This window comes from Mesorhizobium sp. M0208 (assembly GCF_040322015.1).
In the GTDB taxonomy this organism is placed as follows: Bacteria; Pseudomonadota; Alphaproteobacteria; order Rhizobiales; family Rhizobiaceae; genus Mesorhizobium.
Map to the genome: position 1 here is coordinate 1 of NZ_JAMYSP010000021.1, position 56,185 is coordinate 56,185.

54 protein-coding genes and 7 pseudogenes (1 of these 61 cut by a window edge) are annotated in these 56,185 nt (G+C 60.8%); 36 read left to right on the forward strand and 25 right to left on the reverse strand.

Features of this window, described 5'->3' with window-relative positions; all coding sequences use genetic code 11:
• A partial coding sequence (locus NKJ17_RS20480) for a hypothetical protein (protein ID WP_352689824.1) occupies positions 1-203 on the reverse strand: 203 nt, incomplete at its 3' end.
• A gap of 225 nt (positions 204-428) precedes the next feature.
• Between NKJ17_RS20480 and NKJ17_RS20485 the strand changes: the two genes are divergently transcribed.
• Complete coding sequence (locus NKJ17_RS20485) at positions 429-554, forward strand: hypothetical protein (protein ID WP_302895698.1); 126 nt, start codon at positions 429-431, stop codon at positions 552-554.
• A 241-nt stretch (positions 555-795) separates the two neighbouring features.
• Here the strand turns inward: NKJ17_RS20485 and NKJ17_RS20490 are convergent, their stop codons facing one another.
• Together NKJ17_RS20490 and NKJ17_RS20495 are read right to left on the reverse strand one after the other, a co-directional pair.
• Entirely contained in the window at positions 796-1,047 is a 252-nt protein-coding gene (locus tag NKJ17_RS20490; RefSeq protein ID WP_352689825.1) for a DUF3072 domain-containing protein, read from the reverse strand.
• A 34-nt stretch (positions 1,048-1,081) separates the two neighbouring features.
• Positions 1,082-1,371 (reverse strand): annotated as a pseudogene (locus tag NKJ17_RS20495) (hypothetical protein); the annotation flags it as partial.
• Positions 1,372-1,716: 345 nt separating this feature from the next.
• On the opposite strand from NKJ17_RS20495, the gene trbB reads away from it, so the two are divergent.
• From trbB to NKJ17_RS20575, 16 genes and pseudogenes are all read left to right on the forward strand, one after another.
• Positions 1,717-2,682: a P-type conjugative transfer ATPase TrbB gene (trbB, locus tag NKJ17_RS20500; protein WP_352689892.1), complete on the forward strand. Its 966-nt coding sequence runs from the start codon at positions 1,717-1,719 to the stop codon at positions 2,680-2,682.
• Between the two features lie 74 nt (positions 2,683-2,756).
• Positions 2,757-3,020, forward strand: a complete 264-nt coding sequence (locus NKJ17_RS20505) for a TrbC/VirB2 family type IV secretion system protein (protein ID WP_352689893.1) — start codon at positions 2,757-2,759, stop codon at positions 3,018-3,020.
• Positions 3,020-3,283, forward strand: coding sequence for a VirB3 family type IV secretion system protein (locus NKJ17_RS20510; protein WP_352494331.1), 264 nt, complete (start codon positions 3,020-3,022; stop codon positions 3,281-3,283). Before NKJ17_RS20505 ends, NKJ17_RS20510 begins: the two co-directional genes overlap by 1 nt.
• 10 nt (positions 3,284-3,293) lie before the next feature.
• The gene (gene trbE, locus NKJ17_RS20515) at positions 3,294-5,801 is read left to right on the forward strand and encodes a conjugal transfer protein TrbE (protein ID WP_352689826.1); all 2,508 of its coding nucleotides are present in this window, start codon (positions 3,294-3,296) and stop codon (positions 5,799-5,801) included.
• 32 nt (positions 5,802-5,833) lie between these two features.
• On the forward strand, positions 5,834-6,547 hold the full coding sequence (gene trbJ, locus NKJ17_RS20520; protein ID WP_352689894.1) for a P-type conjugative transfer protein TrbJ: 714 nt from the start codon (positions 5,834-5,836) through the stop codon (positions 6,545-6,547).
• A gap of 12 nt (positions 6,548-6,559) precedes the next feature.
• Positions 6,560-6,928, forward strand: a complete 369-nt coding sequence (trbK-alt, locus tag NKJ17_RS20525; RefSeq protein WP_352689827.1) for a putative entry exclusion protein TrbK-alt — start codon at positions 6,560-6,562, stop codon at positions 6,926-6,928.
• Positions 6,925-8,294 (forward strand): annotated as a pseudogene (trbL, locus tag NKJ17_RS20530) (P-type conjugative transfer protein TrbL). Before trbK-alt ends, trbL begins: the two are co-directional and overlap by 4 nt.
• Positions 8,291-8,977: a conjugal transfer protein TrbF gene (gene trbF / locus NKJ17_RS20535; RefSeq protein WP_352689828.1), complete on the forward strand. Its 687-nt coding sequence runs from the start codon at positions 8,291-8,293 to the stop codon at positions 8,975-8,977. Before trbL ends, trbF begins: the two are co-directional and overlap by 4 nt.
• Positions 8,977-10,038, forward strand: a complete 1,062-nt coding sequence (trbG, locus tag NKJ17_RS20540) for a P-type conjugative transfer protein TrbG (protein ID WP_352689829.1) — start codon at positions 8,977-8,979, stop codon at positions 10,036-10,038. The genes trbF and trbG overlap by 1 nt, the downstream gene beginning before the upstream one ends.
• Positions 10,035-11,249: a TraB/TrbI/VirB10 family type IV secretion system protein gene (locus NKJ17_RS20545; protein ID WP_352689830.1), complete on the forward strand. Its 1,215-nt coding sequence runs from the start codon at positions 10,035-10,037 to the stop codon at positions 11,247-11,249. The genes trbG and NKJ17_RS20545 overlap by 4 nt, the downstream gene beginning before the upstream one ends.
• Positions 11,246-11,353, forward strand: a pseudogene (locus NKJ17_RS20550) (DUF2274 domain-containing protein); the annotation flags it as partial. The gene NKJ17_RS20545 and the pseudogene NKJ17_RS20550, both read left to right, overlap by 4 nt.
• Positions 11,354-11,394: 41 nt before the next feature.
• Entirely contained in the window at positions 11,395-11,682 is a 288-nt protein-coding gene (locus NKJ17_RS20555) for a DUF2274 domain-containing protein (protein WP_352689831.1), read from the forward strand.
• A gap of 291 nt (positions 11,683-11,973) precedes the next feature.
• A complete protein-coding gene (locus tag NKJ17_RS20560) occupies positions 11,974-12,735 on the forward strand; it encodes a Tll0287-like domain-containing protein (RefSeq protein ID WP_352689832.1) in 762 nt (253 codons plus the stop codon).
• Positions 12,732-15,524, forward strand: a complete 2,793-nt coding sequence (locus tag NKJ17_RS20565; RefSeq protein ID WP_352689833.1) for an ATP-binding response regulator — start codon at positions 12,732-12,734, stop codon at positions 15,522-15,524. The genes NKJ17_RS20560 and NKJ17_RS20565 overlap by 4 nt, the downstream gene beginning before the upstream one ends.
• Positions 15,521-15,892: a response regulator gene (locus tag NKJ17_RS20570; RefSeq protein ID WP_352474820.1), complete on the forward strand. Its 372-nt coding sequence runs from the start codon at positions 15,521-15,523 to the stop codon at positions 15,890-15,892. Before NKJ17_RS20565 ends, NKJ17_RS20570 begins: the two co-directional genes overlap by 4 nt.
• Positions 15,893-15,916: 24 nt before the next feature.
• Complete coding sequence (locus tag NKJ17_RS20575) at positions 15,917-17,479, forward strand: adenylate/guanylate cyclase domain-containing protein (RefSeq protein ID WP_352689834.1); 1,563 nt, start codon at positions 15,917-15,919, stop codon at positions 17,477-17,479.
• Positions 17,480-17,561: 82 nt separating this feature from the next.
• On the opposite strand, the gene NKJ17_RS20580 is transcribed toward NKJ17_RS20575, so the two are convergent.
• Entirely contained in the window at positions 17,562-18,728 is a 1,167-nt protein-coding gene (locus NKJ17_RS20580; protein WP_352689895.1) for an ATP-binding protein, read from the reverse strand.
• 737 nt (positions 18,729-19,465) lie between these two features.
• Between NKJ17_RS20580 and NKJ17_RS20585 the strand changes: the two genes are divergently transcribed.
• Complete coding sequence (locus tag NKJ17_RS20585) at positions 19,466-20,122, forward strand: GHMP family kinase ATP-binding protein (RefSeq protein ID WP_352689835.1); 657 nt, start codon at positions 19,466-19,468, stop codon at positions 20,120-20,122.
• Positions 20,119-21,165, forward strand: a complete 1,047-nt coding sequence (locus NKJ17_RS20590; protein WP_352689836.1) for a cysteine synthase family protein — start codon at positions 20,119-20,121, stop codon at positions 21,163-21,165. Before NKJ17_RS20585 ends, NKJ17_RS20590 begins: the two co-directional genes overlap by 4 nt.
• Positions 21,166-21,209: 44 nt before the next feature.
• Here NKJ17_RS20590 and NKJ17_RS20595 read toward each other — a convergent pair whose 3' ends face one another.
• From NKJ17_RS20595 to NKJ17_RS20620, 6 genes are all read right to left on the reverse strand, one after another.
• Complete coding sequence (locus tag NKJ17_RS20595; RefSeq protein WP_254818620.1) at positions 21,210-21,941, reverse strand: amino acid ABC transporter ATP-binding protein; 732 nt, start codon at positions 21,939-21,941, stop codon at positions 21,210-21,212.
• On the reverse strand, positions 21,938-22,594 hold the full coding sequence (locus NKJ17_RS20600) for an amino acid ABC transporter permease (RefSeq protein ID WP_352689837.1): 657 nt from the start codon (positions 22,592-22,594) through the stop codon (positions 21,938-21,940). The genes NKJ17_RS20595 and NKJ17_RS20600 overlap by 4 nt, the downstream gene beginning before the upstream one ends.
• A gap of 106 nt (positions 22,595-22,700) precedes the next feature.
• Positions 22,701-23,447, reverse strand: a complete 747-nt coding sequence (locus NKJ17_RS20605; protein WP_352689838.1) for a substrate-binding periplasmic protein — start codon at positions 23,445-23,447, stop codon at positions 22,701-22,703.
• 152 nt (positions 23,448-23,599) lie between these two features.
• Positions 23,600-24,901, reverse strand: coding sequence for a threonine synthase (locus NKJ17_RS20610; RefSeq protein WP_352689839.1), 1,302 nt, complete (start codon positions 24,899-24,901; stop codon positions 23,600-23,602).
• Positions 24,898-26,091 (reverse strand): M24 family metallopeptidase, encoded by a 1,194-nt coding sequence (locus NKJ17_RS20615; RefSeq protein ID WP_352689840.1) that lies wholly within the window; start codon positions 26,089-26,091, stop codon positions 24,898-24,900. The genes NKJ17_RS20610 and NKJ17_RS20615 overlap by 4 nt, the downstream gene beginning before the upstream one ends.
• Positions 26,081-26,872, reverse strand: a complete 792-nt coding sequence (locus tag NKJ17_RS20620) for an IclR family transcriptional regulator (RefSeq protein ID WP_352689841.1) — start codon at positions 26,870-26,872, stop codon at positions 26,081-26,083. The genes NKJ17_RS20615 and NKJ17_RS20620 overlap by 11 nt, the downstream gene beginning before the upstream one ends.
• A gap of 128 nt (positions 26,873-27,000) precedes the next feature.
• Between NKJ17_RS20620 and NKJ17_RS20625 the strand changes: the two genes are divergently transcribed.
• Positions 27,001-27,261, forward strand: a complete 261-nt coding sequence (locus NKJ17_RS20625) for a helix-turn-helix domain-containing protein (RefSeq protein WP_352689842.1) — start codon at positions 27,001-27,003, stop codon at positions 27,259-27,261.
• Between the two features lie 23 nt (positions 27,262-27,284).
• Here the strand turns inward: NKJ17_RS20625 and NKJ17_RS20630 are convergent, their stop codons facing one another.
• A complete protein-coding gene (locus NKJ17_RS20630) occupies positions 27,285-27,500 on the reverse strand; it encodes a helix-turn-helix domain-containing protein (RefSeq protein ID WP_352689843.1) in 216 nt (71 codons plus the stop codon).
• A 127-nt stretch (positions 27,501-27,627) separates the two neighbouring features.
• Between NKJ17_RS20630 and NKJ17_RS20635 the strand changes: the two genes are divergently transcribed.
• Positions 27,628-28,377 (forward strand): autoinducer binding domain-containing protein, encoded by a 750-nt coding sequence (locus NKJ17_RS20635; RefSeq protein ID WP_352689844.1) that lies wholly within the window; start codon positions 27,628-27,630, stop codon positions 28,375-28,377.
• A 73-nt stretch (positions 28,378-28,450) separates the two neighbouring features.
• Positions 28,451-29,083 carry an acyl-homoserine-lactone synthase gene (locus tag NKJ17_RS20640; RefSeq protein WP_352689845.1) on the forward strand — a complete coding sequence of 211 codons (633 nt, stop codon included), beginning with the start codon at positions 28,451-28,453 and terminating at the stop codon, positions 29,081-29,083.
• Between the two features lie 136 nt (positions 29,084-29,219).
• On the opposite strand, the gene NKJ17_RS20645 is transcribed toward NKJ17_RS20640, so the two are convergent.
• Entirely contained in the window at positions 29,220-29,693 is a 474-nt protein-coding gene (locus tag NKJ17_RS20645; protein WP_352689846.1) for an Lrp/AsnC family transcriptional regulator, read from the reverse strand.
• A gap of 129 nt (positions 29,694-29,822) precedes the next feature.
• Here NKJ17_RS20645 and NKJ17_RS20650 point away from each other — a divergent pair, with 129 nt between their 5' ends.
• The 3 genes from NKJ17_RS20650 to NKJ17_RS20655 all read left to right on the forward strand — a co-directional run bounded on the left by NKJ17_RS20650 (position 29,823) and on the right by NKJ17_RS20655 (position 33,311).
• Entirely contained in the window at positions 29,823-32,213 is a 2,391-nt protein-coding gene (locus NKJ17_RS20650) for a thiamine pyrophosphate-binding protein (RefSeq protein WP_352689847.1), read from the forward strand.
• Positions 32,214-32,466: 253 nt separating this feature from the next.
• Entirely contained in the window at positions 32,467-32,769 is a 303-nt protein-coding gene (locus tag NKJ17_RS34080; RefSeq protein ID WP_502904028.1) for a hypothetical protein, read from the forward strand.
• A gap of 86 nt (positions 32,770-32,855) precedes the next feature.
• A complete protein-coding gene (locus tag NKJ17_RS20655; RefSeq protein WP_352689848.1) occupies positions 32,856-33,311 on the forward strand; it encodes a Ros/MucR family transcriptional regulator in 456 nt (151 codons plus the stop codon).
• 288 nt (positions 33,312-33,599) lie between these two features.
• Here the strand turns inward: NKJ17_RS20655 and NKJ17_RS20660 are convergent, their stop codons facing one another.
• Positions 33,600-33,767 (reverse strand): Fic/DOC family N-terminal domain-containing protein, encoded by a 168-nt coding sequence (locus tag NKJ17_RS20660; RefSeq protein ID WP_352507595.1) that lies wholly within the window; start codon positions 33,765-33,767, stop codon positions 33,600-33,602.
• 222 nt (positions 33,768-33,989) lie between these two features.
• A complete protein-coding gene (locus NKJ17_RS20665; RefSeq protein ID WP_352507596.1) occupies positions 33,990-34,619 on the reverse strand; it encodes a Fic family protein in 630 nt (209 codons plus the stop codon).
• A gap of 97 nt (positions 34,620-34,716) precedes the next feature.
• Between NKJ17_RS20665 and NKJ17_RS20670 the strand changes: the two genes are divergently transcribed.
• A complete protein-coding gene (locus NKJ17_RS20670; protein WP_352689849.1) occupies positions 34,717-35,043 on the forward strand; it encodes a hypothetical protein in 327 nt (108 codons plus the stop codon).
• Between the two features lie 28 nt (positions 35,044-35,071).
• Here the strand turns inward: NKJ17_RS20670 and NKJ17_RS20675 are convergent, their stop codons facing one another.
• From NKJ17_RS20675 to NKJ17_RS20700, 5 genes are all read right to left on the reverse strand, one after another.
• Positions 35,072-35,218 (reverse strand): hypothetical protein, encoded by a 147-nt coding sequence (locus tag NKJ17_RS20675; protein WP_352507599.1) that lies wholly within the window; start codon positions 35,216-35,218, stop codon positions 35,072-35,074.
• Positions 35,219-36,265: 1,047 nt separating this feature from the next.
• Positions 36,266-36,661 carry a hypothetical protein gene (locus tag NKJ17_RS20685; RefSeq protein ID WP_352507600.1) on the reverse strand — a complete coding sequence of 132 codons (396 nt, stop codon included), beginning with the start codon at positions 36,659-36,661 and terminating at the stop codon, positions 36,266-36,268.
• On the reverse strand, positions 36,654-36,905 hold the full coding sequence (locus NKJ17_RS20690; protein WP_352507601.1) for a type II toxin-antitoxin system Phd/YefM family antitoxin: 252 nt from the start codon (positions 36,903-36,905) through the stop codon (positions 36,654-36,656). The genes NKJ17_RS20685 and NKJ17_RS20690 overlap by 8 nt, the downstream gene beginning before the upstream one ends.
• Positions 36,906-37,581: 676 nt before the next feature.
• On the reverse strand, positions 37,582-37,869 hold the full coding sequence (locus tag NKJ17_RS20695; RefSeq protein ID WP_254818635.1) for a hypothetical protein: 288 nt from the start codon (positions 37,867-37,869) through the stop codon (positions 37,582-37,584).
• A gap of 363 nt (positions 37,870-38,232) precedes the next feature.
• Entirely contained in the window at positions 38,233-38,466 is a 234-nt protein-coding gene (locus NKJ17_RS20700; protein ID WP_352689851.1) for a hypothetical protein, read from the reverse strand.
• 252 nt (positions 38,467-38,718) lie between these two features.
• Here NKJ17_RS20700 and NKJ17_RS20705 point away from each other — a divergent pair, with 252 nt between their 5' ends.
• Positions 38,719-39,636 carry an NADP-dependent oxidoreductase gene (locus tag NKJ17_RS20705; protein WP_352689896.1) on the forward strand — a complete coding sequence of 306 codons (918 nt, stop codon included), beginning with the start codon at positions 38,719-38,721 and terminating at the stop codon, positions 39,634-39,636.
• A 456-nt stretch (positions 39,637-40,092) separates the two neighbouring features.
• Here NKJ17_RS20705 and NKJ17_RS20710 read toward each other — a convergent pair whose 3' ends face one another.
• From NKJ17_RS20710 to NKJ17_RS20720, 3 genes and pseudogenes are all read right to left on the reverse strand, one after another.
• The gene (locus NKJ17_RS20710; RefSeq protein WP_352507604.1) at positions 40,093-40,629 is read right to left on the reverse strand and encodes an SRPBCC domain-containing protein; all 537 of its coding nucleotides are present in this window, start codon (positions 40,627-40,629) and stop codon (positions 40,093-40,095) included.
• A gap of 3 nt (positions 40,630-40,632) precedes the next feature.
• Positions 40,633-41,237 (reverse strand): annotated as a pseudogene (locus NKJ17_RS20715) (NADPH-dependent F420 reductase).
• Between the two features lie 169 nt (positions 41,238-41,406).
• Positions 41,407-41,613: pseudogene (locus NKJ17_RS20720) on the reverse strand (helix-turn-helix domain-containing protein); the annotation flags it as partial.
• 297 nt (positions 41,614-41,910) lie between these two features.
• Between NKJ17_RS20720 and NKJ17_RS20725 the strand changes: the two are divergent.
• From NKJ17_RS20725 to NKJ17_RS20735, 3 genes and pseudogenes are all read left to right on the forward strand, one after another.
• On the forward strand, positions 41,911-42,660 hold the full coding sequence (locus tag NKJ17_RS20725; RefSeq protein ID WP_352689852.1) for an SDR family oxidoreductase: 750 nt from the start codon (positions 41,911-41,913) through the stop codon (positions 42,658-42,660).
• Positions 42,661-42,879: 219 nt separating this feature from the next.
• Positions 42,880-43,068 carry an SRPBCC family protein gene (locus tag NKJ17_RS20730; protein WP_352689897.1) on the forward strand — a complete coding sequence of 63 codons (189 nt, stop codon included), beginning with the start codon at positions 42,880-42,882 and terminating at the stop codon, positions 43,066-43,068.
• Positions 43,069-43,307: 239 nt separating this feature from the next.
• Positions 43,308-44,101 (forward strand): annotated as a pseudogene (locus NKJ17_RS20735) (SDR family NAD(P)-dependent oxidoreductase).
• Positions 44,102-44,140: 39 nt separating this feature from the next.
• Here NKJ17_RS20735 and NKJ17_RS20740 read toward each other — a convergent pair.
• The 3 genes and pseudogenes from NKJ17_RS20740 to selD all read right to left on the reverse strand — a co-directional run.
• A pseudogene (locus NKJ17_RS20740) lies at positions 44,141-44,413 on the reverse strand (hypothetical protein); the annotation flags it as partial.
• A gap of 211 nt (positions 44,414-44,624) precedes the next feature.
• Positions 44,625-46,394: an adenylate/guanylate cyclase domain-containing protein gene (locus tag NKJ17_RS20745; protein ID WP_352689898.1), complete on the reverse strand. Its 1,770-nt coding sequence runs from the start codon at positions 46,392-46,394 to the stop codon at positions 44,625-44,627.
• Positions 46,395-46,770: 376 nt separating this feature from the next.
• The gene (gene selD, locus NKJ17_RS20750; protein WP_352689853.1) at positions 46,771-47,853 is read right to left on the reverse strand and encodes a selenide, water dikinase SelD; all 1,083 of its coding nucleotides are present in this window, start codon (positions 47,851-47,853) and stop codon (positions 46,771-46,773) included.
• A gap of 469 nt (positions 47,854-48,322) precedes the next feature.
• On the opposite strand from selD, the gene fdnG reads away from it, so the two are divergent.
• The 6 genes from fdnG to NKJ17_RS20780 form a co-directional block, all read left to right on the forward strand.
• The gene (gene fdnG / locus NKJ17_RS20755; RefSeq protein WP_352689854.1) at positions 48,323-51,409 is read left to right on the forward strand and encodes a formate dehydrogenase-N subunit alpha; all 3,087 of its coding nucleotides are present in this window, start codon (positions 48,323-48,325) and stop codon (positions 51,407-51,409) included.
• A gap of 12 nt (positions 51,410-51,421) precedes the next feature.
• Positions 51,422-52,372: a formate dehydrogenase subunit beta gene (gene fdxH / locus NKJ17_RS20760; protein WP_352689855.1), complete on the forward strand. Its 951-nt coding sequence runs from the start codon at positions 51,422-51,424 to the stop codon at positions 52,370-52,372.
• The gene (locus NKJ17_RS20765) at positions 52,359-53,057 is read left to right on the forward strand and encodes a formate dehydrogenase subunit gamma (RefSeq protein WP_352689856.1); all 699 of its coding nucleotides are present in this window, start codon (positions 52,359-52,361) and stop codon (positions 53,055-53,057) included. Before fdxH ends, NKJ17_RS20765 begins: the two co-directional genes overlap by 14 nt.
• Before the next feature lie 112 nt (positions 53,058-53,169).
• The gene (fdhE, locus tag NKJ17_RS20770; protein WP_352689857.1) at positions 53,170-54,090 is read left to right on the forward strand and encodes a formate dehydrogenase accessory protein FdhE; all 921 of its coding nucleotides are present in this window, start codon (positions 53,170-53,172) and stop codon (positions 54,088-54,090) included.
• 7 nt (positions 54,091-54,097) lie between these two features.
• Positions 54,098-55,519 (forward strand): L-seryl-tRNA(Sec) selenium transferase, encoded by a 1,422-nt coding sequence (gene selA / locus NKJ17_RS20775; RefSeq protein WP_352689858.1) that lies wholly within the window; start codon positions 54,098-54,100, stop codon positions 55,517-55,519.
• Positions 55,506-56,185 carry the 5' portion of a tetratricopeptide repeat protein gene (locus NKJ17_RS20780; RefSeq protein ID WP_352689859.1) on the forward strand. 112 nt of this gene lie beyond the right edge of the window, so the window shows 680 of its 792 coding nt (coding positions 1-680); it begins with the start codon at positions 55,506-55,508; its stop codon lies off the right edge, out of view. Before selA ends, NKJ17_RS20780 begins: the two co-directional genes overlap by 14 nt.

The following is a 56,185-nucleotide window of genomic DNA, read 5'->3' on the forward strand; positions in this document are numbered from 1 at the left end:
GGCTGCTCAACCGGTAGCGAGGACGGCGAGCCCGCGTCGCCGGAGGAAAAGAACGACGCGGGCCGATCGAAGCTATCCGATCCGGCAGCAAAAAATATAAGGGAAAGAGTTTGCTGCCAGGGCAGACCTTTCCCTGCGCGCCGGTGTTCCATCGCATGAGTAAAAAAGCCCGCCGCACAGTTTGATGCGGCGGGGCCGATCAAGCGCTATTGCTCCAGGCGGGGGCTCGGGGTCGGGCATGCCCTGTGCGCGCGGATCACAGGGATTTAGATGCATCGGCTGCAATACGTCCACCAACCGACGGTTGGACAACACGACGCTTGATTCCGAGAACTTTCTCTCAGCACCGAAGGGGCAAGATAGTTGCCGGAACTCAGTCTTGGCGCGGCACGTTGCTAAGTCGTCGACCTTCGCAAAGGATGCATGCAATGGCGAAAGACATATCTCGCGAGGAAGAGCAACGCGGCACCGAAAAAGTTCTCTTCTGGGGCGCTGCAATCGCCCTTGTCCTTTTTGTGTCTCTGGTGACCATCGCCCTCATCGGGACGTCCTGATCTGTTTCGACAGCAGGATTGGACCGGTGGGCCGTCTTGGTGAGCTTAGGGCGGATGCCGGGCTGCTAGGCTAGAAGCCGCTCCCATCCGCCGTTTGTCGTCTCGATCCCGAGTCCAGCAGCAACGCGCGGAATTCAGAAATATTAATTGCGCGGGTCACAACTGCAGCAAAACTGTCCCAATCCGAGCCGATCGGCTGTCCTTCTCTGGAGAGGAAAAGCCACGAGAGGACGCTACAGGCCTAACTCTCCCGCAGCGCATCAATGCGTTTAGAAGCTTCCGCCTTGCTAAGGCCGTCAGCATAGGCGTCAGGCTCGTCGGCCTGTTCGGCCAGAGTTTTCAAATAGGACGCTTGTGCGGGGGTCATTGGATCATCTCCGCTGACCCAATCTTCCGGGTCCTTTTCGACATTTGCCGACGCCTCGATTTTTGGGTTGTGCCGGTCGACCATGCTCAATCTCCCTTGATGATCACCACAATGAGAAATGATCATGATTTGTTCCGCCACATTGTTAGCCTTCTCTGATCGCCGGGTGGTGGCCTTTGCCGTAGGTCAGCCAACGGTCGCCAGATCACCCAAGTCGACAGGGATGATGTTAGCCTCGATTTTGCGCAGCCAAAGATCGATCTCGGCCAACGCGTGTTCGCCGCGCCTGCTGACCAGCACCATGCGTGCCTCGAGCACGCAGGTTGCCGGGACCAGACGGATTGGGTCGGAGACCAGCGCTCGTTCCACCCTTGTTGCCTCAGGCTCGCTTAGTCGCCTGACCGGCGCCTGCCGAGCCGCTGATCCTCCGTTGGGATGCCAACCCTGAATGTCAGGCGGTCGATGACACTGGTCGATAGGTCTCGATCGGCGAAAGCGATCCGTATTGATCGACCCCGAGCTGTAAATCCGCCTTCTGGTAGATATAGCCGCCTGCTGGAGCGGCGACGTCCTATCGTGCACTGGGCTGCTTGAGCCCTCGCAATCGTGGCACCGAATTTCGCAAGTCTCTGCACGTCATGCCACGATAGTCGGTTTTACTTGTTGCAGAGCCAGTGTTCATGCTTTTTCTAATTATCCCCGAGCGCGGCACGAACCAGTCCGCCGCCAGAAACGGGGACCATCGTGGCCACCAACCATCATGCCAACAAGGGACCGGTGTCGCGCGCGACGCGCATGCTGCGCACCGCTCTCGGCCCGGCCATAGCAGCTTTCCTTGACGATCCGGCCATCGTCGAGGTGATGCTTAATCCCGATGGTCGCCTCTGGATTGATCGCCTCACCGAAGGACTTGTTGCAAGCAATGAAATACTGATCGCGGCCGACGGCGAACGGATCGTCAGGCTGGTCGCGCACCATGTCGGTGCGGAGGTGCATTCGGGCTCGCCGCGCGTTTCGGCTGAACTGCCCGGGACCGGTGAACGGTTCGAAGGCCTGTTGCCCCCTGTCGTCACGGCACCAACATTCGCCATCCGCAAGCCGGCAGTCGCGGTGTTTACGCTTCGAAACTATGTCGCGGCCGGCATCATGACCGAAGGCCAGGCTGACACCCTGCAGCTTGCCGTGGAGACACGGAAGAACGTGCTGGTGGCCGGCGGCACATCGACGGGCAAGACCACGCTGGTCAACGCGCTTTTGGCGGAGGTGGCTAAAACCGCCGAGCGCGTCGTGCTGATCGAGGACACACGCGAGTTGCAGTGTGCTGCGCCCAATCTTGTAGCGCTGCGCACCAAGGACGGTGTCGCCTCGTTGTCCGATCTGGTGAAGTCGTCGTTACGGCTTCGGCCCGACCGCATCCCGATCGGCGAGGTACGCGGCGCCGAAGCGCTCGATCTGTTGAAGGCATGGGGCACCGGTCATCCCGGCGGCATCGGCACCATTCACGCCAATTCTGCCATTGGCGCATTGCGGCGACTGGAACAGCTCGTACAGGAGGCCGTCGTTACGGTCCCACGCGCGCTGATCGCCGAAACCATAGATATCATCGCGGTTCTCGCTGGCCGTGGCGCAGCGCGCCGGCTTGTCGAGATCGCCTTGGTCGACGGGCTCGATCCGGCCACCGGCGACTACCGCACCCTGGAAGCAAATCTCGAGACCACAACGGCCCTGAATCACCACTCGCCCTATGGAGCTTCAGAATGACCCCCATTCCCTTCAATTCATCGGCTTTCCATAAGCCTGCCGTGAAGCTGTCGTATGCGGCGACCACTGCGATCATGATGATTGCACCTGCCAATGCTGCCGGTTCTTCCATGCCCTGGGAGGAGCCGCTTCAGCAAATTCTCGAATCGATCGAGGGGCCAGTCGCCAAGATTGTGGCGGTGATCATCATCATCATCACCGGCCTTTCGCTCGCCTTCGGCGACACGTCAGGCGGATTTCGCCGGCTGATCCAGATCGTCTTCGGGCTGTCGATCGCTTTCGCGGCAAGTTCGTTCTTCCTGTCCTTTTTCTCCTTCGGCGGCGGAGCGCTGATCTGATGGAGGAGGAAGTCCGTGGCTTTTTCGCGCCGATTCATCGCGCACTCACCGAACCGATCCTGCTCGGCGGCGCGCCGCGCGCGGTCGCGATTGCCAACGGCACGCTGGCCGGCGCGGTCGGATTGGGACTTCGTTTGTGGATCGCCGGACTCATCATCTGGGCGGTCGGGCATCTCATGGCCGTCTGGGCGGCAAAGCGCGATGCGCAATTCGTCGATGTGGTTCGCCGACACCTGCGCTACCCCACGCATTTCGGCTGTTGAGCTCCTCATCATGATGAACCTCGCGGAATACCGAAAGAAGAGCGCCAGCCTCGCAGACTATCTGCCTTGGGCTGCCCTGGTTGCGCCGGGCGTGGTGCTCAACAAGGACGGCAGTTTTCAAAGGACGGCGCGTTTTCGCGGGCCGGATCTGGACTCCGCCACGCCCGCGGAGCTGGTCGGCACGACCGCGCGGCTCAACGGCGCGCTGCGCCGGCTGGGCTCCGGCTGGGCAATCTTTGTCGAAGCGCAGCGCAATCCCGCCAGCAGCTACCCCGACAGCCGGTTCCCGGATTGCGCATCCGCGCTTCTCGATATCGAGCGTCGGGAACAGTTCGGAGCCTCCGGCGTGCTGTTTGAAAGCAGCTACTTCCTCACTTTCATGTGGCTGCCTCCCGCCGAGGAAGCGTCACGAATGGAGAGCTTCCTCTACGAAGGCCGGGAAAAGCCAGGCGTCGATCCCTGGGAGCTCCTGAAGACTTTTGTCGATCGCACCGAGCGCGTGCTCAACCTCATCGAGGGCTTCGTTCCCGAAGCTCGCTGGCTCGATGACGGCGAGACGCTGAGTTACCTGCACTCAACCATTTCGACCAAGCGGCATCGCGTTCGCGTGCCAGAAACGCCGATGCATCTCGACGCTTTGCTTGTCGATCAGCCGTTGGCCGGGGGCTTGGAGCCGAGGCTTGGCGATGCGCATCTGCGCACACTCACCGTCACCGGGTTCCCGACGATGACCTTCCCGGGGATTCTTGACGATCTTAATCGGCTTGCCTTCCCCTACCGCTGGTCCACGCGCGCGATCATGCTGGACAAGACCGACGCGACCAAGTTGGTGACGAAGATACGCCGTCAGTGGTTCGCGAAACGGAAATCCGTCGCCGCGATCCTTAAGGAGGTGATGACCAACGAAGCGTCCGTCCTCGTCGACACGGACGCCGCCAACAAGGCGGCCGATGCAGACGCGGCGCTGCAGGACCTGGGCTCTGACCAGATCGGCGAAGCCTATGTCACCGCCACCGTGACGGTCTGGGATACCGATCCCTCGATTGCCGACGAAAAGCTGCGTCTGGTCGAAAAGATCATTCAGGGCAGGGACTTCACCTGTATCGCCGAAGGCGTCAACGCTGTCGAAGCTTGGCTGGGCGGCATTCCTGGCCATGCCTATGCCAATATTCGCCAGCCGCCGCTCTCGACGCTCAACCTCGCGCACATGATTCCGCTTTCCGCGGTCTGGGCAGGTCCGATCGAGGACGAGCACTTTGGCGCCCCGCCGCTGTTCTTTGCCAGAACGGAGGGCGCCACACCGTTCCGGTTCAGCCTGCATGTTGGCGATGTCGGTCACACCCTCGTCATCGGCCCGACCGGCGCCGGCAAGTCGGTCCTGTTGGCGATGATCGCGCTTCAGTTCCGGCGTTACCAGAACAGCCAGCTCTTTGCCTTCGATTTCGGCGGCTCAATCCGCGCTGCCATGCTCGCCATGAATGGTGATTGGCACAGTCTCGGAAGCAATGCTGAAAGCGGGCAGGTGTCTGACGATCCGTTGCCCTTGCTCACCTTGGCCGATCTGTCGAGCGATGTCGGCACCGTGTCGCTACAGCCGCTTGCCCGCATCCATCATATACCAGAGCGGGCCTGGGCGGCCGACTGGCTTATCGATATTCTAGTGCGCGAGGGCGTACCCATCACGCCGCAGGTCAAGGAACATCTGTGGTCGGCGCTGACATCGCTGGCTTCTGCGCCGGTCCAGGAGAGGACGCTGACTGGCCTGTCCGTGCTGCTGCAGTCTTCGCCGCTCAAACAGGCGCTCGGCCCCTACTGCATCGGCGGCGCTTATGGCCGGCTGCTTGATGGCGAGCGTGAGCGTCTCGGCGACGCCTCCGTCCAAGCGTTCGAAACCGAGGGCCTGATCGGCACGGGTGCTGCTCCCGCGGTACTTGCCTATCTTTTCCACCGCCTCGAGCAGAGGATGGACGGCCGGCCAACACTGCTTCTCATCGACGAGGGCTGGCTGGCGCTCGATGATGGCGGTTTCGCCGACCAACTGCGCGAATGGCTGAAGACGCTGAGAAAGAAGAACGCCAGCGTGGTCTTCGCCACGCAGTCGCTTTCCGACATCGACGGATCGCCAATTGCGCCGGCAATAGTCGAAAGCTGCCCGACGCGGCTGTTCTTGCCGAACGAGCGCGCCATCGAGCCGCAGATCACCGAGGTCTACCGACGCTTTGGCCTCAACGATCGCCAGATCGAGATCATCGCCAGGGCGATCCCGAAGCGCGACTATTACTGTCAAAGCCGCCGCGGCAACCGTCTGTTTGAACTGGGGCTCGGTCCGATCGCGCTGGCGCTTTGCGCCACATCGTCCAAATCGGACCAGGCTGCGATCAACCGGATAATCGCCGATGCCGGCCGAGACCATTTCCTCGAGGCCTGGCTAGCAGAGCGCGGTCTCTCCTGGGCTGCCGACCTCATCCCAGATCTCACCAACGTGATCGAACAGTCCACAGAGGAGATTTCGTCATGAATTTCGTTCTTGCAGGCAGCCCTATCCGTCGCATGGCGGCAGCCGGTGCCATTGCGGTCGCGACGGCGCTGTCATCGGCACCAGCATCGGCGCTGATCGTGTTCGATCCCAGGAATTACGCCGAAAACCTGCTCTCGGCATCGCGTGCCCTGAAGCAGATCCACAACCAGATCACCTCGCTGCAAAACGAAGCGCAGATGCTGATCAACCAGGCCAAGAATCTCACGTCGCTGCCGACCTCGCTGCTTGGCCAAATTGAGGGCAATTTTTCCGAGATGAAGAGCCTGCTCGGCGAGGCCGAGAAGCTGGCCTATAGCGTCCAGGACATCGAGAGCCAGTTTACCTCCACTTACACGAATTTCGGTTCGGATCTCTCCAGCCAGCAGCTTGTCGAGGGTGCGCGTCAACGCTGGCAGACCTCGGTGTCTGCCTTCGAGCATTCGCTGAAAACCGGCGCCGTCGCCGTCGACAACATCGCAGGGACACAAGAGCAGACGAGTGCGCTGGTCAGCGCCAGCCAATCGGCTGTCGGCGTGCTGCAGGCGACGCAAGCCGGTAACCAGCTTCTTGCCGTGCAGGCCAAGCAAGTTGCCGATCTTACCGCGATGCTGGCCGCACAAGGAAGGGCCGACGCCCTTGAGCAGGCGAGGAGGGCAGCCGCGCAGGAGCAGGCACAAGAACAGTTCAGCCGTTTCATGACGGGCCGCAGCTACAGCCCGTCATCCGTAAGAATGTTCCACGACTGAGGCGAAGACCGCATGGATCTCAAGATCGCCGCCCGGATAACAGCCGTTCTTGCACTTGGCGCCGCCATGACCGCCGCCTTCATGGTGCTGCGCGGCGACGGCTCGCGGGACGCGTCCTCCCCGCACTCCGCGCATCCGGGCGGCGAGCCGGCAAGAGTCGAACTTGGCCGATGCCGGGACATTGGCATTGCGGCGATTGATGACGACGCCTGCAGGAAAGCCTGGGCTGAAGGCCGCCGACGTTTCCTGCGACCATCCCGCCCGATCGTGCCAAACGTGGCTCCGTCGATCGAAAAGGACCCGAGCCGGGTGCCACCGCTCCAATGGCCAACGCCGCCTTTCGCGGAAGACCGGCCCTATCCGGAAACGGTGGCGCCATGAACGACACCGGGGTGATTGATCGCTTCCTCGAGACTTTCACTCGCTACATCGATTCCGGCTTTGGTCTGCTCGGTGGGGAAGTTGCGTTTCTCACTTCGACCCTGATTGTCATCGACATCACACTGGCCGGCCTGTTCTGGGCCTGGGGTGCTGATGAAGACGTGCTGCACCGGCTGGTGAAGAAGACGCTCTACATCGGGTTCTTCGCCTTCGTCATTGGCAACTTCAACCGTCTTGCCGGCATCGTTTTCGAGAGCTTTTCCGGGCTCGGCCTGAAGGCTGGAGGCTCGGCACTTTCAGGCTCGGCATTGCTGCAGCCAGGCCGCGTTGCGCAAGTCGGCATCGATGCCGGCAATCCGATCCTCGAGGCGCCAGCCAATTGATGGGCTACGTCTCGTTCTTCGAGAATTTCGTCCAGATCGTAGTGCTGATGATCACCTGGGCGATCGTATTGATTGCGTTCTTTCTTCTGGCTGTCCAGATCTTCGTCACACTGGTCGAATTCAAGCTGACGACGCTTGCCGGGTTTGTGCTGCTCCCCTTTGCGCTGTTCAACCGGACCACTTTCCTTGCCAAAAAAGTGCTCGGCAACATCGTTGCCTCCGGCGTCAAGATCCTGGTCCTTGCCGTCATCGTCGGCATCGGCTCGGGCCTGTTCGGCGAGTTCACCCAGGGCTTCGGCGCTGAGCAGCCCACTATCACGGATGCGCTGTCGCTTGTCCTGGGCGCTCTGTCGCTGATGGGGCTGTCGATCTTCGGTCCCGGCATTGCGACGGGGCTGGTCTCTGGTGCCCCGCAATTGGGCGCAGGTGCCGCTGTTGGCACGAGCCTCGTCGCTGGCGGCCTTGGCGTGGCTGGCGCTGCGGGTGCCCATGCTGCAATAGGCGGTGCTGCAGGCGCGCTCAACGCCGGTGGGCGTGTATCGGCAGCAGCCGCTCGCGGCGGCGCACACCTGGCCGGCAGCACTTCGGCCGCCTGGGAGCTTGGCGCAGGGACATCTGGAAGAGGTGGTGCAGGCTCAGTCGCCGCCGGCATGGCGGGTATCGCAAAGGTTGGTGCCAGCGCTGCCGTTCAACCCGTCAAGCAGGCGATGTCACGCGCCGCGTCAGCCCTGTCCGACAGCTACGAGGCCGGCCGCTTTGCGGCTTTGAATGCGGCGAGTGGAGAGCAATCGTCGCGAACGGCTTCCTCCGGTGAATGGCCGACCACCGAAGCCAGTGCCGACTCTGCGCCCGCATGGGCAAAACGCATGAAACGCAGCCAGGCTATGAGCCATGGGGCCAGCATCGCCGCGCATTCGATCCACTCGAGCAATGATAGCGGCGGCTCGATGAATGTTTCCCTCGATCAGGACGACCGCCGATGAACCTCTTTCGACGCCCTTTTGTTCGTTACGGAAAAACGCCTCACCCTGAGACGCCATATCAGCGCGCAGCCCAGACTTGGGACGAGCGCATCGGCTCGGCTCGCGTCCAGGCGAAGAACTGGCGGCTGATGGCCTTCGGCTCGCTCGTCCTGGCCGGCGGTTTTGCATCCGCATTGGTCTGGCAATCGACGCGCGGCTCAGTGGTTCCCTGGGTGGTTCAGGTCGACAAGTTTGGCGAGGCGCAGCTTGTCGCCCCGGCCGTTGCCGACTATCGGCCGACCGATCCGCAGATCGCGTGGCATCTGGCCCGCTTCATCGAACAGGTCAGAAGCATTCCGGCCGACCCTGTCATCGTTCGCCAAAACTGGCTGCGCGCATACGATTACACCACAGACCGCGGCGCCATTTCTCTCAATGATTATGCACGCTTGAACGACCCGTTTGCCAAATTAGGCAAATTCCAGATCGCGATCGAGGTTTCCAGCGTCATCCGTGCTACGCCCGATTCCTTTCGCGTCGCCTGGATCGAGCGCCGCTACGAGAATGGCAACCTGGCCGGCAGCGAGCGCTGGACTGCAATCCTCACAATCGTGATTCAGCAACCCCGCGACGCTGACCGGCTCAAAGCCAATCCGCTTGGCGTCTATGTCAACGCCATCAGCTGGTCGAAGGAGTTTTCATGATGCGTGCAGCACCAACAAGAACGTCGGCGAGACCGGCCACGCGCAGTGCGCCCAAGGCACGTAGGCTTGCCCTGGCACTGCTGTCGGCAACAGCGCTCGCCGGGTGTGCATCGAAGAAATACATTCCGCCGCAGATCGCCTATGACGATCCGGTGCCTGCCGTACGCACGGTCGACCCACCTGGTCCTGTGAAGGTAGTGGAATTGCCGAAACCGCTTCCGCTTCCAGGTCAGTTGAAACCGGTCGAGGCCACTAAGGTGAAGCTGGAGCCCACCGATCCGAAGCAGCGGATCAGCCAGGCCAATGAGGCAGCAAGAATGCAGCCGGTTCGCGACGGCTTCGTCAACGCCATCCAGCTCTATCCCTGGAGTGAGGGCGCGCTCTACCAGATCTATGCCGCGCCCGGCCAGGTCACCGACATCGCCTTGCAGCCCGGCGAGCAGCTCGTCGGCTCCGGGCCTGTTGCCGCCGGCGACACGGTGCGCTGGATCATCGGCGACACACAAAGCGGGGCAGGGGAGCGCCAGCAGGTCCATATTCTTGTGAAGCCGACACGGCCGGATCTGCAGACCAATCTCGTCATCAACAGCGACCGCCGCACCTATCATCTCGAGCTGCGCTCGACCGAAAACACCTACATGGCCTCGGTCTCCTGGCAGTATCCGCAGGACCAGCTGATTGCGCTGCGGCGTCAGAACGCGCAGGCTTCCGCCGCTCAGCCGGTCGCCTCCGGCGTCGACATACAGAAGCTGAATTTCCGCTATCGCATCGAAGGCGACACGGCGCCGTGGCGGCCGCTTCGCGCCTTCGACGACGGTGCAAAAGTCTACATCGAGTTCCCGTCAGGCATAGGGCAAGGCGAAATGCCGCCGCTCTTTGTCATCGGTCCATCCGGCGGCTCGGAACTGGTCAACTACCGTGCTCGCCAGAACTACTACGTTGTTGATCGGCTGTTTGCCGCCGCTGAATTGAGGCTCGGCGACAAAACAAGCGAAAAGCGCGTTCGCATCGTGCGCACGGACGGCAAACGAACCTGGCCCAGCACGAGGCTGTTCCGATGAGCGACCTTGCGAATGCACCCAACCAGGACATACGAGCGGAACTGCGCCTGCGGCCCGAACCGGCCAGGGTCACCCGACTGTCGCGCAAGGTGCTGATAGGCGTTGGTGGAGTTGCCAGCGCTGCGATCCTCGGCACGTTGATTTGGGCGCTCGACACCAGACAGCGCGGAACCGAACAGCCGGCCGAGCTCTTCACCACCGAAAACCGCCCAACGGCCGACGGGCTTCAGAAGCTGCCGAAGGACTATGCCGGGGTTCCGCAGCTCGGCCCCGCTCTGCCTGGCGATTTGGGCCGGCCGATCTTGCGTGCCCAGGAGCGTGGCCAGCCGGTTGGGGCGTCCAACATCAGTGCACCGCGCGCCGATCCGGAAGAGCAGCGCCGACTGGCCGAGATCGAGTCCGCACGCGTGGCGAAGCTCTTCACCGACACGAACACGAGAGCTGGTCCCGCTCGACAGGGTACTGGCAGCAGAGTCGTAGAACCGGACACCCAATCTGGTCTGACTCTGCCCCCCGAGCCGCCACCGATCGATCCTGGTGCCGCGCAAAACATGCAGGATCGCAAGCTTGCCTTCGTCAATGCCGAGCCAGACCGTCGCACCGTCAGTCCCAATCGGCTCGCCGAGAAGGCCTCGCCCTATGTGGTACAAGCCGGCACAGTCATTCCAGCTGCCCTTATCACGGGCATCCGCTCCGACTTGCCCGGCGAGATCACCGCTCAGGTCACGGAAAATGTCTACGACAGCCCAACGGGCTCATACCTTCTGATCCCGCAGGGTGCGAGGTTGATCGGCCAGTACGACAGCCATGTCGCCTTCGGCCAGTCGCGCGTGCTGCTGGTCTGGAACCGGCTGATCATGCCGGACGGCACCTCGATCGTGCTGGAGCGCCAGCAGGGCGCAGACGCTGAAGGATTTTCCGGGCTGGAGGACGAGGTCGACCATCATTGGGGCCAGATGTTCCGGGCCGCAGCACTCTCGACATTGCTGGGCATTGGGACATCGCTTGGGTCCAGCCACGACGAAAGCGAAATCGCCAAGGCCATCCGCGAAAGCGCGCAGGATTCAGCCTCCGATATTGGCCAGCAGATCGTACGCAATCAACTCAATGTCCAGCCTACGCTCACCGTGCGGCCCGGTTTCCCGGTTCGCGTGATCGTCAACCGCGACCTTGTTCTTTTGCCTTACGGCACGCCGAAGGATCCGTCATGACCAAGCTGAAACTCTCCGCTCTTCCCGACGACCGTCCAGTCAAGATCACGGTCGAACTGCCTGCCGCCGTTCATCGCGACCTTGTCGGTTTTGCCGATTATCTGAACAGTCAACATGTCCTTGTCTCACAAGCAGGAGGTGAACAGTGCCAGATCTGAGGCTCGGTCGGCTGCCGAAGGTTGGTGTCGTCCGCATTACCATCATCCTGCCGGAGCCTCTCAAGGAGGAACTCGATCAGTATGCGGCCGAGCACAGCCGGCTCTATGAACCCGTGGACACCGCTGCCCTGATTCCGCACATGCTGGAAGCCTTCGTCGGTTCGGATCGCGGCTGGCGCAGCCGTAAGGCGAAGGCCGGCCGTGCCCGTCAACGAGGGGCGTCTCCAGCCAGCAGTATGACGCGAAGCGGTGCTGAAGGTGATGGCTCTGCCTGAAGCTGTCGTAATGGCTTTACCCTAAGCGGAATACCGGTTCCGGTCCTAAGCGGAAGCTCGCTTGCTCCGGGCCAATTCACGGCCATGACCCAAGCCGTCATCCAGTCGTCGAAGCTGTGGGTTAGCAATGGGGTGGTAACGGACGTTCGACGGATGGGTTACAACCCAGGGACGCTTCGGAACAGACGGCGAATATTTCGTTCCCTCCTTCCCTGAGCTTCGAAGTTTGTCGCTGCCTCCCCGGCCTTATCGTGCTATGCTGCTAGCGGCCTTCCTTGAAGGGAAACGGAAATGTCCGGCATGTCAACGTTGACGCGGACTTTCATTGCCGCTGTTCTTGTCGGCTGCGCGTTTGTCGTGTCGTTTGCCTTCGGAGCGGGAGTTACCGAGGATGTCGTGACAGGAACGCGACTCGCGGAATTGCTCCGTGCGGGGCGAAGCATCATCTCGAACTATCAGACGCTCATTAATGATCCTGCAATTGGCGACAAGCACCTCGACGGTGAGCGCATTACGAGAGAGGCCATCGCCGCATACTCAAAACACACCGGCAACGACCCGCTTTCCGGCGAATTGAACGAGCGCGACCGGCGTCTGCTTGAGGTCCAGATTGAGGCGATGCGAGAGGTGGTGGACGAACAGCAAGATAACATCAACCGCGCGGGAATCGCTTTCAAGGGTTTCGTGCCAGCGGTGTTTGCTCGTCTGATGAATGACAAGTTCGGCGCCAAGGCCGGCAACGAAGCTCGAGTGCGCGTGACTGCGCCAGAGCAACTCGTGCGTAACCGCAAATCGCTTCCGGACGCCTGGGAAGCACAGATCATCGAAAAGGTCTTGCTGGATCCGCAGAGAGCGAAGGGAGAAGCCTACACGGACGTCACAGAGGTGGATGGACGCCCGGCATTTCGAATGCTGCTGCCCGAATACTATACTGGATCGTGTCTTTCCTGTCACGGCGAGCCGAAGGGCGAGATCGACGTGACAGGATATCCAAAGGAGGGCGGCAAAGCGGGCGATCTGGGAGGCGCGATCAGCATCGTCTTGTTCAAATGAGCGCTTTGGAACAATCATCGCACCAAGTGGAAGCCGTATCGGCGCCGGCGAGGCCACTTGCGCGTAGCTTCGCCAATCTGCCGATTTCGGCCCGCATAGCTGCGCTGACAGCGGCCGGCCTTATCAGCCTCATCGTATCGTCCATCTTTCTCACACAGGCACTTTATCGCAGTGCAGATCGAACCGCGGAGACCAAGGCATTTTTCGACGTCGCGTCCACTGCGGCTACGGCCCACGTAACATTCGGCGAATTGCGATACTGGCTGACTGATTTGTCAGTTAGCTTATTGATGAATTCCCAGCGCAATGCCGAGCAGGCGCGCGAGCGACTGCTGGCACATCTGGACCGCCTTTCGAAATCATCACCGGATGCGGTCAGGGAAATCCGTGTTGAGATCGATGCCTATGTCAAAACTGCCTTACAAGCGGCAGACAGCTATACTCAAGACAACCGCATCATCGGCAACACTCTCCTCGCCGAGGCGCGCACCCATAGCGCAAATGTGGATGCCGCGCTTAACAAACTCGTCGAACGAGCGAGCGCCGAGGCAGAAGCCGCTCGCAACGAGGTCGTAGCAGAAACCCAGAAAACGGCAACTACCGCTGCCGTTCTGGTGGCCATCGTGGTGATGATCGGATCGCTTCTCACCATCCTTGTTCTTCGCTCGATCATCGGGCCGTTGCGGCGGTTGAACTGGGTGATCGGAAATCTGACGGAAGGACGCTACGACGTCGAAATACAGGCAGAGGGAGGGGACGAGCTCGGCGCGATGGCGCGGACCCTTCGGCTTTTCCGGGCGAGCGCAATTGAAAAGCAAAGACTGGAAGATGAGGCGGAACGTCAAAGACGGACGATCGCAGCGGCACTCGAGGCGATTTCTGACGGATTTATCCTGTTCGATTCGGAGGACAAGGTCCTTCTTGCCAATAGCAAATACTGCGAAATCTTTCCCGGCAATGAGCGAGCTACTCTTCCTGGGCAAAGCCTTCAGGATATTCTGAAAGGACGCTTGGCGAGCGGGCACGTCGACCTTGAGGGCGCGTCGCCGGAGGAATGGATTGCGAAGAGGCTGCGTATCCAGAAGGATCCGGCAGGCTTCGTCCACGAGGGTCGCTTCGGAGAACGCTGGGTCCGCGTCAGCAAACGAAAGACCCCCGACGGCGGGACCGTCGCCGTTTACACCGACATCACGGAACTGAAGCAGAGAGAGGTCGAACTCGAGCGGGCCAAGAGCCATGCTGAAGCGGCAAATGAGGCCAAGAGCAGCTTCCTCGCGTCCATGAGCCACGAGCTACGCACTCCACTGAACGCGATCATTGGCTACAGCGAGATGCTGATCGAAGAGGCGAGTGACGAGCAAATGAACGAGTTCGTCCCAGATGTGGAAAAGATCGCCGGGGCCGGTCGCCATCTCCTCGCGCTCATCAACGACATTCTCGATCTGTCGAAGATCGAGGCAAATAAGATGGAAAATTTTCTGGAGACTTTCGACGTCGCCGACTTGTTGCGCGATGTCCAGGCTACAGTCGCGCCACTGATGGCGAAAAACCGAAACAGTTTCGTGCTGGACCTCGCAGGCGACCTCGGGAAAATGCATTCGGACCAGACGAAGTTGCGTCATAACCTCTTCAATTTACTCAGTAACGCGGCCAAGTTCACAGAAGTGGGCCGTGTAACGCTGGCGGTTCGACGCAACAGGAGATCGGACGGAGACTGGCTAATATTCACGGTGTCGGACACCGGGATCGGGATGACGCCGGAGCAGCAAGAACGGCTCTTTGACGCTTTTATGCAAGCAGACGCGTCCACCACGCGCAACTATGGCGGAACGGGATTGGGCCTTAGCATAACCCGGAGTTTCTGCCGAATGATCGGAGGCGTTGTAACGGTCAGGAGCGAATTCGGAAAAGGCTCGACCTTCACAATGGAGATTCCAGCCGAGTGCAACGAGGAATCTAGCGAGCAGCGATCCGCCGAACCGCTGTCGTCGAGGCCGTCGGACAAGGCGGTTCTGATCATCGATGACGAACCTGCCGCCCGAACCCTCATCGCCAGGGCTTTGGCAGAGGCGGGACTGGCGTCGATCGAAGCAGCAAGTGGCGAGGAAGGAATAGCCGCTGCGCGAGCGCATCGCCCCGTCGCAATCGTTCTCGACATTATCATGCCGCATCAGGACGGCTGGTCAGTGCTGCGCTCGCTGAAGAGCGACAAGGAGCTCTGCGAGATTCCAGTAATCCTTGCGACGATACTTGCAGATCGCGAACTCGGCCTCTCACTCGGTGCGGTCGAATACCTGACGAAGCCGATCGACACGCGGAAGCTTGTTCGAACAATAGAGGCTTGCGGCAATGGTAACCGCGATGTGCTTGTTATTGATGACGATCAAGCCTCCCGCGATTTCCTTCGGCGTATTCTGGTCAAGAAGGATTGGCGGGTTCACGAGGCAAGCGATGGCCTGCGCGGCCTCAAGCTGATGAAGCGGTTGTTGCCGCGTCTGGTCCTGCTTGATCTGCTGATGCCCGAAATGGACGGATTCGAGACCTTGAACGAAATGCAGCAGGTGCCCGAGCTGCAGAACATTCCGGTCGTCGTCGTGACTTCCAAGGATTTGTCGGCGGACGAGCTCAAATGGCTTCGCGACAGGGCGGTCGCGGTTGTTACCAAGGGCGCAAACAGTCGGTCTCAGTTGGTCGAGGCCCTCGAGCGCCAGATATTCCCACTTGGATCGACAGGTGCCAACATTGCCGATCGCGGAACCGCCCCCATGGCTGAAGGAAGCCTAGGATGACGAGGATCCTTCTCGTAGAAGACAACGAATTGAACCGCGACATGCTCTCGCGGCGGTTGTCGCGGCGTGGGTTCGAAGTCCTAATTGCGGAAAACGGACAGTCGGGCGTGGAACTCACCGTTTCGGAAAGGCCGGATCTCATCCTCATGGATATGAGCTTGCCGGTCATGGACGGGTGGGAGGCGACCCGGCGGATCAAGGCTGATCCGGCCACCTCCGGGATCCCGATCATTGCGCTTTCTGCGCACGCGATGGCCAGCGATCGCGAAATGGCGCTCGAGGCCGGCTGCGATGACTACGATAGCAAGCCGGTGGACCTGTCGCGACTTGTCCAGAAAATTGAACAATTGCTTGCGGGGAATCGATGAGGCCCAGGTCGACGGTTTGAAAACATGATTGCCAAGAACAAGTTCCAACGCCATGCGATCGCCGTCCATCTGGCACAGCAGCTCGCCGGACCTGCGCGGGCAATCTCAGGATTTCAGGAGTTGCTGACCGAACAGGTGCAGGACCTCGGTCTGGTCCACATGACATCGGATCTAGAGAAGGTCAGCGCCGCTGCTTGCGAATTGAATAGCCTGATCGACAGCTTGATCCATGGCAAAGCCGACAATCAGAATCGGGCAGGGGTCGAGATCGAGGCGAAACTGCGCCACGACTTGCGAACGCCGCTCAACGCGATCATCGGCTATTCCGAAATGATTCGTGAAGAAGCCGAAGAATTGCACGAATACGCGCTGGAAGAGGATGTCAGGGTGATGCTCGCCGCGGCGGCCGAGTTGTTGGCGCATGTCGATGCAATTGCCGGCCTCTCGCGCGCACCCGACAGCGAGGAACCGCGGACCACGGATCAGGCTGAGATCGATGCGGCAGGACTCGAACGGGCAGTGATCAAGACGGAGCACCCCGTAAGCTCCGGCAGTGGCCGCATACTTGTCGTTGACGACATCAGCAGTAACCGCGGTCTCCTCTCCCGCCGCTTGCAACGTGACGGTCATCAGGTAGTCACTGCCGAGTCCGGTCTGTCAGCGCTGGCTCACCTTGCGGAACACGAGTTTGACCTGGTTTTGCTGGACCTCCTGATGCCGGACATGAACGGCATCGAGGTGCTCTCACGATTGAAAGCGGAGCGCCGATGGCGGCATATCCCTGTCATCATGATATCGGGGTTGGACGAAGTGGACGCAGTGGTCCGCTGCATCGAGGCGGGGGCCGACGACTACTTGCCTAAACCTTTTAATCCAGTCCTGCTGCGCGCCCGGATCAACTCGAGTTTGGAGAAGAAGCGTTGGCTCGACCGCGAGCACCAGTATCTTCAGCGGATCGAGGCGGAGAAGCGGCGGGCTGACTCGCTACTTCATGCGATCTTGCCCGCTCAGATCGTGGCACGACTGCATCGGGGCGAAGAGTTCATTGCCGACCGGTTCGATGACGTGACCATTCTTTTTGCCGATATTGTCGGTTTCTCGAGCATAGCGGCAAGGTTGCCGCCGTCGGACCTGATCAAGCGTCTTGACAGTCTATTCGGCACGTTCGACGTCTTGGCGGAGAAGCATTCCGTGGAGAAAATCAAGACCATCGGAGACGCCTATATGGCTGCGGGCGGCGTTCCCGAACCGGCAGCTGACCATGCCGACAGGATCGTGGCACTGGGGAAATCCATGCTGGACGCGTTGAAGCCCTTAGCTTGGGGCAACGATAGTTTTCGGATCCGCATTGGCGTGCACACCGGACCGGTGATCGCGGGCCTGATCGGCCGGCATCGGTTCGTCTACGACCTCTGGGGCGAGACCGTGAATGTTGCAAGCCGGCTCGAGTCCCAGGGCGTGGCCGACCGCATGCAGATCTCGGAGGCAACCAAGCAGGCCCTGCGCACCTCCTGGGAGCTCGAACCGCGCTGTAATGTAGAACTGGCAGGTGTCGGCAGGATTGAAACCTATCTCGTTCAACACTGATCGGACCAATATCTGACTGCCCTTAGGGAATTTCGCGAAGCGATGCTCTGCTGCTGACGCGATGAATGCCACAGCTATGGTATCATGCTTCGCCAAGCAGGGCCCGGCCTAGGTCCTGTAGGGGCATCGCTTCGACGCCATGCTGGAGTGGAAAGTGCTCCGAGCCGGGGAAGACCACGATGCGCCGCACCGGAGCAAGGTCCTCGCAGGCCTGATAAAAACCCTTTTCCACCTTCGGCGCCAGGCTACGCTTCACTTCGATGGCCCAGAGGCGTTGGCCCGGCAACGTGAGCAGCAGATCGATCTCCGCGCCCGCGGCTGTTCGATAGAAATTGCTCAGCGTGCCGGCGGGGGCGGCGGCGGTGAGGGTTTCGATCACAAACCCTTCCCAAGAGGCGCCGGCCACTGGATGCCCAAGCACGTCTTCCTGCGTGGCGAGACCAAGCAGCGCATGGGTGATGCCGCTGTCGCGGACATAGACGCGCGGGGATTTAACCAAGCGCTTGCCGACATTGGCATGCCAGGGTTCCAGCCGGCGAACCATCAGGAGATCGACGAGTAGGTCGAGATACGACGCGACTGTCTTGCCGTCGACGCCGAGCGCGCGGGCGAACTCGGCAGCGTTGAGCAGGCCAGCTTGGTGGTGCGCCAGCATGGTCCAGAAGCGGCGCAGCGTCTCGGCTGGGACGCGCGGACCGAGGAGGGGGATGTCGCGTTCCAAATAGGTGCGGATGAAATCCAGCCGCCACCGCTGGCTGGCGCGGTCACTGGCGGCCAGAAAGCTGTCGGGGAAGCCGCCGCGTACCCATAGCGGCCCAAGGTCGGCGGCGCCGACCTCCAGACCGTCGATGGGATGCATTTCGAGATAGGCAATGCGGCCGGCAAGGGTCTCGCCTGACTGCTTCAGGAGATCGATCGACGCCGAACCTAAGAGCAGGAAGCGGCCGGCTTTGCGACCGCTACGCCGACCGCGGTCGATCAGCCCGCGCAGGTTCTGGAACAGGTTCGGTAACCGGTGGACCTCGTCCAGGATAACCAGCTTGTCCTGATGCTCGGCCAAATAAAGCTCCGGCTCGGCAAGCCGTGCGCGGTCGGCGTCCGACTCGAGGTCGAGGTAGATCGATGGACGCCGTTCGGCTAGTTCCAGCGCTAGGGTTGTCTTGCCGACCTGACGCGGCCCGAGCAGTGCCACAGCGGGCATGCTGTCCAGCATCTCGGTGAGTTCAGTGCTGATGCGACGTTCAATCATCCTTGCAATTATGGAGTATAGTTCCAGTTTTGCAAGGACATGCGGGCCCAGCCGCGCAAGACGCGCAGGCAAGGGGGCGTTTAAAAGCGCCGACGCCTGAGTGAGATTGGCCCGGAACAGATCCCGCCGATGCTGACTTGGTCCATCATAATAAACAGAGCATTCGCCCACGCACGACGGACTCTGAAACCGGGTTGATTGTCCGACCATGACGGCGGATGGCTGTCAGTACGAATACCGATCCAGCAGGAACGCGACGAAGATCGGTAAGGCAAGGTTGTCGGGGTGCCAACGGGCTATAGGAGGCCCGAATTGGTCGGGCAATCTTGTCTGGCACTACCAAGATTTGGCGAGTGACAGCACGGGTCAGTCGCACGCATCATCGTCCAATGCCCTGGTGAGGAGATGATGCGGTGACACAGACAAGCACACTGAGATCCGGTCAGCAGACACATTCGAGGAAGATCAACAACGAGACTGTCGCATGGCCCCTGGTGGTAGGAGTCGGTCGGGCACACGCCCATCACGGGGAATTCCTCCAAGGCGTCTTTGAAGCGGAAAACGGACGGCTTTGTCGCGGACTCGTCACGCTTCCGCTGACGTCGCAAGAGTCGCTAGCGACCTTCTGGCCGGATCAACAAGACGGCATTCGGTCGCGACCCGCAAACCGGACCAAGGCGGCTCGCGCGGCGGCCCTCACGCTCGAGCATGTCGGGTTAGCTGGAAGAGGGGGAGAATTGACGATCGAAAGTTCTATCCCGGTAGGGCACGGCTACGGTTCCTCCACGGCAGACGTCATTGCGTCGATCCGCGCGGTCGCGGCTTCGGCGGGTGTCACGCTGCGCCAGTCAACGGTTGCGCGACTGGCCGTTGCCGCGGAAAGCGCAAGCGACGCCATTGCTTATGGCAACCAACCTATCCTCTTCGCCCACCGGGAAGGCCGTACGATCGAACACTTCGGTGGCGAGTTCCCGCCCCTTCTCTTGGTGGGTTTCAGGGACGGCAGTGCCCGACCGATCGATACACTGAGCATGCCACGGGCACGCTACGATGGTGAGGAAATCGGGCTGTTCCGTGTTCTGCGGGGACTGGCGAACCGCGCCATCCGGCAACAAGATCCCCGCCTGCTTGGACGTGTCGCAACCATCAGCGCCAGTATCAGTCAGAAGCACCTGCCGAAGGCATCCTTCAACACCGTTTTGGATATAGCGCGGGCGCATGGCGCGTGCGGTGTGCAGGTGGCCCACAGCGGAACATTGATCGGCATCCTTCTGGATGCGACTGCGCCCAGGGCGGCCATGCGCGCTGCTGAGCTCGCAAGGCAGGTGAGCGGCGCAGGCCTCCAAGGCGTTCATACGTTTGCCCTTAATGCCGAGACGAGGCTAATCCAGTGACCACGGCGCAAGACTATTTACGCGCCTACGAGACGCCGCGTTTTGCCCAACTCGCACCTAACCTCAACGCTGCCTGCTTTTCCCTCATGAAGCTGATCCCCGCCCGGTTCATGGTCGATCAGGCGGAAGCGTCAGGGCGCCTCAGGCAGGAAGGTCACATCATCGAAACGACGTCGGGCACATTCGGCCTCGCCATCGCCATGCTGGCTGCGGCTCGTGGCTATGCGCTTACGCTTGTCACGGCTTCCAGCCTCATCGACCTGAAACTTAGGCGGCGGCTGGAACAGCTTGGAGCCAAAGTGATGGCCGTCGATGATCCTCAGGGAGACGGCAATCAGCGTGGTCGGCTCGAGTACCTTCAGAAGACCTTGCAAGATCACCCGGACACGTATTGGCCACGACAGTATGACAGTCCGGAAAACCGCCTTGCCTATGCGCGCCTGGCGGACCTCGTTGTTCGATCATTCGGCCGCATCGATTGCCTCGTTGGTTGCGTGGGCACTGGAGGATCGCTTTGTGGAACCGGAGGCTTCCTTCGTGAGCTCTTTCCTGATCTCAGGATGATTGCTGTCGATACCCACAGAAGCATGCTCTTTGGCCAGCCTGTCGGACGTCGCATGCTGCGCGGGCTCGGCAACAGCGTTTTGCCGGACAATGTTCGTCATGAGATGATCGACGATATTCATTGGGTGGGCGCATTGCCGGCTTACGCAATGGCGCATGGGCTGTTTCGCGATCACGGGCTCTTCATGGGGCCGACCAGCGGCGCCGCAGCCTTGGTCGGCGCCTGGTTCGCCAGGCAAAATCCGGAAGCCTCCACCGTCGTCATAATGCCAGATGAAGGGCATCGTCATTCCGATACAGTCTACAACCCCGACTGGCTCGCCGGTTTGAAGGATTGGCCAATCTCCATTCCTCTTGAACCAGCTGTTCTCACGCAAATTCGTGCGGCCGAAGAGACGGCATGGACGAGATTCCCTTGGAACCGCAGAACTTTAAACGCCGTCCTCGCGGGGGCGGACGGCCTGTCCCCTACGCAGTGACAGGTCCGAAATCAGGCTAGGCGACAACCAACATCGGCCAGCAGTCACACAGGGTGCATGACCCGGTGAAGAAAATCCCTAGTGCGTTCGTGTTTCGGATGTCGAAGCAGCTCCTTGGCCGGACCTTGCTCAACGATCCGGCCGCCGTCGAGAAAGAGCACGCTATCGGAAACCTCGCGGGCGAACTGAATTTCGTGCGTAACCACGAGCATGGTCATGTTCTCGTCTGCGAGCGCGCGCATGACCTGCAGGACCTCACCGACCGTTTCCGGGTCAAGTGCGGAGGTGGGCTCGTCGAAAAGAATGGCCTGTGGGCGCATTGCCAGTGCACGGGCGATGGCCACGCGCTGCTGTTGACCGCCCGACAATGACGCGGGATAGGCATTCGTCTTGTCGGCCAAGCCGACGCGATTGAGCAATGCCGTGGCCCGTTCCCGGACCTGGTTCCTATTTTCCTTCAGCACGTAGAGCGGCCCTTCCATGACATTTTCCAGGGCTGTGCGGTGCGGAAACAGGTTGAAACGTTGGAAAACCATGGAAACGCGGGTGCAGATGGCGTGAACTTGGGGCGAGGCGGCATCGACCACGGTGCCGTCGATGCTGATACGACCGCGCTGATAGGTCTCAAGCCCGTTCACACATCGTAGAAGCGTCGATTTGCCGGAACCCGAGGGCCCAATCAGACATACGACCTGTCCTTTGGCGATCTCGGCGTTGATCCCCTTGAGGACTTCGTGCGCACCGAAGGACTTGTGCACGTTGTCAAAGGTGATCATCCCGCCGCCCCAAGATAGCTTTCGACTCTACGCATAAACAGGTTCAGCGGAACCGTCAGGCACAGGTAAAGCAGTGCCACCAAGGTAAAAACTGTCATGTTGTCGAATGTGGACGACGCAAGCATCTTGCCCTGCATGGTGAGCTCCTGAACCGAAATCACCGACACAAGCGAGGAGTCCTTTAGCAGCATGATCATGTTGTTGGCGTAAGGCGGCAGGATGATCTTGACTGCCTGCGGCAGCACGACGCGGCGCATCATCAACGGACGCTTCATCCCGATCGATTTTGCCGCTTCGACCTGACCCTTATCGACCGCCTCGATGCCAGCCCGGAAAGTTTCCCCGAGATAGCAGGAGTGAGCCAGGCCCAGCCCGATCGTACCGGCCTGGAGCGCAGTCAGGTTGATGCCGATCTCGGGCGCGACAAAGTAGATATAAAAGAGAACCACCAGCAGTGGTATGCCGCGCACGAAGTCGACAAGGAGCCTCGTCGGCACGGCGAGACAGCGTATCCCCGATGTCCTGAACAGCGCCCAGACAAGACCGAGCGCCGTCGCAAGGCACAGCGCAAGAAGGGTTATCATGACGGTCAGCCAAACGCCTTGAAGAAGAAGTGGTAGATATTCCGTTGCATGCGCGATGAATTTGGTCATGGCCGGCTTCCTCTGGCACGTACCCCGGCCGTCAAAGCCGGTCATTCCGATGCGATCCTTTGGTCCTGCCAGCCGGCGCTTGTGTCGAGGTCAGTGCGGGATGGCTTCAAAGGCCATATTTGGCAAATATTCGGCTTAATTCGCCGCTTTCCTTCAGCTTGGCGATGGAGGCATTCACCTTTTCGAGAAGCAGTGGATTTTCCTTGGCAACCGCTAACGCGACTTCGCCTTTTTTCATCGGCCGATAGCTGTCGACAAGGCGAACACCCAGGTCGGGGTTCTTTGAAAGCTGGTATGCGACGATCGGGGCGTCACCAAAGCCGGCCTTGATGCGGCCCAGAACCACATCACGCATCATGTCAGCGATTGAGTCGTAGAGCTTGACTTGACCGAAGACGCCAAGCGCTTCCAGAGCGTCAGCGTAGGTCGAGCCGATCTGCGCCCCGACGGTCGCACCTCTCAGCTCTTCGATCGTGTAGTTCTTGCTGTCGCCGGCAGCAACAAACATCGCCTCGCCATAGGCGTAAACCGGCGTGCTGAAATCGATTACCTGCTTTCGCTTGTCCGTTATGAACATGCTGGCGGAAATCAGATTGATCTTGTCGGTCGTCAATGCCGGGATCAGGGCTGGAAAAGCGTTTACCTGGAAGTCAGCGGTCGTACCAAGGTTCGCGGCAATCGCACTTGCCAGATCGACCATCGCGCCAGTCGGCTTTCGCGTTGCGGTGTCGACAAACGTGAACGGCACTCCCGTTGGCGTGACCCCGACTCTGAGCGTTTCCTCAGCCATCGTCTGAGTTGCCATTGCGACACTGAGGGCTGCGAGCCAGCCGATGAGTGTTTTGCGAAGCATGAAAATTCCCCTTTCATCATGTTTGAATCGAGGTTCCGCTCGCTAAGCGAGTTGAATTTGCCTCTCGTGGATAGCTTTTGGAAGTCGCAATACCGTCCAGTTGTGGACGAGATCATCAGTCGATCAGAAGTCGCATCTGTTCATGATCGTCTCTATCTTCTCTTCACGACATCTTGGTCGCATTGTTGATGAGAGGGCGTGTAATAGTCACTGTCCTCGCCAATGTATTCCCACGCTTCGGCAACTGACCGAAACGATTGTTGTGCTTGGTCGGGGCCGGTCGAACGATCCAAATCCTTCAGGCCGCTTGCTGTCACGATGGCAACGACACTGTCCGACCGCGCGATCGTGCCCTCCCGTCTCAAGGATTCAATTGCTGCAAATGGCGTCACCGAGGCAAGCTCGGCAAACACTCCCTCGGTGGCCGCAAGCTGCTGCTGGATGGCTATCAGGCCGAAGTTGCCGACCGGCATTGCCATGCCGCCAGATTCACGCAGCGCGTTGAGCGCCTGAAACGTGCTTCGTGTGGTGCCGATCGAGATGGCAAGCGTGTCGAAGCCCGCGGGAACCTCGGCGACCAGATCGGCCTTGCCGGCAAGCGCTTTGGCCAAGGATCCGTGCACTTCCGCCGCCACGAGTCTCGGCAACCGATCGGTCCTGCCTTGGCTGAGCAGATCCTTGAATCCTGCCCAGAGCCCGGCAAGCGCGTCGCCATAGCAAACAGGCAAGGCGCACCAGTCCGGCACGGCTCCGTGCATCTGTTCGACGATCTCGTAAGCCAGGGTCTTGTAGCCCTCGATCCCGACAGGATGACTGCCCACCACGGGGCTGTGAAACGGCGACGTCGCAAACCATCCGAGGCGCTCGGTACCAGCGGCAAGCAATGGCCAGCGATGGGACTTGTCGGCCAGGGATACGACACTGGCGCCGTATTTGCGGATCTGCGCCAACATTGCGCCGGCAGTGCCTGAGAATGTGACAACGACGCATTTCAAGCCCGCCCGTGCAGCATAGGCGGCAAGTGAGGCCCCGGCGTTGCCGGACGAAGCAGTCGCCACGACGCGAGCGCCACTCAAACGTGCCATCGACACCGCCACGGTCGAGAAGCGGTCCTTGTGGGACCACGTAGGGTTTGCGCCCTCGTCCTTGATAAGAAGCTTGGGGACGCCGAGCTGCTTTCCCAGCCTCTCGGCGCTCAACAGCGGCGTCAGACCCTCGCCCAGGGAGATTGCATCGCTGAGCCCACAAGGAAGCATATCGGCATACCGCCAAAGCGAGGGGAGCGCGGCACCCGCTGCGGAAGCGGCCGATGTCGCTCCGGATGGATCGTAGACGACCCGAAGATTGGCTGGCGCTTCGCCGCAGCATATCGGGCAGCCGCGTGAGTCGATTTTGGTATCGATCCGGAACAAGGCGCCGCATCGAATACAGGAAAAACCTGCCGCGCGGCTCATAGCGGCACCCGGGTGATTGCGTTGTGCGTCTCTGTCAGCCTCTCCACTCCGCCCTGGCGAACGACCACCATGTCCTCCACCTGGAGTCCCCAGCGGCCGATTTCGTAGTAGGGGGTCTCCACGCACAGCACCATTCCTTCTTCAAGGACGTCGGTACTGCGCGCCGAGAGCGTCGGCGCATCATAACCATCAAGGCCGATGCCATGGCCGACGTGATCGCGCTCGTAGTGGGCAATTCCTTCGCGCTGGACCACACGCACCACCGTCTCGAAGAGCTGTGCAGCAGGCAGGCCGGGTCGGATAATGTCGCAGGCATGCTGAACGCCGCGCAGCAGCGCCTGCTGAAGCCGATGCGCCTGCGGCGGCGGCTCGCCCAGCGTGGCGATGCGGGCAATGTCGGCGCGGTAGTGCCGAAACCGGCCACCGACGTCGAAGCGGATGATCTCTCCAGCGCGCAACTTGCGGTCAGACGGCTGGACGTTCATGAGCGCGCTGCGCTCGCCAAAGCCGATGCATCCCAGTACGGGCAGGGCGCCTTCCTCGACCGTCCTGACATGAAAAGCTCGCGCCAGGTCAGCTTCGGTGGCGCCTTCCCGAGCAACGGCGAGTGCTGCTTGAATGGAGCGCTCGGCAATCTGGGCAACTTGGCCGAGCCGTTCGATTTCATCTGCCGTCTTTACGGCACGAACCTCGCGAAGCAACGCGGTGGCTGGTAGGAACGACGCGTTGGGAAAATGAGCTCTCAGGGTTTCCTGGTATCCTGGCGCGAGCCCCGCCTCGTCTATGCCGATCCGCCCGCGGCCGAGCTGGGCTTCTTCCAATGCCGCGACCAAAGCCGCGATTGCATCGCCATGCCTCGGCAGGTCGCGAAGCTGGAGGTGTTGTTCATTGGCGCGGTCCACGGCGGTCGAGGAAGCGACATCGGCGTAAAAGTCGCCGTAGGGCCGCACCTTGCTTACCCAGACTTCCTGATCGGCAATGAGGTCGAGCGTGCTGGTGCTGGCGATGATTTCAGGCGCGCCCTTGTCAGGAGCCGGCCACACCACATAGGTCTGCGGGCCACGACGGATCCATTGCGGCAGCGCCCAGAAGCCGCTCATATAGGTCACGTTTTCCGGCGTCGTGGCTATGACGGCATCAAGCCCGGCTGCCGTCATGCATTGTTTCAGGCGGGCCTCGTTAAGCAGCATGGTGCGAATCCCGAGCCTGTTTTGCTTCCGGAAAGCCGAGGCCGGCTGAGATGCGCGCCGCAGCCGCCGTTATTGCCTCTCCGACCTCGGCGATCTCGACATGCGGTCCCACAGACCGCGGGTAGGCCACACTTATCGCCGCGGTGATTGTGCCTGATGCATCGCGAAGCGGCGCGCCGACCGCGATCAGTCCGGTAAAGTTCTCGTCCAGGGAGGTTGTGTAGCCGATAGATTCGGAGGCTCTGATCTGAGCCACGAGCTTGTGCGGGTCCGTGACTGTGCGTACCGCAACCTGCTCCAGCGGACCCTGTCCGAGAATTCCAACGACTGCTTCGCCGCTCAGCTCCATCAGGAGTGCCTTACCCAATGCGGTGGAGTGCAGGGGGAAAGTTTCACCGGGTGACGAGCGAATGACGACCGGACTCTTGCTTTGCACGGTCAGGAGATAAATACCGCAATTGCCCCGCCTGATGCCGAGGAATGCGTTGAAGCAACCTTCGGCGGCCAGCGCCTGCAGTTCGATTTCAGCCAGACCGACCAGGCGATCTCTGCCCAGGACCTTCCGCGCCAGCGCCAGCACGGAGTGACCCAGCCGATAGCGCCGCGAGTCTGGCGACTGCTCGACATAGCCCTGCTCTGCCAGGGTGTTCAGAATTCGCTGCACGGCGGGAGCACTCTGCTCAAGGCGGCGGGCGAGTTCGCGCACCCCGACCGCCTCGTCCGCTTCCTTGAGGACATTGAGAACCGCAAGGCCACGTTCCAACGAAAGATTTCCTGTCACTGGCGTTCCTTATTTCGGAATAGCGTTCCGCAACATGGTGAGAAAAGCAGCAATGGTGGCGCCTGTCAATGACGAATGTTCACTATAGTGTGTCGTCCTAAAGTGTACGCAACGACGACCATGCCCTCATGGACCTACGGGTGGTTGTCGGCTTGAACGTACAGAGGATTCGGCGCGCACAAGCCCTCTCTCAAGAGGAACTGTCGTTCCGTTCAGGGTTCACGCGCGCCTATCTGAGTGGTCTGGAGGCCGGCCGGCGCAATCCCACAATTCTGTCGCTTGCAAAGCTTGCCACTGCATTAAGCGTCGACATCGAGGAATTGACCAAACGGCCAGGCAAAGACGCCCCAGCCGCGACGCCGCGCGCCCGACGCAGCAGAAAATCCTGATCCTCGCCCTCCTGGCCGGTGGATCATGGCGCGTTGCGACGAATGAGCTGCTCCACGTCAACCTGCAATGCCAACGCCAGCACCTCCAAGGTATCGACGGTCGGTGAGTTCTCCTCCCGCTCCAGCTTGCCGACATAGTTGCGATCAAGGCCGGCAAGGTCCGCGAGCTGTTCTTGCGACAAGCCGGTACTTTGGCGAAGCAACCTCAGATTGCGAGCAAAAACCGACCTCAGCCTCATGCGGTGAGGCAGTCAGAACGCGCCCTTTAGTGCCACCTACTATAGTAGTCAAACGTCATGCCGCAGGTTGCGGTCGGGCCTAACTTATTTATTCTTTCTTTGTCTCAGTACATTGAAGGGGCGTGAAATGTCGGCGGTTCATGCGAGCGTCTTACAGCACCAGTTAACGCAAATCTTTGAAGCAACCGCGCTGATCGATCGTGCAAGCAGCGTCGCCGAAATCATTCGGCAACTGCGCAAGAGCATCGAACGTCACGGCTACGCAGCCTGTCTCGTCACCGAATTGCCACGCCAGGACACCGGATCGCTGGATGGACACATCCTTGTCAACGGTTGGCCGGGGGAATGGTACGACCACTACATGGCTGCCGGACATTATCGCCATGACCCTTGCGTTGCTTTGTGCCGTGGTGCGATCGGGCCGTTCCTTTGGAGGGACGTTCATTACGGCCTGACGAACAGCAATGCCAGGAAGGTGATGGATGAGGCAAAAGAGTTTGGGCTTTGTGAGGGGATCTGCATCCCAATCCAGGCGTCATTTGGCGATCCGGCATGTGTAACGGTTGCCGGACGCGAAATTGATTTGGCGCCGACGGTGCGCTGCACCGTTCATGCCCTCGCGCGCCATGCCTACTCGGCTGCCGAACGACTCGTTGGCAGCTCGCTCAGGCGGCCGAGACAAAAGCTTTCCCAACGGGAGCGTGAAATCCTGCAGTGGGTCGCTGGCGGGAAGACCGCATGGGAGGTTTCCCGAATACTTGGTATTTCGGAAAACACCGTGACGACCCATCTGCGCAACGTCAAGCAGAAGCTCAGCACCGCCAACGTCGTGCACGCCATCGTCGAGGCTTATCGCAGGCGCGAAATCGAACTTTGATCCATCCTCAGATCTGGGTATTTCATGGGCAATCGTCGCGTGGTCGGATGAGGTTCCATATCGAGGAACCGCAATGATTCAGGTCCACGTCGTCGACGCGTCAAACAGCTTTGCCTATCGAGGCGATCTCGAGAGTTACTTCCGCCTGCGACATGAAATCTATGTCGATGAACGTGGCTGGCATGAGCTGAGGCGGCCCGACCGTCGCGAGATCGACCCGTTTGATACACCAGAGGCGATTCATCTGCTCGGCATTCAGCCGGGAAGGGGTGTCGTTGCCGGATCCCGCCTGGTGCCGAGCCTCAGGCCGCATCTGATGAGCGAGATCTTTCCGCAACTTGCTGAAGATGGCGTTCCGCGCCGAGCCGATATCTATGAGTGGACGAGATTTTTCGTGGCCCGGGAGTTTCGCGAGCCCGGCCGGCCCTGCCAGGCCGCCGGCGTGATCTACTGCGGAATTCTGGAATTCTGCATTCAAAGAGGCATAAGCAATCTGACGATTGTCTGTGAGGAGTATTGGTTCGACCGCTTGGCATCGATCGGCTGGTGCCCAAGGCAGCTTGGGTCTTCATTCAAGTGCGATGACATGACCATCATCGGCGTGATGGTCGACGTCGGCCCGTCTGCCTTGGCCGCGACGCGACAATTCTACCGCATGACCGACCCAGCGCTTTGGACCGAAACGCCAATCAAGCGGCTGGCCTGACCGCGGGCCATCCGCGTTTTGGGCGTCGCGCCTCGAACGAACATGCTGTCTGGCAGACAAGTTCGTGCATACCGGCGATGGAGCACCTACCTGTCAGCCAAACCTCAGCGATTGACTTGCCAACGTTTGGAGAAAATCATGTCTCGACCGGCAGCCGGTTCGACCGCTTGATCTGCGCAAGCGCGAAGCTGGACTCGATCGAGGAGACGCCATCGAGCCGCGTCAGCTTTTCCTTCAGGAAGCGCTCATAGGCGTGCAGGTCGCGCACCACCACACGCAACAAATAGTCGCGCTGGCCAGTCATCAGATAGCAATCGACGACCTCCGGCCAGCGCGCGATTGCCGCATTGACCCGCTTCAGCTCGTTCTCGCGCTGGCGCTCAAGCTTGATCGAGGCAAACACCGCGATCGGCAGATCGACCATGTCCTGGTCTATCAGGGCAGCATAGCCGGTGATCACACCCATATCCTCCATCAGGCGGACCCGGCGGGCGCAAGGCGAGGCCGAAAGGCCGACTCGCTCAGCAAGCTGCTGCGCCGTCATCCTGCCATCGACCTGCAGCGCGGAAATGATCTTTCGGTCGATATCGTCCAGTCGGCGTTTTGGCATGAAACGTTACTCCATTGGTCGATATTGCCAAAACCAGCTAACGCAGCTGCCAACTTCATGCAAGTTTAGCGACAATCGGTTTTTGCTCAGCCCTATGATTGCGACGATCGCAACCGGGAGTCTTGCGGCATGGACAAACAAAAACTGGAGGCACTTTCGGCGCTGGAGAAGAAGGTGCTCTGGCTGTCGACATGGATGATCCATAACGCCAATCACCTGCGCGAGAACGCCGACGGGCTGAAGGTTGGCGGACACCAGGCATCCTCGGCGTCGCTGGCGACGATCATGACCGCGCTATATTTCTTCGTGCTGAGGCCGGACGACCGCATTGCAGTGAAGCCGCACGCCTCGCCCGTGTTTCACGCCATCCAGTATCTTCTGGGCAATCAGACGAGGGAGAAGCTCGAAGGATTTCGCGCCTTCGGTGGCGCACAAAGCTACCCGTCGCGGACCAAGGATGTCGATGACGTCGATTTCTCTACCGGCTCCGTAGGCCTCGGCGTCGCGCAGACGCTGTTTGCCTCTTTGGTGCAGGACTATCTCAGAGCCCGCGACGAAAGCGTGCCCGAGGGCCGGATGGTGGCGCTGCTCGGCGATGCCGAGATGGACGAAGGCAACATCTTCGAGGCGCTGCTGGAAGGCTGGAAACATGGCTTGCGCAATTGCTGGTGGGTCGTCGACTACAATCGCCAGAGCCTCGATGCAATTGTGCGCGAGGGCCTTTGGGAACGCTTCGAAATTATCTTCAGGAATTTCGGCTGGGACGTCGTGATCCTGAAATATGGTTCGCTGCTCGAGGCCGCCTTCGCCGAACCGGGCGGCGAGGCGCTGAAGGCCTGGATCGATGCCTGTCCGAACCAGCTCTATTCGGCCCTGACCTTTCAAGGCGGCGGCGCCTGGCGCAAGCGGCTGCTTGCCGATATCGGCGAAAAGCCGATCGTGAAATCGCTTCTCGACCGGCGGTCCGATGCCGAACTCGCCGCGCTGATGACAAATCTCGGTGGCCACGACCTGCAGTGCTTGATCGAAGCTTTTGAGACGGCGCGTCACAACGACCGGCCGACCTGCTTCATCGCCTATACAATCAAGGGTTTCGGCCTGCCGCTGGCCGGCCACAAAGACAATCATGCCGGGCTGATGACCAAGGATCAGATGGCAGCCTTTCGCGCTTCGATGTCAATCGATGAGGGGCGGGAGTGGGATCCCTTCGAAGGTTTGGATATCGGCAAGGTTGATCTCCGACGCTTCCTCGATGCGGTGCCTTTCGCCGCGAAAGGCCGACGCCGCCGACACGCCCAGCGCATCCTCGTCCCCGATCGTCTCGGCCCGGAAGCCAAGGGCAGCGTTTCCACCCAGGTCGGCTTCGGCAGGATCCTGGATGAGATTGCACGGGCCGGCGGGCCGCTTGCCGACGCGATCGTCACGACGTCGCCCGATGTCACCGTTTCAACCAATCTCGGCCCCTGGGTCAACCGGCGCGGCCTGTTCGCGCGTCGCTCGCTTGCCGACACGTTCCGTAGCGAACGCATAGCCTCGGCGCAGAAATGGGAATTCGGCCCATCTGGCCAGCACATCGAGCTCGGTATCGCCGAGAACAATCTATTCATCTTGCTGTCGGCGCTCGGGCTGTCTCATTCGATCTTCGGCAAGCGGCTGCTACCGATCGGCACGCTCTACGATCCGTTCATCCAGCGCGGTCTCGATGCGCTCAACTATGCCTGCTATCAGGATGCGCGCTTCCTCCTTGTAGCCACGCCATCCGGAGTCACACTGGCGCCGGAGGGTGGCGCGCATCAGTCGATCGCCACCCAGTTGATCGGCATGGCGCAGGACGGGCTTGCCGCCTACGAGCCGGCATTCGTCGACGAGTTGGGCGTCATCATGCGCTTTGCGCTGGATTATATGCAGCGCGACGGCGACGCCGTGCAGTCGGAGCGTACCTGGCTGCGCGACGAGACCGGCGGCTCGGTCTATCTACGGCTCTCGACGCGCCCGGTCGAGCAGATCATTCGTCCTATGGAGCCTGAGCTCGAGCAAGACATTGTCGACGGCGGCTATTGGCTGCGGCGTCCCGGTCCGAATGCCGAGGTGATCGTCGCCTATACAGGCGCCGTCGCGCCGGAAGCCATCGAGGCGGTCGGCATGATGGCCGAGGACCGTCGGGACGTCGGTCTTCTGGCCGTGACTTCGGCCGATCGCTTGAACGCAGGCTGGACGGCGGCAAGCCGCGCACGTGAGCGCGGCCTTGTTCATGCCAGAAGCCATGTCGAAAGGCTGCTCGCCGACCTTCCGGCTCATTGTGCGATCGTCACCGTCGCAGACGGCCACCCAGCGGCACTTGGCTGGCTCGGCTCAGTCTACGGCCATCGCACGCGTAGTCTCGGCGTCGAGCACTTTGGCCAGTCGGGGACAATCGGTGATCTTTATCGCCACTTCGGAATCGACGCCAATTCCATAGCGACAGCCGCCGACCGGATCGCTGGTGGGCGCCCCATCCGCTATCTGCGCGCGCTGGATTGATGCTGTGAGTCGCCGTCCGGGATCGTCGGCGTAGCCAGCCGCCAATCGCGTTCGTGGCGAAGCGAGGGTAACTCGCCATCGGTGCTGCCGGACATCTGCACGAGCTCCTGAAGCGGGAGATTGGCATCGTGTTCGCTAACAGCACAGCGCAATTCGTGTTCCTCCCGCACGGTTGACATTCCTCCTTCAACGGCCATGCTGCATTGCAACATGGCTATCGAGTTCGGCATGAACGCTTTGCGCGCGGGCCGGGCTGGTTCTCAACCTCCATGCGTCACTCGAAACAGGCGACAAGTTCGCGCTGCACGATTTCGCGCCAGGCTCCAAGGTGCGCAAGTACGGAGACGTGATCGGCCGCCTTGCAGCTCCGGCCGTCGCAGGCGACCATGTCCATGTTCACAAACTTGAAAGTCTGCGCGGCGTTGAACTGCGCCCGCTTCGAAGCGCACGACGATGCCCGTGCGTGATGAAGTTGGGTCGATCGGCGAGAGCGGGCCGATCGATCTCCTTTCTTGCTTGGCAGGCGTCAGTGCACCGTAGTCGGCCGTTCGAGTAATCTGGCGTCAAACAATCGTTGTTTGCAATTGCGCAAGCCGAGTTTTCCAAATAGGAACGCCAGAGATCAACAAGGGAATGATTTTGATGGACGAAGCAATTTGGCAGAGAAATGCTGATCTTTTAGGACTGACAGCAGATATCGTCGCCGCCTATGTCCAGAGCAACGCAACGCCGGTGGCGGATCTGCCGAATTTGATCGCCAGCGTTAATTCTGCGTTGTCTGGCCTGGCTATGCCGGTCGCTGCACCCTCGCCAATACTTACGCCCGCGGTAAATCCCAAGAAGTCGATCTTTCCCGAATACATCATCAGCCTTGAGGACGGGCGCAAGTTCAAGTCGATGAAGCGCCACCTGGGCTTGCTTGGCATGACACCTGATGAGTACAGAGCCAAGTGGGGTTTGGCGTGGGACTATCCTATGGTAGCGCCCAGCTATGCGGCTCAGCGGTCTGCGCTTGCCAAAGCTGCCGGTCTCGGCCGCAAGGCGGGTGCCAAAACCCCGCCAAAGAAAGCACCAGCAAAGCGCAAGGCCAAGGCCTGACAGTGCATGACAGTCGGGCCAGGCCATCAGGTCTAGATGGTCTTCGCGACAGAGTTGTTGCGTCGGTCTCCGGCGCGGCCGAAGTTCTGCTGAGAGATTGGCCGAGGAGCGCCTGACCCGGCGGCAGCGCCGGTGGCCCCGTTCATCAGGGGGGCCGTGCCCCGCCGTGCGAATATCCGTTTCCACGCCCGTGATGGTCCGGCAGACGGCGACCGCCTTGGACATCGAAACCGGGCGGTGCGATAGCGCAGCGCCTCTTTCGTTGCCGGATCGGCCTGGTTGCCGGACTCATTGGCGAAGCGAACAGCCTGCGGTGACGATGTTTTCGATTTCCGAGCTTGCCTGCGCTTCAAGCAGAGGCATCGAGTTGATCAGGGCCGCCTGGTTGGGAATGAGCTGTCCGGACACGCACAGTTCCGCCAGTGCTGCTCGCGCCGCGATGCAGGCCTTCAGCACCGCCCTAGTCTCCACATCCTGGCGCGAAGGAAAGGGCGGGAGGGGCGAAACGGTCGGCCAATCCTCATGCGATCAGCATGTCGGGCGGGGTCAGCATGTCGGGCGGGGTATGTCGTCGACAACGACATGTCGTCAAATCATGTCGATAGAATCGCAATCCATCGACATAATCGGGGCGCCGCAAGCGGCCCTCCCGATGCTCCAACTTGCTTACAATTCCACTCACCTGAAAGACAGTGAGGGCGGCTTGGGAACATTGACTTCGGCATCGGTGAAGAGATTGGGAAACAGCCGTTCCCTGAAATCGAGAGGAAAAGCGATCCGCACCGGTGTCTTCGGAGTGTCAGACTTCAGGAAACCGCGATCGACGAGATCTGATAATGTGTTCCGTGCCGTGCGCTCGGATGTCTTCAGCACGAAGTTAGCATCGCCACGGGGCAGCCTACCGTGCCGCAATACTGCCGCCACCAGATCAGCTGCCCGTTTGTCGTCGACGAGATCCTTCACCAGGGCGCGGTAGCGAGCCTCGAGCCGTCCGAGGTCGAACATCGTGGTCGAGAACCGCACCTGGTCGAGCGCGACTGTCAGGAACCATTCGACGAAATCCTTGAGTGCTGATTCCGAAAGATTTCCTCGGCCGTCGCGGTCGCCCTGTCTTGGGCTGTCGGCGTGATCCATCATGCGCTTGTATTCGCCCCGATCCTTCAGCCCACGAGCGAGACCACGAGATATCGACCACAGGCCATTGCCGCCGATCCCGGCCTTGAGCGCCATGGCGTGAGACATCAGCCGACTGACGCGGCCGTTGCCGTCTGGAAACGGGCCAATTGAGGCGATGATGAGCTGACGCAATCGCGATGATTCGCAGGCTGGCCTGCCTTTCGGCCATCGCAAACCGTTTCTGGAAATACTCCATAAAGACCACCATCCTGTCAGACGATGGCGGCTGATGGCGCCCGACAACGACATCATGATCTGCGGACAACCGAAACTCGCCGGGCACGATCTCGGCCTTGGTGCCGTCAGGATTGTCGATGAACCGGAATTCCTCTGGCATCCCGTCGTAAAAGGCACGATGAACCCACCGGATGAAATCGATCGAAGTCGGGCTCGGCAGTTCCCCACGCAAACCGAGACCATCAATCATCCTCTGAACTTCGATATGGGCCTTGGCCTCCAAGGCGAGAGGTCGGCGTTCAGGATCAATCTCGGCTCCGGCCAATGCACTCTCGATATCTCGAGGTCGGGTGTTGTGGCCTTGGTCAAGTTCGAATAGTAAGAATTCATGACGCGCACGAGATCGGCTAGACTAGTTCGGCAGCCGATTCCGGATGCAGGCCTCGGCCGAGGTCATCGGCGGCCTTCTGCAACTCGATCGCGAGATCTGCCAGGACGGTCGGTACCGCGTCGCCAAAAAACAGTGGCTCGATGCGGGCAGGGGTTTCAAGCATTATTTGCCGATCTCAATAGTTCTCAATTGCCTGCAATGTAAGGCATTCGAGAAATAAATCAGCATAATTGCCGATATTGATTGCCGATCTCTCTTGCCGATGCCGGCCGCCGATCGGGAGGCGAACCCGAAATGCCTCAAAGGTCGACCGGGCAGGGCGCGACTGGAATTACCGATGGCGTCAGTGCCATTGGGCTGAGTTGCTCGTCGGTCGGAGCAAAAGGATGTGCCGGAAGGCAGCGGCCTGCCTCCGAGTTGCTCTATGCGTCAGTGGGGCGCGTGAACGCTTTGCTCTGCTAACCCCATGATGGCGAGTGCCAGCAATTTCCTTGGTGGCTCCATCTTGATTCTCGCTACGCCGCTGAAAAGGGCTTGCCTCGCACAGTGTCAGGCACCCCTTCTGTTCATCCAGAGGCAGGGGGCTTTCGCAACGATGTCCTCGGAGCATTCCGCATGAGTGCCCGGCACGGGATCGTTTGCGTCGGCTGTTGCTGGGTCTCAAATTCTTCTTTTCGTCGGCGGCTTCATGAATCGCCGCACTGACGATGTTCGTGCTCATGGAAAAGATCATTCCAGCCAGCCAGATGATATCGTGATTTGCCGGGACTGGCCTGATCTCGGCGGGCATACGCCTGCTCGTCAATACACGGATCGGCACCATGTTGCACAGGTGGTCTTTGGCCCAGACTGTCCCAGCCTGTAGTGATGACGTTTTCTGACGGCCAAGCCGTGCAGCCGCATCACATATCTTGCGCTTTCGGCCAGCGGGGCTCGCCGTCCTCCAGGGGCGACGCGCCCAGGGAGCGCAGATCATGGCCTCGTTCGAGGCCGAGCAGAAGCAGCGGGTGTTGGAGCGATGTGGAGCAACCCGAGCGTATGCCGAAAGGTCGTGACTCATGCGCAGTCCTCCGGTCCGCGCCGCCCAGGGCGTGCCGCAGCACTGTGATCTCTTCGCACCCGGTCGCATCCCGCGCTGGGGCGCCCCCGCTCCGATCCTGGCCCGCTCGATGCGGTAATGACCCGAGGCCTGCCAAGAAAATCGGTCCGGCTATTTGCGAACGATGCCGCGCAATCGACGCTGCGCCGCCGTCTCTTTTATTGCGCCAGCAATCTTGCGGACAAATGCGGGACTGAACGCGCCGATCGGCGTCGTCGCCACCAGATCATAGGCTTCATCGACCTGCACCCGGTTATATTCGTCTAGGATCAGCCATGACGGATAATCGAGGCCGCCGCGGCGGCATTCGATTTCGCTGATGGCAAGATGCGGGCGCGACCGGTCGGGTTTTTGCGACGTCAGCGGAAAGAGAAACAAGGCTGCGGGCGTCGCTAGCGTCCGGACAACGACGCAAACTGGCCTCGCCTTGCGTCCGGATTCCTCGCCGGCGTCTGCTTCCCGCGCCCATAGGTAATAATATCGGAGCAGATCGCCGGCTTTAAGCATCGGGCTTGTCGCCGGAAATTATTGCATCCAGTCCATTCATGAGTTCATTGTGGACTTCATCCGGCGCGTCCTCGAGCGTATAGGCGACCGAATGCGGCTGGCCGACGAGCTGGTGGTACTGAGCAGCGGACAGGATGACGAGCTTTTCCTTGCCGCGCTTGGTCAGGGCCACCGGCTCAATCAATGCCGTTTCGAGGATTTCGCCTGACACGCGGTTCATGTCCGAGAATGTGAATTGTTTCATCGCCGTACGTCCTTTTGAAGTACCTACAATAGGTAATTCACTAAGAAAAGCAAGAATGGTAGCGGGCGAACGCCGCCATTCTTGTCAGGATCCACCGCTCTTATCAGGATCGATTCGCTCGAAAGAGCGGCATTGTCCGTTTATTGCTGAGTGCGGCCCGCGCGGTCTGGAACGCGTAGCCGTCCCAATCCACCCACGCCTCCCAGCCTTGCGCGTGGCGCGTCCGCGAGGCCTCGCTCCATGCCGTCAGCCTTGTCGCTCACAGCTTCTGTGTGGTGACAACTCTGTCGCGTTCCGCACCGCTCATTGAAGACAACATCCGGCGGTACGAGTCTCCCATCGCTGCCGCCGCGTGTTTTCTTCCGACATCCCGGTTCTCGAGCTGGAGAAATCCGAGAGTGGTGCGTCCGAACGAATTTCGGAGCTCATACTCGAAGGCATCAGGCTGGGGGCGGAGGGGGTTGCGCTGGGTTGCGCGGGCATGGCTGATTTTGCATCCGCCGCTCCAGCGCAAGCAGGATATTCCCGTGGTGGATGGAGTCGGCGCTGCAGTTGGTCTTGCGCAGACCCTGATACGCTGCGGCGTCGCGCCTTCCAAACGTGGCGTGTGGGCCATGCCGGCGCGCGCGAAGACGCTGGACAGGTTCGAACGACCAGGAGCGATTCGTACCTGATTCTATGTTCCTTTCACGACTCTCGGCTTAATCGGCCGGCGGGATTGGGCCGCGCTCTCGAGTGTCAAGGCCAACCGCTTCTCGTCTTCGATGGCGCGATCGACTGCCTCGATTTCCTCTTGGAGGACCTTCAGCTCGACTCCGTAGCTGGAGCCGTCGCTGTCGCCAATTTGAAAGCCACTTGCCCGCATTGCGTCGCGAGTATGGTGCACGTTACGGACTCCTTCGCGTCGAGTCGCGACCAGAATTTCCCTGAATTCTCTAAGACGTTCAACGTGATTGCGAGCCATTTGCGTTCTCCTATTTCGTCGTCATCGTCGCTGACGGCGATTCAGCCGACAAAAACCTACGGCGCAGAAGGTTTAAGCGCCTCTAAGAGATACGCTCGACAGAGCATGAATGCGGAAGGTCAAATTTGAACGTCTTGCAATAGTTTGAAGCACGGCAGCTGGAGAGACGCTTCGGCCGAGCGCCTCTGCTGCTCGGCGCTCTTGCTGGTTCCTCCGGCTTCAGGATTGCGAGGGTCCATCTGTGAGCGTGCAGCGCCGCATGGTCTCATGTCTGCTAAGCGGCGCAGTCACGACTACAGTTGGCAAATCGCCGGATCGGCCCATCACTCCCAACGGCGCGCCTGAGATCGCCTGCGCTCGGTTTTATTGGTCCGAAAACCTCACGCTCACTCCGCGCTGCCGAAAATAAGCCTGGATCAACTTGCGGCCCGAGCGATTGTTCTGCGCCAACTTGGTCGGATCGAACACCGCCTGTTTTATCCCCTCTCGTGTGAGCGCTGCCTTGAGCGTCGCGATACCTGCGTCGATGTCGGCATTGCCCGCCCGGAGCGAGGCATAGATACTTTCGGTCGCCTCGGCCACGGTCAGTTCGCTCACAGATGTCGTCCTTTCGTACAGGGCGGCGGCTTAGCATGGATTCGCGGCTCGCCGATACCGATGAGACCGTCATTGGAATCCTGTCGGCGGCGCTGACGTAGCGGTATTACTCGACCGGCGACGAGGGCGTGCTGCGGCTCGGCGTGATGACATACCTTTATGGGGACCTAGTCTAACTGCGTGAGAGATCGAAAAGACCTTCCACGCCAGCAATTTACCCCGAACCAACAAATCACTGAGGAGACAATTCCCATGAAAGCGATCGTAGTGACGGACCAGGCTGCAGGAACGGCCGGAATGAAGCTGGGGCAGCGGCCCGAACCGCAGGCGGCAATAAACGATGTCGTCGTACAAGTTCATGCGGCGGGATTCGTCAACACCGAACTGGAGTGGCCTTCGACCTGGGCCGATCGGGCCTTCCATGACCGGACGCCGTCGATCCTCGGCCATGAGCTGGCCGGTGTGGTCACGGCCCTCGGCTACGGCACCACGGGGCTTTCGATCGGTCAGCGGGTGTTCGGCCTCGCCGACTGGCATCGCGACGGCACGCTCGCGGAGTATGTCGCCATGGAGGCACGCAATCTCGCACCGCTGCCCGGCGACGTCGACTTCACGGTTGGCGCAAGCTTGCCGATCTCCGGCCTGACCGCGTGGCAGGGACTGTTCCAGCACGGCCGCCTTCGGGCGGGGCAGAGCGTTCTCGTGCATGGCGCGGCCGGTGCCGTCGGTTCGATGGTGGCGCAGCTTGCAAGGGAGGCCGGAGCTTATGTCATCGGCACCGGACGCGCCGCCGACCGCCAGAAGGCGCTCGACTTCGGTGCAAATGAATTCATCGATCTCGGGAATGACACCCTGGAAGAGGTCGGCGGTGTCGATCTGGTGTTCGATGTCATCGGCGGCAATATTCAGAAACGGTCCGCAACGCTGGTCCGGGCCGGAGGAACGCTTGTGACAGTCGTCGGACCAACGGATATTCGACCTGCAGATGGCCTGACGGTTGACTTCGTCGTCGAGGCTGATCGAGCCCAGCTTTCGGAGATAGTTCAGCGGATCCGGGATGGACGACTGCGGACGAACATCGGCAAGGTCTCGAGCATGGATGATGCCGTCGCCACCTTCAACTCAACCGAGCGACGCACGGGAAAGACAGTCATCAGCGTTCGTCCGTAAGAACGCGGGGAGAGAGGGCGGTCCCTCTCTCCTCGTCTACTCCCATCAGCAAGATACCATCAGCAAGATAATTGCCTCGGCCATGCCGGTCTTCGTCGCTTAGACTCTCCGTGTCGCGATCGGTGTATTGGCGCTGTTCCCCTCCGCGAGGCCCCGCAATGGCTGCAGGACTACCGCGACGACGTCGGTGCGCCGGACCTCCAGTCGGCCGTGTCGGTGAGCGCAGGGTGGAGCGTCTTCGCGATGGAGGACGGAGCGGTCTACAACACCTACCGCCGCTATCCACCGCTTGTGGGGCCGCCCTACGCGCCGTTGCTCGAGTTCGTGCCAAAGCCGTGACATCCACAACTTGCGCGCCTGCCTTGGCGAAGCGGGCATTCGCCAATAGAGAGCGTGTCATGCAAGCACGTGACCGCTTCTTATCGCGGGGATGTTCCTAAGGCGGAGGCCCTAAAATCAGCCGCAAGCGAAGAAGATGCAGATGCGGAATTGGCGTGCCGTCCTCGCCGCTTCCGCCTCGGCAGCGCGAGCAAGGTCTTCGACCCACTGCTGATGATAGCGGTAGAGCCCACCGGGGTGCTTGCGTCCGAGCACGTCGAGGAACCAAGGGCCCTGCTGCGTCTCTTCCGTCAGCACATGGCAACCCGTGTCCGTGGGAGTGATGAACCAACCGTGATAGGCGGTAGAGCGGGTCTCGTCGCCGTCGACCACCGTTTTCCACGCGAGCCTGTGGCCGGGCTCGCACTCCGTCACGACAAGGCTCATCGGAAATCCAGCCGTCACCCGACTGAATCTGGTTCCGAGCGCCAGTTTAGGTTCACCGGTCAGGATCTTAACCTGATCCTCAGGAGGAAAGTAGCTCGACCAGTTCTCGGCGTCGACCAGCAGCTCCCACACCACTTCAGGCGGGGCTTTCACGTCAATGTCATTGAGCGCGTAGATCGACGAAATCTTCGGGTCGAAATGGTCAGGCCACATTACACGATCATACATGGCTCAAGCCTGCTTCTTGAAGAGATCTTTGAAAATTAAAGGCGCCCAAGTGTTTCCTCGCGCCTGAATGAGCAGCCCACCCTCTGCGAGCCTTCCAAGGTTGACCGGTGCATAGCCGAGTTGCTCGACCAGCGTGGACACCACCCGAAGGGCGCTGTCCTTGTCGCTGGAGAGAAAAACCACTCGCCGCCAGCCGCCGATGGAGGGCTCCTGAGCAAGGACGCCTGCAGGCAGGTGGTTGAACGCCTTGACAAGCGCGGCAGCGCCAAACGCCTTGGCGACCACGGCCGAAGACGGGAGGCTGCCCAAATCGCTTGGTGAGACGCCGTAGGCGTTCGTCACATCGATAATGATCTTGCCCCGCCAGTCCTTGGCAGTGTTCGCAGCCTCCCCGTGCGCCCAGAACGGAACAGCCAGCAGGATAATATCGGCCTTGATCGCTTCGTCCAGGGAGCTGGGGATGACCGTGGTTCCGATGGCCGTTGCGAGCGGCGCGAGCGCCTTGGGCGCACGTGTGCTTGCTAGGGCCACTTCGATACCCTTGCGGGCGAACATTTTCGCGAGCGCCTGACCGACGGCCCCGGCGCGCCTATGATTGCGTAAGTCATTTCATATCTCCAGATCGGCGAATTGCCGGTACGTTCTGGAGCTTAGCTAAGGTCGTGGAGCCTCAACCGGGATTGGCGATTTCTCGACAGCGGCTGTGCATCGGCGCACCATTCACGGATTGGTCGCGTCTCGGCGTCCCAATGGAGGTCGACATCCGTGGCCAGGGACAGCGAACTCGAGGACTCCCTCACCCGCATCCGTGAGACGATAGCCTGAGGGTAGCTTCTCGAACAGGTACGCGCCGAGGCGCTGTTCCAGTTGGGCAATGCGTCGCAGCACAGTCGAGTGGTTTACCTTGAGGCGCTCAGCGGCGGTCCGAACCGAGCCTTCGCGCGAGATGACAAGAAAGTAGCGAACGTCGTCCCAGTCGATCATGTGGTGCAACCTTGCACCGCAAGCTGCGGTGTTGAAACACGCATTAAATAGCATGAATGGTGCGAATCTCTTCGTCGACCCCACAATTCTAGTTTCGCTGCAGCTCCTATACCTCGGCAATCGGCTATTCCGCGCCATTGCAGCCAGTGCGAACACCATCCCCTGGGAACAGGCGGTGCGCCAACGCACAGCCGCTGTCGAGAAATCGTCAATCCCGCCTGAGCGCGTTCGATCCCATTTGCTTGCGAGGGGGCGAGATGATCGTCGGCCCTGGACGAACGAAAAGGAGAAGCCGACATGGGAAGACTTGATGGTCGGATAGCCGTTGTCACCGGTGCGGCAAGCGGCATCGGCCTTGCCACCGCGAAGCGGTTTGCGGCCGAGGGCGCAGTAGTCGTGATGGTGGACCAGCACGGCGAGAAGGTTCGACGTGCCGCGCAGGCGTTAGGGCGGGGCCCGGATCCGGTCCTCGCCAACATCACGAAGATGGCGGATCTCGCTGCTCTTCGCGACCACGTCGCCAAGACCTACGGCTTCGCCGACGTCCTGTTTGCCAACGCCGGTGTCGCTACGTTCGCGCCGGTCGGCGAAGTGAGCGAAGAAGCGTTCGATCGAACCGTCACGACCAATTTGAAGGGCACATTCTTCACCGTGCAAACGCTGTTGCCGGTGCTCCGCGACGGCGCCTCGATCATTCTCACGTCGTCCGTGTTGGGCTCGAAGGGCGCTCCGGCTTTCAGCGTCTACTCGGCCACCAAAGCTGCAGTCCGCTCCCTCGCGCGGACCCTCACCTCGGATCTGAAAGCGCGCCATATCCGCGTAAACGCTCTCGCCCCCGGGAACACCGAAACGCCCATCGGCGTAAATGCCGGGCTGTCCCAGGAGCAGAGCGATGCCTTTTTCGCGCACACTGCCCTCGACACGCCGCTGGGCAGGAACGGTCAAGCCAACGATATCGCTGCGGCCGCGCTCTACCTCGCGTCCGACGACAGTTCGTTCGTGACCGGCATCGAGCTGACCGTCGACGGGGGCTTCGCGCAGGTGTGAGCCCGAGCCGCTGGCGCTGAGGGGCCGCCGCTAATTTCGGCATCGGCCGACCACTTCGCGCAGGCAGGTACGGCACTTTTTTCGTTTTGTCCCAACACGGAGAACAACATATTCGAGGCAATCAAATGGCCGGCAGACCTGACGCCCAGCCGATCCCCGATCCATTTCACCAACGAACTCGAGGTCGCGGCCTCTGCTGAAACGATCTGGTCGTTGCTCGTGGATCCCGCAGCTTGGCCTGGTTTCTACCCGGGCGTCGAGCACGTTCAGTTGCTTGATGGGCACGAATCGCTTCGCCTTGGCACACGGTTCGAAACCAACCTGGCCGGCCAGGACGTCTTCGCGTCAGTGCAGGAGTTCGAGCCCATGACGCGCATTGCGTGGGGCGGCTACCCGAAGGCGCGGTGACTTCGAAGGCCTATCACGCATGGATTATCACGCCCACGGCGAATGGATGCCACCTCTGGACCGAGGAGACGATGCAGGGCCCGTTCTGGATCGAATTGGGCAAAAAAGCCCCCGATGTTTTGTGGCGCACGCACGAGAAGCTCCTTGAGGATCTCGCCAAGGTCGCAACCGAATGCACTGCCTCACCCATCAAGTAAACAGCCGTCGCTGTCGCAGTCCGAAAGTGAAGGAATAGACTCATGAACATCGACCTTAAGGGCCGCAAGGCCGTTGTAACGGGTTCCACGGCGGGCATCGGTCGCGCCATCGCCGAAGGACTGGCGCGCGCGGGCGCTTCGGTTGTGATCAACGGCCGTGGCGAGGAACGCGTCGCCACAGCGCTTCGCGAGATTCGCGAGCTTTCCCACAGGCTGATCTGACGGGCGTTGCGGCTGACCTGGAGACAGCCGAAGGGGCCGGAGCTCTGTTCGCACAGGCGCCCGATGCGGATATCCTCGTCAACAATGTGGGCACAGCGCGCCCGAAGACTTTCTTCGATCTCGCCGATGACGACTGGCTAAGCCTATTCCAGCTCAACGTCATGAGTGGCGTTCGCGCCGCACGCCACTATGTGCCGAAGATGACAGCGCGGGGTTGGGGACGGGTCGTATTCATCAGCAGCGAATCCGCCCTCAATGTCCCGAAAGAGATGATCGACTATGGCATGACCAAGACGGCGCAACTCGCTATTTCGAGGGGGCTTGCCGAAGCGGTCGCCGGAACGGGAGTGACAGTTAACGCGGTCCTCCCTGGCCCAACGAGGTCCGAAATCCTGTCGAATATGATGAATGAGCTGGCGCACTCGCAAGGCATCAGCCAAGAGGAAGCGGAGCAAGTGTTCTTGACGACGATGCGCCCGACAACACTGATCAATCGATTTGCGACGACCGAAGAAGTAGCCAACATGGTTGTTTACGTTTGTTCGGAGCAAGCGTCAGCGACGAGTGGTGCCGGTCTGCGCGTCGACGGCGGTGTACTTCGGTCAATCGTCTAAAAGTGTACGGATTATAAACCAGCTTCCCTAGCGCGAGTCGACGTCGCCAGTGAGTTCCGTCGCGGCCGAGATCACTTTCACCATCTCGCGCATCCGACCCTGCAGGCGCTCCGATGACGGGTTACGGAGCGTGTTGCGGTGGACACCGGTCAACTGGGCCAGGTTGGCCACCTTCACACCCAGTGCCTGCGACAGGTGCTTCGGCGAGATATAAGGCGTGCGCGGCTCCTCAAGGCTATCGACAAAGCCTGAAACCACCGTGGAATGTGCGAGCTGTGCTTGGCAAGTGAACAGAGGCCTGACGCCTTCCAGCGCACTGCTTGTCCGTCCTCATCCGGAGCGGTTGCTAGTCTAGCGCACCAATGCGCCTATGTCGGCCATTGAGGTGACTGTTGCCACTGCCTGAAAGCAGGCATTGTTGGCGCCTTTCTGCAGGTCGCGTTTTCACAACACCGTCGTTGATTTCTCCTTTTGTGCGAGTAGCTGCAGAAGGTTGAGACGGGACACTCGCCCGCTTCAGTAATTACACCAGGCCGGCCTTGTGAAGCCCGTCTACCACTAGCTCGAAATCGTCTGGGTTCTTGTAGGGCAACACTTTGCGGCGGTGTTCCAGAGAATAATCAGGGTTGACGCGGAATAATTCCTGCCACTCATGTCGAGCTTCGTCGTAGCGCCCCAGATGGCCGTAGCTTGCCGCCAGGAGCACGCGTGAGATGTCGGTGTCAGGGTTACGAACAAGTCGCCGCTTAAGGATCCTGATTGCCTCTTCGTACCTGCCCAATTGGAACGTCGCTTGTGCCTGGAAGTGGAGGAATATATCCGGATAATACGGGTTCAAGGCAATTCCCCGATCGAAACACGCAAGCGCCTCCTCGGACCTCCCCGAATAGTGCAGCGCATTGCCGAGGCTTTCGTGCCCCTCAGCAAGGTTTGGTGCGAGGGAGATCGCACGCTCGGCTTCGCGGATGGCCACGTCGTGCCGTCGCAAATACAGACTGATAATGCCCAGCGCCCAGTGCCCGTGAGGATATCGGTCGTCGAGCGCCACGGCCCTGGTCGCCGCCTCTTCCGCCTGCTCCAGAGACTTCGACGGCGAGGGGCTCCACCGGTTTATGTAGTCGAGCCCGTGTGCGAAGGCGAGGAACGCGTAGGCGGGAGCGAACTTCGGGTCCAGTTCGATGGCGCGTTGCAAAAGGTCCCGACCCTGGCTGTTTTGCCCTCTCGTGAACCGCCACAGCCGCTCTCGGCCATGCAGAAAGCAGTCATAGGCTTCCAGGTTGTTGGTTTGTTCGGTCGCCAGTCGCTGCTGGTCGCGCTCCGTCAGGTTGAGCGCCAGCGCGCCGACGATCTGCTGCGTCACGTCGTCCTGCACGGCGAAGATGTCGGTCAGGTCGCGATCGAAACGCTCCGCCCACAGATGTCCCCCCGTGGTCGCGTCGATAAGCTGCGCTGTGATCCGTACCCTGTTGCCGGATTTGCGGACGCTGCCCTCCAGAACGTATTGCACGCCGAGGTTTCGGCCCACCTCCCGAACGTTCACGTTCCTGTCCTTGAAAGTGAAGGACGAATTGCGGGCGATCACGAACAGCTGCGACAGCTTTGAGAGAGACGTGATGATGTCTTCGGAAATTCCGTCGGCGAAATATTCCTGCTCGGCATCACCGCTCATGTTGGCGAAAGGCAGCACGGCTATCGACAATTTCGGTGGTGGCGCTGTCGAAACTAGAGCCGCTGGAAATTGTGTAGTCACTGTCTTGGCGTCAGCCGCGGTTCCAATTCGGAGCGAATAAACCCGGATCGGTTCGGCGATGTTCTTCAGCTGCGTGTTGCCGAGATCGCTGACGGAGAGGTCAAGCCTCGCCTTGACTTGACGATAGGCGTCCTCGGACAGGCAGATCGCTCCTGGCGCAGCGACGCCCTCCAGGCGCGAGGCGATGTTGACGCCGTCGCCCATCAGATCGCCGTCGCTTTCCTCGACCACGTCGCCCAAATGAATGCCGATCCGGAACTCGATGCGGCGGTCCTCCGGCACGCCGGCATTGCGCTCGACCATGCCGTTCTGCACTTCGAGGGCGCAGCGTACGGCGTCTACCACGCTGCGGAACTCGACCAGTGCCCCATCGCCTGTGCGCTTGATCACGCGTCCGTTGTGGACAGCGATGGTCGGGTCGATCAGGTCGCTGCGCAGTGCCCGCAACCTGGCCAAAGTACGGTCCTCATCCGCGCTCGCCAGCCGGCTGTACCCGACCACGTCGGCGGCCAGGATCGCGGCTAACTTGCGAGTCTCGCTCACAGGGGGGCATCTCCTCGTCTCCATATAACAGGAAGACACGTGATTACTGAAGGCCCGCTTCTGATAATCCGAGCCTCGAAGCTGCCAATCCGCCTCCGGCCCCAAATCGAGACCCTCCTTGCTCGTCGCAAAGTATCGTCAATGCGCCACGCGACCTTCCAACTTTAGACTGAAACACATCATGGCCCTCTCTTTTCCGTTAGCGGTGAGCGAGGCCTTTGATCGGGTGGAATCTAGCGCCGTAGGTGGGACAAAAACATCGAAAAACATTGGAATTCATGTGAATGCCGCGAAGCCCCAAACGTCCTCCGGACCCACCATTACCATTATTTATCAATGCTTTATAGGATGGTTCGCCCGAGGTTCGCCGAACCGTTCAGGCCTCTACTACTATTGTCGGCGCGCCGGGCCTGGCATGGCCGATGATGCGAGCCGAAGGGTAGCCGTCCGCGACGATCCTCTCGACGAGCGCCGCTGCGCTGTCGGTCTCGCAAGCAACCAGCAACCCGCCCGAAGTCTGTGGGTCCGTGAGAAGGTGGCGTCGCCACTCGGGCATGCCGGGAGGTAAGCTTACCGCGTCGCCATAACTCGCCCAGTTGCGCCACGATGCGCCGGTAACGTGGCCGTCGACCGCGAGCGAGGCAGCCTCGGAAAACAGCGGCACGTCGCGGCTGCAAATTATCAGCGTGCACCCGGAACCGCGTGCCATCTCGAGGGCATGTCCGAGCAAGCCAAATCCGGTCACGTCGGTGACCGCGTGGACGCTCGCGTCCTGCGCCAGCTCCGATCCGATCCGGTTGAGAAGGGTGGTGGAGGCGATCATTTCGCGATAGCCGCTCTCGGAAAGCGCCTGCATCTTGATGGCGGCGGAATAGATGCCGACACCGAGCCCTTTCGTCAGGATCAAGGTGTCACCCGGCCTGGTATCAGAATTGCGTCGGATATCCTCGGGTCGGCATGTGCCGATGACTGCAAGGCCGTAAATCGGCTCCGGCGAGTCGATTGAATGGCCGCCGGCAACCGGGATTCCGGCGTTGGCGCAGACAGCTTCGCCACCTTTCAGGATTTCGCGGACCATGAGCGTCGGGATCTTGTCGAGAGGCATGCCGAGTATAGCCAACGCCATGATCGGCCGGCCACCCATCGCATAGATATCGGACAGGGCGTTGGTTGCGGCAATCCGGCCGAAATCGTAGGGGCTATCTACCATGGGCATGAAGAAGTCGGTCGTTGCAATGACGCAAGTCGCGCCGTCGAGCTGCCAGACTGCCGCATCGTCGCCGGTCTCCGTGCCGACGAGAAGCTGATGATAGGGACTGGCAGCCGCCGGATCAGCGAGAAGCTGCTGCAGCACTGACGGTGCCAGCTTGCAGCCGCAACCGCCGCCATGGGCGAGGCTGGTCAGGCGCACAACGGGCGCTTCCGTGATTTCAGGCGAGAGGGCGATTGCCATGGTCATCGAGCCTCCTCTGCTGGCACGCTTTAGTAGGGATCAAAATCAACCGGAATGGAAAATGCGATCGCGCAACGCACGGCACGTTTGGAGCACGCTTGCTCTCAGCGGGTTTCGTTGAGTTAGGAAAGGCAAGGACCGTACCCGGCGTGCGAGGCACCGCCGTCATTGGGTATCGATCGAAAGGCGCCCCGACCCGCGGGAGCTGTTTCATCGCCACGCCTTACTGTATGGTAATACCTTCGTTTTCGTCAATCGCAGTCGCGGCCACGAAAACATGACAAGAAATTCAACAATAATTCACAGTGCCGATTTGCGGGCACAAACCTGCTGCGGGAAGGCCGTTCGGAGGGCACTTTTGCTGCACCGTACGCACCTCGTTCTTGGCATTGATTTTATTTGGTCCGAGACTAGTTACCCGGATTGAACCGTTGGTTCGAGTTGCCTTGTGCGGCATCGGCTTCGGGAGGAACCCATGAACATCGATCTTTCTCGACGCGCGTTCCTGCAAACAGCAGGCGCGGGTCTCGCCGGTACTACGCTCGGAGCCCTCGGCTTCGGCGATAGCGAGGCCGCACACGCGGCGGCCATACGGTCCTTCAAGCTCGCGAACACCATCGAAACACGCAACACCTGTCCATACTGCTCGGTGGCTTGCGGCATAATCTTGTATTCGAAGGGCGATCTCAGAAAGGGCGAGCCAGCCGAGATCACCCATATCGAGGGTGACACTGATCATCCGACCAATCGCGGCACCTTGTGCCCCAAAGGGTCGGCCCTGCTCGGATTTGTCAAGTCGCCGACCCGTCTGCAACATCCGATGATCCGCAAACCGGGCTCGGACAAGTTCGAGCCGATAAGCTGGGAAGACGCACTCGGCGGCATCGCCCGCCTGATGAAGGACGATCGCGACAAGAACTTCGTCGCGACGAACAATGACGGTGTGACGGTCAACCGGTGGATCACCACCGGCTTCCTCGCCGCCTCGGCTTCGACCAATGAAACCGCGTTCGCGACCTACAAGGTGGTCCGCAGCGCGGGCATGCTGGTGTTCGACAACCAGGCACGTGTCTGACACGGCCCGACGGTGGCGAGTCTCGCCCCAACATTCGGCCGCGGCGCAATGACGAATTCCTGGACCGACATCAGGAACACGGATCTCGTCGTCATCATGGGCGGCAATGCCGCCGAAGCGCATCCTTGCGGCTTTAAATGGGTCACGGAGGCGAAGGCCAACCGCGGCGCCAAGCTCATCGTCATCGACCCGCGCTTCACGCGCTCGGCTTCGGTATCGGATCTTTACGCGCCGATTCGCCAGGGAACGGATATCGCCTTCCTGCTAGGGCTGATCAACTACTGCATCCAAAACGACAAGGTGCAATGGGACTATCTGAAGGCCTTCACCAACGCGACATATGTTGTCAAGGAGGGCTTCACCTATCAGGACGGCCTCTTCTCCGGCTATAACGAGGCGAAGCGAGACTATGACAAGTCCAGTTGGGACTATGACATAGGCTCGGACGGCTTTGCCGTTGTCGACGCGACATTGGCCAATCCCCGCTGCGTCTGGAATTTGCTCAAGAAGCATGTCGCAGTCTACACGCCGGAGATGGTCGAGCGCATCTGCGGCACACCGAAGGATCGGTTCCTGAAGGTAGCCGCGATGGTCGCCGAGACGTCGTCTCCGACCAAAGCGATGACCTCGATGTATGCGCTCGGCTGGACCCAGCACTCCAAGGGCTCGCAGAACATCCGCGCCATGGCGATGCTGCAGCTTGTTCTCGGCAACATCGGTATACGCGGCGGCGGCATGAACGCGCTTCGCGGTCACTCCAACATTCAGGGGCTGACCGACCTCGGGCTGATGTCGAACCTGCTGCCCGGCTATCTGACGCTGCCGACTGAGAAGGAGGTCGATCTGGCAGCCTACATGTCGACCCGGGGCTTCAAGCCGCTCCGGCCGAACCAGATGAGCTACTGGCAGAACTACAGGAAGTTCTTCGTAAGCTTCCAAAAGTCGATGTGGGGCAACGCGGCAACACCGGAGAACGATTTCGCCTATGACTTCCTGCCGAAGCTGGACCTGCCGGGCTACGATCTGCTGCGGGCTTTCGAGCTTATGCACCAGGGCAAGATGAACGGCTATTTCTGCCAGGGCTTCAACCCACTACAGGCAGCTCCGAACAAGAAGAAGGTGATCGAGTCCCTTTCGAAGCTCAAATACCTCGTCATCATGGATCCGTTGGACACGGAGACGGGCCGGTTCTGGGAGAACCACGGGCCGTACAACGATGTCGATCCGTCGCAGATTCAGACGGAAGTCTACCAACTTCCCTCCACCTGCTTCGCTGAGGATGACGGCTCGCTGGTCAATTCGGGGCGCTGGCTGCAGTGGCATTGGGCCGGCGGCACGCCCCCCGGCGAGGCCAAACGCGATACCTGGATCATGGCGCAGCTCTATTTGCACCTGAAGGAACTCTACACCAAGGAAGGTGGTGCCTTCGCCGATCCGATCGTCAAGCTCAACTGGCCTTATGCCGATCCCGGCGATCCGAAGGCCGAGGAGCTTGCCCAGGAGATCAATGGCAGGGCGCTGGCCAGGGTAACCGATACGGCCGACCCGACAAAGGTGCTGGCCGAGGCCGGAAAGCTCTTGCCGGGCTTCGCCGCGCTGCGCGACGACGGCTCCACCTCCTGCGGCTGCTGGATCTACTCCGGCTGCTTCAACGAAAACGGCAACAACATGGCCAGGCGGGACACCACCGATCCTGACGAAACCGGTGCCTATTCCAAATGGGCGTTCTCATGGCCCGCCAACCGCCGCATTCTCTACAACAGGGCGTCGGCTGACCTCACCGGAAAGGCTTGGGATCCAAGCCGCAAGGTGATTGAATGGGACGGCACGAAATGGTCGGGCTATGATGTCCCCGACATCTTGCCAACGGCAAAGCCCGATCAAGTAGGCCCGTTCATCATGAATCCGGAAGGCGTCTCGCGCCTCTTTACCCGGGGCATGATGCGCGACGGACCATTCCCGGCGCATTACGAGCCATTCGAGTCGCCCATCGCGAACCCGATAGCTCCCAAAGTCCGCGGCAACCCCGCAGCGCGGGTGTTCGAAGGCGATCTGGCCCAGTTCGCCGAATCGGCTTCGCAGGAGTTCCCCTACGCGGCGACCTCCTACCGACTGACCGAGCATTTCCACTTCTGGACCAAGCACGTCATCACCAATGCGGTGATGCAGCCGGAGTTTTTCGTGGAAATTTCGGAACAGCTTGCGGCCGAGAAGGGCATCACCAAAGGCGGCTGGGTACGCGTCTGGTCGAAGCGCGGTTCCGTTGTGGCGAAGGCCATGGTGACCAAGCGGATCAGGCCGCTCACCTGCGATGGCAAGACCGTCCACATCGTCGGGATACCGCTGCACTGGGGCTTCACGGGAGCGGCGAAGAAAGGCTTTGGCCCGAACATGCTCACCCCCTTTGTCGGCGACGCCAACATCGAGACGCCGGAATACAAGGCCTTCCTTGTCAACATCGAGCCCATCGCCGGGCCGGTAGCGTAGGAGGCGTAAGCGATGTTTCGTCCACTTCCAAATCCTTCGACGACGGATACCGCACCGCGTTTTTCCGACAAGGACCTCATCCGCCGCTCTGCCTCGAGGGTTCCCGCGCCCGAGCAGCACTTGACGGAGGTCGCCAAGCTCATCGATGTTTCGAAATGCATCGGCTGCAAGGCGTGTCAGACGGCCTGCATCGAGTGGAACGACACGCATCCGGAGATCGGCTTCAATGCCGGCGTCTATGAGAATCCTGCCGATCTCACGCCGGACATGTTCACGCTGATGCGCTACAGCGAATGGGACAATCCCGAGACGAACGAACTCGAATGGCTGATCCGCAAGGATGGCTGTATGCACTGCGCTGACCCGGGCTGCCTCAAGGCTTGTCCGGCGCCGGGCGCCATAGTGCAGTATTCGAACGGCATCGTCGATTTCGTCCATGAGAACTGCATCGGCTGCGGCTATTGCATCAAGGGTTGCCCGTTCAACATTCCGCGCATCTCCAAAGTCGATCACACGGCCTACAAATGCACGCTCTGCTCCGACCGCGTGGCTGTCGGCCAGGGACCAGCCTGCGCCAAGGCCTGCCCGACCCAGGCGATCGTGTTCGGCACGAAAGACGAGATGAAACAGCACGCCGACGGCCGCATCAAGGACCTGAAATCGCGCGGCTATTCGAATGCCGGCCTCTACGATCCGCCCGGCGTCGGAGGGACCCATGTGATGTATGTGCTGCACCATGCCGACCAGCCGGAACTCTATTCTGGTCTGCCGAAGGAGCCGAAGATCAGCCCGCTCGTGGAGGCGTGGAAGGGCGTGACCAAATATGCCGGCCTCACCATTCTCGGCGTGGCGGCCGGCGTCGGCCTGCTTCACCATCTGGTCATGGGACCGAACAGGGTCTCCGGGACGGATGAGGAGCATGCCGAAGAGCTGACGGAAGGCGAATACGATGGCCGCGTATGACGTGAAGCCGAACGAGCAGGTACATCCCGGCAAGCCAGTGATCGTGGACCGCTACACGGTGGGCGCGCGGATCAACCATTGGATCACGGCGGCCAGCCTGATCCTGCTCGCCTTGTCCGGCCTTGCCATGTTTCACCCGAGCCTGTTCTTCCTGTCGGGGCTGTTTGGCGGCGGCCAGTTCACACGCTTCGTTCACCCATGGATCGGCGTCTTGCTCTTCTTCAGCTTCCTTGGGCTTTTCGTTCGGTTCTGGAAGGCCAATTTGTGGAGGCCCGAGGATGGAACGTGGCTCGCACGCTTCCGTGACGTATTATCCAATCACGAGGACAACGTCCCCGAAGTAGGCAAGTACAATGCCGGCCAGAAGCTCGTCTTCTGGTCAATGTCGATCCTCATCATCATCCTGATTTCGAGCGGCATTGTCATCTGGCAACAATATTTCGCCGCTTACACCACGATCGGTCAGCAGCGGGTGGCGCTGCTTGTTCATTCGATCGCTGCCGTGGCGATCATCGGCGTGTGGATTATCCATTTCTATTCGGCCATCTGGGTACGCGGCACCATTCCCGCCATGACGCGCGGACGGGTGACCGGCGGCTGGGCTTGGCGGCATCATCGCAAATGGCTGCGTGAACTGATCGCACGCAAACCGGACGGACGTTCGGGATCGAATCCCGCCGAATGAGCGGGCATTTATTTTTACGCAATTCCGGACGGAAAGCCGTTATACTTTTCGTGGAATTGCTCTGGAGCAGTATCAAGCCGACCACGTGGCCCGTGAGGTTCGTGAGGTTAAAATGCCAAGGCAACAAGATCCTTCACGCCCTGACCCGACTGTAATTGGCGAGGTCTCGGCCCCACCCTTTGCGCGCCTGCCTGATCCGCGGACCTTGTTCATTCGCCGCTCCGAGCGATTGAATGTGTTGGCGGATGGCCACCAGCTCGGCCCCTATCTCCGCTTCCTCGCTGGACTGACGGATGCGCAGCACTGCATTCAGGACGGCTTGCCGGATGTCGAATTGCCCACCGCGGAGGCGCGCGAGCGTGCACGAACCTTCGGTATGCCGCCGCTCGATCGCAACCAATTCACTTCGGATGCCGCCGTTGGAATGACGCTCGGCCGCCTGTTCGAAGTGGCAGCCACGATCGAAAAACCCGAGGCGGCCGCAGCCGCCTTGGACAGGCTGGCGAATATCGATGCGTTCGGGGTCGAATCCATGGTGCGCAATGTGCTTACCGATGCGATCCCAATGAACGCGCTTGCCGAGCATGTCTATGTCGCGGCCGCGCTGCAGGTCCACTTCGCCCGCCTCGCGGCATGTCTCGACAGCTCGAAGCTGGTTCCGGTTGCCGACGGGGCCTGTCCGGCCTGCGGTGGGCCGCCCGTATCCTCGATCATCGTCGGTTGGCACGGCGCACACGGGGCGCGGTTCTGCGTCTGCGCGCTGTGTGGAACATTGTGGAACCACGTCCGTATCAAATGTACGCTGTGCGGCTCCACCAAGGGGATAGGCTATCAGGAAATCGAGGGAGGCTCTGGCACGGTCAAAGCCGAGACCTGCGATGCATGCGGCTGCTATGTAAAGATCCTATCCCAGCACAAGGATCCGGCTCTCGATCCGGTCGCCGACGACGTGGCGACGCTCGGCCTCGACCTGCTCGTCCGCGAGGGTGGCCATCGCCGCGGATCGTTCAATCCGTTCCTTATTGGCTATTGAGGATACGATGACCGCTTCATCCGCAAACCCTTTGCGCAATCTTCCGTCGGTCGACCAAGTGCTGAAGACCCCGCTGGCGGCGGCCGCAATCGAGCGCTTCGGACGGCAGGCCGCGACGGAGGCCATTCGCCGAGCCGTCGCCGATGCGCGAATGGCCTCCCGCAATGCCGGAGCGATCGTGCCGGAGGCAAACGATCTTGCCGGCGACGCACTCTTGCAGCTCAAGGATGGCGAACGACCTTCCCTGCGCCGAGTTTTCAACCTGACCGGAACGGTGCTGCATACCAATCTCGGACGTGCCCTCCTTGCGATGGAGGCGGTCGATGCTGTTCGGCTGGCGATGCGCGAAGCGGTGGCTCTCGAATTCGATGTCGAGAACGGCGGGCGCGGCGAACGGGACGATCATCTTCGATCGCTCGTTTGCGAGCTGACCGGAGCCGAGGATGCAACCGTCGTCAACAACAACGCGGCTGCCGTCCTTCTCGTCCTCAACACGCTGGCGCTCGGTCGCGAAGCGATCGTTTCGCGGGGCGAGTTGATCGAGATCGGCGGCTCTTTCCGGATGCCCGAGATCATGACGCGCGCCGGCGCCAGGCTTGTCGAGGTCGGCACCACCAACCGCACTCATCGCAAAGACTATGTCACGGCGATCGGCCCGCAGACCGGGCTCATCCTCAAGGTGCACACATCGAACTACCGGGTCGAAGGATTCACGGCCGAGATCCGGGCCCCCGAGCTCGCTGCAATCGCCAAGGCGCATGGGATACCGCTGGTCCATGATCTCGGTTCGGGCACGCTGGTCGATCTAGCCCGCTACGGCCTTGGGCGCGAGCCGACCGTGCGCGAGGCGGTCGCCGACGGCGCCGATCTCGTCACATTCTCCGGCGACAAGCTGCTCGGCGGTCCGCAGGCCGGTTTCATCGTCGGCTGCAGGGACCTGCTCGCAGCGATCCGCCGCAACCCGATGAAGCGGGCGCTCAGGGTCGACAAGCTTCGTTTGGCCGCGCTCGAGGCGACGTTGAAGCTCTACCGCGACCCCGACCGCCTGGCCGAGCGCCTGCCGACGCTAAGGCTGCTCTCGCGCCCGGTGAGGGAAATTGCAGCGCAGGCAAAGCGCCTTGCTCCCCTGGTTGCTGACGCCGTGGCCGAAGCCTTTGCGGTCGACACGGTGGAGTGCCGGAGCCAAGTCGGATCCGGCGCGCTGCCGCTCGAAACTGTGCCAAGCGCCGGGCTTGCTCTCAAGTCGCGCTCAGGGAGCGGCCGGGCGCTCGAAGCGCTTGCGGCTGCGCTGCGTGGGCTGGGCGTCCCCGTGATCGGGCGCATCGAGAACCAGGCGCTCGTGCTCGATTTGCGCTGTCTGGAAGACGAGGCGAACTTCCTCGCCAATCTAGCCGGCTTAAATCCGGGAGGAACCGATGCGCTGGCGTGACCGCCTTGCGCGCCGCCCAGCCGAGACGCCTGTGGCCGCACGCATGACCGAGGCTCTCCAAGCCGCGCGGCGAGGCGACCATGCCGTGGCTCTCTCCATATGGGAGCCGCTCGCTCACCGGGGCGTTGCCCGCGCTCAGAACAATATCGGCGCCTGCTTCGCCGAAGGGCTCGGCGTCGAGCGTGATGCGGAAATGGCCTTTCGCTGGCTGGCGCTTGCCGCCGAGGCAGGGGATCCTGTCGGGCAAAGGAATCTGGCGTCGCTTTATTTCCGCGGCGAAGGCGTCGAGCAGGACTTTCGCCGGGCGGCCGAGCTCTATCGGGCCGCAGCGGAAACTGGCGACGGACCGGCGCAGGATATGCTGAGCTGGATGCTGCTGGAGGGCGAGGTGATGCTTCCCGATGTCGGCGAGGCGCGACGCTGGGCGCTTGCCGCGGCCGATCAAGGCATCGCATCCGCGATGACCCGGATCGGCATGCTTTATCACAATGCGCTCGGCGTGCCGCGCGATCCGGACGAGGCTGTCCGCTGGTGGCGCCGTGCTGCCATGCGAGGAGACGCGGAAGGGCAGGCAATGCTCGGTGCCGCCTGCCATCTTGGCACGGGCGTGCCGGCTGACGCGGTTGAGGCGCTGGTTTGGCTCCTGCGTGCCCAGGCAGGCGGCAG

What these genes read in the sequence shown, in the direction of transcription:
- NKJ17_RS20485 (WP_302895698.1), top strand. Translation starts at nt 429, where the DNA reads ATGGCGAAAGACATATCTCGCGAGGAAGAGCAACGCGGCACCGAAAAA.
- NKJ17_RS20490 (WP_352689825.1), bottom strand. Translation starts at nt 1,047, where the DNA reads ATGATCATTTCTCATTGTGGTGATCATCAAGGGAGATTGAGCATGGTC.
- trbB (WP_352689892.1), top strand. Translation starts at nt 1,717, where the DNA reads ATGCTGCGCACCGCTCTCGGCCCGGCCATAGCAGCTTTCCTTGACGAT.
- NKJ17_RS20505 (WP_352689893.1), top strand. Translation starts at nt 2,757, where the DNA reads ATGATGATTGCACCTGCCAATGCTGCCGGTTCTTCCATGCCCTGGGAG.
- NKJ17_RS20510 (WP_352494331.1), top strand. Translation starts at nt 3,020, where the DNA reads ATGGAGGAGGAAGTCCGTGGCTTTTTCGCGCCGATTCATCGCGCACTC.
- trbE (WP_352689826.1), top strand. Translation starts at nt 3,294, where the DNA reads ATGATGAACCTCGCGGAATACCGAAAGAAGAGCGCCAGCCTCGCAGAC.
- trbJ (WP_352689894.1), top strand. Translation starts at nt 5,834, where the DNA reads ATGGCGGCAGCCGGTGCCATTGCGGTCGCGACGGCGCTGTCATCGGCA.
- trbK-alt (WP_352689827.1), top strand. Translation starts at nt 6,560, where the DNA reads ATGGATCTCAAGATCGCCGCCCGGATAACAGCCGTTCTTGCACTTGGC.
- trbF (WP_352689828.1), top strand. Translation starts at nt 8,291, where the DNA reads ATGAACCTCTTTCGACGCCCTTTTGTTCGTTACGGAAAAACGCCTCAC.
- trbG (WP_352689829.1), top strand. Translation starts at nt 8,977, where the DNA reads ATGCGTGCAGCACCAACAAGAACGTCGGCGAGACCGGCCACGCGCAGT.
- NKJ17_RS20545 (WP_352689830.1), top strand. Translation starts at nt 10,035, where the DNA reads ATGAGCGACCTTGCGAATGCACCCAACCAGGACATACGAGCGGAACTG.
- NKJ17_RS20560 (WP_352689832.1), top strand. Translation starts at nt 11,974, where the DNA reads ATGTCCGGCATGTCAACGTTGACGCGGACTTTCATTGCCGCTGTTCTT.
- NKJ17_RS20565 (WP_352689833.1), top strand. Translation starts at nt 12,732, where the DNA reads ATGAGCGCTTTGGAACAATCATCGCACCAAGTGGAAGCCGTATCGGCG.
- NKJ17_RS20570 (WP_352474820.1), top strand. Translation starts at nt 15,521, where the DNA reads ATGACGAGGATCCTTCTCGTAGAAGACAACGAATTGAACCGCGACATG.
- NKJ17_RS20575 (WP_352689834.1), top strand. Translation starts at nt 15,917, where the DNA reads ATGATTGCCAAGAACAAGTTCCAACGCCATGCGATCGCCGTCCATCTG.
- NKJ17_RS20580 (WP_352689895.1), bottom strand. Translation starts at nt 18,728, where the DNA reads ATGATTGAACGTCGCATCAGCACTGAACTCACCGAGATGCTGGACAGC.
- NKJ17_RS20595 (WP_254818620.1), bottom strand. Translation starts at nt 21,941, where the DNA reads ATGATCACCTTTGACAACGTGCACAAGTCCTTCGGTGCGCACGAAGTC.
- NKJ17_RS20600 (WP_352689837.1), bottom strand. Translation starts at nt 22,594, where the DNA reads ATGACCAAATTCATCGCGCATGCAACGGAATATCTACCACTTCTTCTT.
- NKJ17_RS20605 (WP_352689838.1), bottom strand. Translation starts at nt 23,447, where the DNA reads ATGCTTCGCAAAACACTCATCGGCTGGCTCGCAGCCCTCAGTGTCGCA.
- NKJ17_RS20610 (WP_352689839.1), bottom strand. Translation starts at nt 24,901, where the DNA reads ATGAGCCGCGCGGCAGGTTTTTCCTGTATTCGATGCGGCGCCTTGTTC.
- NKJ17_RS20615 (WP_352689840.1), bottom strand. Translation starts at nt 26,091, where the DNA reads ATGCTGCTTAACGAGGCCCGCCTGAAACAATGCATGACGGCAGCCGGG.
- NKJ17_RS20625 (WP_352689842.1), top strand. Translation starts at nt 27,001, where the DNA reads ATGGACCTACGGGTGGTTGTCGGCTTGAACGTACAGAGGATTCGGCGC.
- NKJ17_RS20630 (WP_352689843.1), bottom strand. Translation starts at nt 27,500, where the DNA reads ATGAGGCTGAGGTCGGTTTTTGCTCGCAATCTGAGGTTGCTTCGCCAA.
- NKJ17_RS20635 (WP_352689844.1), top strand. Translation starts at nt 27,628, where the DNA reads ATGTCGGCGGTTCATGCGAGCGTCTTACAGCACCAGTTAACGCAAATC.
- NKJ17_RS20640 (WP_352689845.1), top strand. Translation starts at nt 28,451, where the DNA reads ATGATTCAGGTCCACGTCGTCGACGCGTCAAACAGCTTTGCCTATCGA.
- NKJ17_RS20645 (WP_352689846.1), bottom strand. Translation starts at nt 29,693, where the DNA reads ATGCCAAAACGCCGACTGGACGATATCGACCGAAAGATCATTTCCGCG.
- NKJ17_RS20650 (WP_352689847.1), top strand. Translation starts at nt 29,823, where the DNA reads ATGGACAAACAAAAACTGGAGGCACTTTCGGCGCTGGAGAAGAAGGTG.
- NKJ17_RS20655 (WP_352689848.1), top strand. Translation starts at nt 32,856, where the DNA reads ATGGACGAAGCAATTTGGCAGAGAAATGCTGATCTTTTAGGACTGACA.
- NKJ17_RS20670 (WP_352689849.1), top strand. Translation starts at nt 34,717, where the DNA reads ATGGCGCCCGACAACGACATCATGATCTGCGGACAACCGAAACTCGCC.
- NKJ17_RS20675 (WP_352507599.1), bottom strand. Translation starts at nt 35,218, where the DNA reads ATGCTTGAAACCCCTGCCCGCATCGAGCCACTGTTTTTTGGCGACGCG.
- NKJ17_RS20685 (WP_352507600.1), bottom strand. Translation starts at nt 36,661, where the DNA reads ATGCTTAAAGCCGGCGATCTGCTCCGATATTATTACCTATGGGCGCGG.
- NKJ17_RS20690 (WP_352507601.1), bottom strand. Translation starts at nt 36,905, where the DNA reads ATGAAACAATTCACATTCTCGGACATGAACCGCGTGTCAGGCGAAATC.
- NKJ17_RS20695 (WP_254818635.1), bottom strand. Translation starts at nt 37,869, where the DNA reads ATGGCTCGCAATCACGTTGAACGTCTTAGAGAATTCAGGGAAATTCTG.
- NKJ17_RS20705 (WP_352689896.1), top strand. Translation starts at nt 38,719, where the DNA reads ATGAAAGCGATCGTAGTGACGGACCAGGCTGCAGGAACGGCCGGAATG.
- NKJ17_RS20710 (WP_352507604.1), bottom strand. Translation starts at nt 40,629, where the DNA reads ATGTATGATCGTGTAATGTGGCCTGACCATTTCGACCCGAAGATTTCG.
- NKJ17_RS20725 (WP_352689852.1), top strand. Translation starts at nt 41,911, where the DNA reads ATGGGAAGACTTGATGGTCGGATAGCCGTTGTCACCGGTGCGGCAAGC.
- selD (WP_352689853.1), bottom strand. Translation starts at nt 47,853, where the DNA reads ATGACCATGGCAATCGCCCTCTCGCCTGAAATCACGGAAGCGCCCGTT.
- fdxH (WP_352689855.1), top strand. Translation starts at nt 51,422, where the DNA reads ATGTTTCGTCCACTTCCAAATCCTTCGACGACGGATACCGCACCGCGT.
- NKJ17_RS20765 (WP_352689856.1), top strand. Translation starts at nt 52,359, where the DNA reads ATGGCCGCGTATGACGTGAAGCCGAACGAGCAGGTACATCCCGGCAAG.
- fdhE (WP_352689857.1), top strand. Translation starts at nt 53,170, where the DNA reads ATGCCAAGGCAACAAGATCCTTCACGCCCTGACCCGACTGTAATTGGC.
- selA (WP_352689858.1), top strand. Translation starts at nt 54,098, where the DNA reads ATGACCGCTTCATCCGCAAACCCTTTGCGCAATCTTCCGTCGGTCGAC.